Source organism: Dysgonomonas sp. UBA7710, assembly GCF_002482385.1.
GTDB lineage: Bacteria > Bacteroidota > Bacteroidia > Bacteroidales > Dysgonomonadaceae > Dysgonomonas.
The window spans coordinates 1-57,671 of the sequence record NZ_DLFW01000038.1; the positions used below are offsets into that span (position 1 = coordinate 1).

At 40.5% G+C, this 57,671-nt stretch carries 46 protein-coding genes (1 of these 46 running past the window's edge); 12 read left to right on the forward strand and 34 right to left on the reverse strand.

Going from position 1 to position 57,671, the window contains the following annotated elements:
• Positions 1–1,042 precede the first annotated feature (1,042 nt).
• The 7 genes from ettA to B3317_RS11570 form a co-directional block, all read right to left on the reverse strand.
• On the reverse strand, positions 1,043–2,731 hold the full coding sequence (gene ettA / locus B3317_RS11540) for an energy-dependent translational throttle protein EttA (protein WP_291111607.1): 1,689 nt from the start codon (positions 2,729–2,731) through the stop codon (positions 1,043–1,045).
• 34 nt (positions 2,732–2,765) lie between these two features.
• Positions 2,766–4,427: an AMP-binding protein gene (locus B3317_RS11545; RefSeq protein ID WP_291111609.1), complete on the reverse strand. Its 1,662-nt coding sequence runs from the start codon at positions 4,425–4,427 to the stop codon at positions 2,766–2,768.
• A 256-nt stretch (positions 4,428–4,683) separates the two neighbouring features.
• The gene (locus B3317_RS11550; protein WP_006799604.1) at positions 4,684–5,745 is read right to left on the reverse strand and encodes a bifunctional 3-deoxy-7-phosphoheptulonate synthase/chorismate mutase type II; all 1,062 of its coding nucleotides are present in this window, start codon (positions 5,743–5,745) and stop codon (positions 4,684–4,686) included.
• Positions 5,746–5,758: 13 nt separating this feature from the next.
• Positions 5,759–6,928, reverse strand: coding sequence for a pyridoxal phosphate-dependent aminotransferase (locus tag B3317_RS11555; RefSeq protein ID WP_291111613.1), 1,170 nt, complete (start codon positions 6,926–6,928; stop codon positions 5,759–5,761).
• Positions 6,929–6,991: 63 nt separating this feature from the next.
• Positions 6,992–7,834, reverse strand: a complete 843-nt coding sequence (locus B3317_RS11560) for a prephenate dehydratase (RefSeq protein ID WP_291111615.1) — start codon at positions 7,832–7,834, stop codon at positions 6,992–6,994.
• 272 nt (positions 7,835–8,106) lie between these two features.
• Positions 8,107–8,562 (reverse strand): cupin domain-containing protein, encoded by a 456-nt coding sequence (locus tag B3317_RS11565; protein ID WP_291111617.1) that lies wholly within the window; start codon positions 8,560–8,562, stop codon positions 8,107–8,109.
• Between the two features lie 28 nt (positions 8,563–8,590).
• Positions 8,591–9,340 (reverse strand): GH25 family lysozyme, encoded by a 750-nt coding sequence (locus B3317_RS11570; protein ID WP_291111619.1) that lies wholly within the window; start codon positions 9,338–9,340, stop codon positions 8,591–8,593.
• A gap of 115 nt (positions 9,341–9,455) precedes the next feature.
• Here B3317_RS11570 and B3317_RS11575 point away from each other — a divergent pair, with 115 nt between their 5' ends.
• Positions 9,456–9,851 (forward strand): CD225/dispanin family protein, encoded by a 396-nt coding sequence (locus B3317_RS11575; protein WP_291111621.1) that lies wholly within the window; start codon positions 9,456–9,458, stop codon positions 9,849–9,851.
• 65 nt (positions 9,852–9,916) lie between these two features.
• Positions 9,917–10,324, forward strand: a complete 408-nt coding sequence (locus B3317_RS11580) for a DUF2752 domain-containing protein (protein ID WP_291111623.1) — start codon at positions 9,917–9,919, stop codon at positions 10,322–10,324.
• Between the two features lie 26 nt (positions 10,325–10,350).
• Here the strand turns inward: B3317_RS11580 and B3317_RS11585 are convergent, their stop codons facing one another.
• From B3317_RS11585 to argR, 7 genes are all read right to left on the reverse strand, one after another.
• A complete protein-coding gene (locus tag B3317_RS11585) occupies positions 10,351–11,472 on the reverse strand; it encodes an aspartate aminotransferase family protein (RefSeq protein ID WP_291111625.1) in 1,122 nt (373 codons plus the stop codon).
• A gap of 7 nt (positions 11,473–11,479) precedes the next feature.
• A complete protein-coding gene (locus tag B3317_RS11590) occupies positions 11,480–12,826 on the reverse strand; it encodes a MutS-related protein (RefSeq protein ID WP_291111627.1) in 1,347 nt (448 codons plus the stop codon).
• Between the two features lie 37 nt (positions 12,827–12,863).
• Positions 12,864–13,202, reverse strand: a complete 339-nt coding sequence (locus B3317_RS11595) for a four helix bundle protein (protein WP_291111629.1) — start codon at positions 13,200–13,202, stop codon at positions 12,864–12,866.
• Positions 13,203–13,277: 75 nt separating this feature from the next.
• Entirely contained in the window at positions 13,278–14,246 is a 969-nt protein-coding gene (gene argC, locus B3317_RS11600) for an N-acetyl-gamma-glutamyl-phosphate reductase (protein ID WP_291111631.1), read from the reverse strand.
• Positions 14,247–14,725: 479 nt separating this feature from the next.
• Positions 14,726–15,931: an argininosuccinate synthase gene (locus B3317_RS11605; RefSeq protein WP_291111633.1), complete on the reverse strand. Its 1,206-nt coding sequence runs from the start codon at positions 15,929–15,931 to the stop codon at positions 14,726–14,728.
• Between the two features lie 10 nt (positions 15,932–15,941).
• On the reverse strand, positions 15,942–16,538 hold the full coding sequence (locus B3317_RS11610; RefSeq protein ID WP_291111772.1) for a GNAT family N-acetyltransferase: 597 nt from the start codon (positions 16,536–16,538) through the stop codon (positions 15,942–15,944).
• Between the two features lie 46 nt (positions 16,539–16,584).
• Entirely contained in the window at positions 16,585–17,079 is a 495-nt protein-coding gene (gene argR / locus B3317_RS11615; RefSeq protein WP_291111636.1) for an arginine repressor, read from the reverse strand.
• Positions 17,080–17,316: 237 nt separating this feature from the next.
• Between argR and B3317_RS11620 the strand changes: the two genes are divergently transcribed.
• Entirely contained in the window at positions 17,317–17,574 is a 258-nt protein-coding gene (locus B3317_RS11620) for a hypothetical protein (RefSeq protein WP_291111637.1), read from the forward strand.
• A gap of 12 nt (positions 17,575–17,586) precedes the next feature.
• Here the strand turns inward: B3317_RS11620 and B3317_RS11625 are convergent, their stop codons facing one another.
• The 5 genes from B3317_RS11625 to kdsA are packed head-to-tail and all read right to left on the reverse strand — an operon-like array spanning position 17,587 to position 20,600.
• On the reverse strand, positions 17,587–18,321 hold the full coding sequence (locus B3317_RS11625) for a biotin--[acetyl-CoA-carboxylase] ligase (RefSeq protein WP_291111638.1): 735 nt from the start codon (positions 18,319–18,321) through the stop codon (positions 17,587–17,589).
• Positions 18,322–18,337: 16 nt separating this feature from the next.
• Positions 18,338–18,709 carry an MmcQ/YjbR family DNA-binding protein gene (locus tag B3317_RS11630; RefSeq protein WP_291111639.1) on the reverse strand — a complete coding sequence of 124 codons (372 nt, stop codon included), beginning with the start codon at positions 18,707–18,709 and terminating at the stop codon, positions 18,338–18,340.
• A gap of 5 nt (positions 18,710–18,714) precedes the next feature.
• Positions 18,715–19,080 carry a YraN family protein gene (locus tag B3317_RS11635; RefSeq protein ID WP_291111641.1) on the reverse strand — a complete coding sequence of 122 codons (366 nt, stop codon included), beginning with the start codon at positions 19,078–19,080 and terminating at the stop codon, positions 18,715–18,717.
• Between the two features lie 9 nt (positions 19,081–19,089).
• Positions 19,090–19,803 (reverse strand): 2-phosphosulfolactate phosphatase, encoded by a 714-nt coding sequence (locus B3317_RS11640; RefSeq protein WP_291111643.1) that lies wholly within the window; start codon positions 19,801–19,803, stop codon positions 19,090–19,092.
• Positions 19,800–20,600, reverse strand: coding sequence for a 3-deoxy-8-phosphooctulonate synthase (kdsA, locus tag B3317_RS11645; RefSeq protein ID WP_291111645.1), 801 nt, complete (start codon positions 20,598–20,600; stop codon positions 19,800–19,802). The genes B3317_RS11640 and kdsA overlap by 4 nt, the downstream gene beginning before the upstream one ends.
• Positions 20,601–20,952: 352 nt before the next feature.
• Between kdsA and B3317_RS11650 the strand changes: the two genes are divergently transcribed.
• The 4 genes from B3317_RS11650 (at position 20,953) to B3317_RS11665 (ending at position 24,485) form a co-directional block, all read left to right on the forward strand.
• Entirely contained in the window at positions 20,953–21,462 is a 510-nt protein-coding gene (locus tag B3317_RS11650) for an ECF transporter S component (protein WP_291111647.1), read from the forward strand.
• Positions 21,463–21,550: 88 nt separating this feature from the next.
• Positions 21,551–21,949 carry a phosphoribosyltransferase gene (locus B3317_RS11655; RefSeq protein ID WP_291111649.1) on the forward strand — a complete coding sequence of 133 codons (399 nt, stop codon included), beginning with the start codon at positions 21,551–21,553 and terminating at the stop codon, positions 21,947–21,949.
• A 45-nt stretch (positions 21,950–21,994) separates the two neighbouring features.
• A complete protein-coding gene (locus B3317_RS11660; protein ID WP_291111651.1) occupies positions 21,995–22,933 on the forward strand; it encodes a DUF362 domain-containing protein in 939 nt (312 codons plus the stop codon).
• A gap of 16 nt (positions 22,934–22,949) precedes the next feature.
• Positions 22,950–24,485 carry a 4Fe-4S binding protein gene (locus B3317_RS11665; protein ID WP_291111653.1) on the forward strand — a complete coding sequence of 512 codons (1,536 nt, stop codon included), beginning with the start codon at positions 22,950–22,952 and terminating at the stop codon, positions 24,483–24,485.
• 91 nt (positions 24,486–24,576) lie between these two features.
• Here B3317_RS11665 and B3317_RS11670 read toward each other — a convergent pair whose 3' ends face one another.
• Positions 24,577–24,759 (reverse strand): hypothetical protein, encoded by a 183-nt coding sequence (locus B3317_RS11670; RefSeq protein ID WP_291111655.1) that lies wholly within the window; start codon positions 24,757–24,759, stop codon positions 24,577–24,579.
• 341 nt (positions 24,760–25,100) lie between these two features.
• Positions 25,101–26,159 (reverse strand): hypothetical protein, encoded by a 1,059-nt coding sequence (locus B3317_RS11675; RefSeq protein WP_291111657.1) that lies wholly within the window; start codon positions 26,157–26,159, stop codon positions 25,101–25,103.
• Positions 26,160–26,406: 247 nt separating this feature from the next.
• Between B3317_RS11675 and B3317_RS11680 the strand changes: the two genes are divergently transcribed.
• Together B3317_RS11680 and B3317_RS11685 are read left to right on the forward strand one after the other, a co-directional pair.
• Complete coding sequence (locus tag B3317_RS11680; RefSeq protein ID WP_291111659.1) at positions 26,407–27,738, forward strand: PhoH family protein; 1,332 nt, start codon at positions 26,407–26,409, stop codon at positions 27,736–27,738.
• 74 nt (positions 27,739–27,812) lie between these two features.
• Entirely contained in the window at positions 27,813–28,595 is a 783-nt protein-coding gene (locus tag B3317_RS11685) for a prephenate dehydrogenase/arogenate dehydrogenase family protein (RefSeq protein ID WP_291111661.1), read from the forward strand.
• Between the two features lie 36 nt (positions 28,596–28,631).
• Here B3317_RS11685 and B3317_RS11690 read toward each other — a convergent pair whose 3' ends face one another.
• Positions 28,632–29,960, reverse strand: coding sequence for a glycosyltransferase family 39 protein (locus tag B3317_RS11690; RefSeq protein ID WP_291111663.1), 1,329 nt, complete (start codon positions 29,958–29,960; stop codon positions 28,632–28,634).
• 259 nt (positions 29,961–30,219) lie between these two features.
• Between B3317_RS11690 and B3317_RS11695 the strand changes: the two genes are divergently transcribed.
• The 3 genes from B3317_RS11695 (at position 30,220) to B3317_RS11705 (ending at position 35,423) form a co-directional block, all read left to right on the forward strand.
• Positions 30,220–31,722 carry a helicase HerA-like domain-containing protein gene (locus B3317_RS11695; RefSeq protein WP_291111665.1) on the forward strand — a complete coding sequence of 501 codons (1,503 nt, stop codon included), beginning with the start codon at positions 30,220–30,222 and terminating at the stop codon, positions 31,720–31,722.
• Positions 31,723–31,732: 10 nt separating this feature from the next.
• Entirely contained in the window at positions 31,733–32,626 is an 894-nt protein-coding gene (locus B3317_RS11700; RefSeq protein ID WP_291111667.1) for a class I SAM-dependent methyltransferase, read from the forward strand.
• A gap of 124 nt (positions 32,627–32,750) precedes the next feature.
• Entirely contained in the window at positions 32,751–35,423 is a 2,673-nt protein-coding gene (locus tag B3317_RS11705) for an AsmA-like C-terminal region-containing protein (protein WP_291111669.1), read from the forward strand.
• 750 nt (positions 35,424–36,173) lie between these two features.
• On the opposite strand, the gene B3317_RS11710 is transcribed toward B3317_RS11705, so the two are convergent.
• The 12 genes from B3317_RS11710 to B3317_RS11765 form a co-directional block, all read right to left on the reverse strand.
• The gene (locus tag B3317_RS11710; protein ID WP_291111671.1) at positions 36,174–38,219 is read right to left on the reverse strand and encodes a M13 family metallopeptidase; all 2,046 of its coding nucleotides are present in this window, start codon (positions 38,217–38,219) and stop codon (positions 36,174–36,176) included.
• Between the two features lie 10 nt (positions 38,220–38,229).
• Positions 38,230–38,895: a GDSL-type esterase/lipase family protein gene (locus tag B3317_RS11715; RefSeq protein ID WP_291111673.1), complete on the reverse strand. Its 666-nt coding sequence runs from the start codon at positions 38,893–38,895 to the stop codon at positions 38,230–38,232.
• Positions 38,896–38,914: 19 nt separating this feature from the next.
• On the reverse strand, positions 38,915–40,861 hold the full coding sequence (locus B3317_RS11720) for an ABC-F family ATP-binding cassette domain-containing protein (protein ID WP_291111675.1): 1,947 nt from the start codon (positions 40,859–40,861) through the stop codon (positions 38,915–38,917).
• 677 nt (positions 40,862–41,538) lie between these two features.
• The gene (locus tag B3317_RS11725; protein ID WP_291111677.1) at positions 41,539–42,303 is read right to left on the reverse strand and encodes an alpha/beta hydrolase-fold protein; all 765 of its coding nucleotides are present in this window, start codon (positions 42,301–42,303) and stop codon (positions 41,539–41,541) included.
• A 34-nt stretch (positions 42,304–42,337) separates the two neighbouring features.
• Positions 42,338–44,098 (reverse strand): family 43 glycosylhydrolase, encoded by a 1,761-nt coding sequence (locus B3317_RS11730; RefSeq protein WP_291111679.1) that lies wholly within the window; start codon positions 44,096–44,098, stop codon positions 42,338–42,340.
• Between the two features lie 70 nt (positions 44,099–44,168).
• Positions 44,169–45,530 (reverse strand): glucoamylase family protein, encoded by a 1,362-nt coding sequence (locus B3317_RS11735; RefSeq protein WP_291111681.1) that lies wholly within the window; start codon positions 45,528–45,530, stop codon positions 44,169–44,171.
• 19 nt (positions 45,531–45,549) lie between these two features.
• Positions 45,550–47,847: a beta-glucosidase BglX gene (bglX, locus tag B3317_RS11740; protein ID WP_291111684.1), complete on the reverse strand. Its 2,298-nt coding sequence runs from the start codon at positions 47,845–47,847 to the stop codon at positions 45,550–45,552.
• A 46-nt stretch (positions 47,848–47,893) separates the two neighbouring features.
• Positions 47,894–49,543, reverse strand: coding sequence for a glucoamylase family protein (locus B3317_RS11745; RefSeq protein WP_291111686.1), 1,650 nt, complete (start codon positions 49,541–49,543; stop codon positions 47,894–47,896).
• Between the two features lie 77 nt (positions 49,544–49,620).
• The gene (locus B3317_RS11750) at positions 49,621–50,436 is read right to left on the reverse strand and encodes a LamG domain-containing protein (RefSeq protein WP_291111688.1); all 816 of its coding nucleotides are present in this window, start codon (positions 50,434–50,436) and stop codon (positions 49,621–49,623) included.
• Positions 50,437–50,448: 12 nt separating this feature from the next.
• Positions 50,449–51,987 (reverse strand): RagB/SusD family nutrient uptake outer membrane protein, encoded by a 1,539-nt coding sequence (locus B3317_RS11755; protein WP_291111690.1) that lies wholly within the window; start codon positions 51,985–51,987, stop codon positions 50,449–50,451.
• Positions 51,988–52,008: 21 nt separating this feature from the next.
• On the reverse strand, positions 52,009–55,116 hold the full coding sequence (locus tag B3317_RS11760) for a SusC/RagA family TonB-linked outer membrane protein (RefSeq protein WP_291111692.1): 3,108 nt from the start codon (positions 55,114–55,116) through the stop codon (positions 52,009–52,011).
• A 305-nt stretch (positions 55,117–55,421) separates the two neighbouring features.
• Positions 55,422–57,671, reverse strand: the 3' portion of a protein-coding gene (locus B3317_RS11765; RefSeq protein ID WP_291111694.1) for a helix-turn-helix and ligand-binding sensor domain-containing protein. Its footprint extends 576 nt past the window's final position; 2,250 of the gene's 2,826 nt are visible here — the last part of the coding sequence; the start codon falls outside the window, past its right edge — the gene reads right to left on this strand; the stop codon is at positions 55,422–55,424.

Consider the following 57,671-nt stretch of genomic DNA (forward strand, 5'->3'; position numbering starts at 1 on the left):
GTACAATGGCTGCGGCAAGCAATGGCAGCCCGCCTGTCAGCATAGAAAAAATTGCTGTTTTTCCCATTTGAAATAATCTCGTTGTTTTTTATTCATACTCGCATACTCAATCACTGATTGAATATAAAACATGACAAGAATACAGCTCAATTTTGTAGATTTTTTGAATTTCATGAAAATATAGAACTTTGAATTGCGGAAGCCGCTTTATTCTTATTTCCGCGATAACTTGTAAAACAAAGAAAGCCTGTCATAACGACAGACTTTCTCCAGATTAATTTAATTTTCTTACTATGACACGGTCAGACCCGGTTAAAGGGCTATTGACCGTCAGGATTAAACTTTACGGTTACAAATTTACCTGTCAATTTTGTAGAATTTTTGAAGATTTGCTATCTGGTTATTGAAATAACAAATAAATATGCCGGGAAAGAACGAAAAACATCAAATCCGGTTGACAGGCTGTTGTATTTTCATGGAATTTTTCATTTTTATGAATTAATTCAAAAAAACTTCTAAATTGCCACTTATACTTGTATTATATTTCATAATGCAACTTGTAGTTTTACGTTTGTGCTTTTCATGAAGCCGGTTTTTACAATACACATTTGTCTATTGTCTTTATATCTCGTGTTATTGTAATTTCCTTTAATAACTATAATAGCTTCATTTACAAATATGCCTGTCGGGATGACAGGCATATTTTATTCGAGGGTATGCCCTAAAATCATATTTTTATTTTTAAATTTTTCAATCTTCAAAAAATCTTTAAAATTGAGGTTTAACTTTGCTTGCATATTTAATATTGGTAAAGCAACCTAATCTAAGAATTAGGTTCATTTGAAAAGGCCTGTCGTGAGACAGGCTTTTCTTTATATTCTTCTTTTTTATACGGAAGAGTATATAATAAGAAGAAGAAGAAGAAAATGACTTTAACCGGATCGCTTCCGGATTAAAGTCATTTCTTAAAAATCTTTCAGTCCACACCTTAAAGATGCAGTAAGTTATGAATCCGGCAGCCTTTTAACCGACCACCCGGTAATTAATTAATCAATTTTCTGTAACGAATACGTTTTGGCTCCACATTACCCATACGTGCCTTCTTATTTTCTTCGTATTCGCTGTAGCTGCCTTCAAAGAAAAATACTTCCGAATTGCCTTCAAAAGCCAGAATATGCGTACAGATACGATCGAGGAACCAGCGGTCATGCGATATCACAACGGCGCAACCTGCAAAGTTTTCCAAGCCTTCTTCCAAAGCACGCAATGTATTTACGTCGATATCATTGGTAGGCTCATCAAGTAGCAATACATTGGCTTCCGACTTCAAAGTCAATGCCAGATGCAAACGGTTACGCTCCCCGCCGGAAAGTACACCCGTGAGCTTTTCCTGGTCTCCTCCCGAGAAATTAAAGCGGGACAAGTAAGCGCGGGCATTAATATCTTTTCCTCCTACGCGGACAAACTCACTTCCCCCCGAAATAACCTGATAGACAGTCTTATTAGGATCGATATCTGCATGCGATTGATCTACATAACCTATCTTTACAGTCTCTCCAACTTCAAATGTTCCTCTATCAGCTTTCTCCAACCCCTGAATCAAACGGAACAAGGTGGTTTTACCCGCTCCATTCGGCCCGATAATACCGACAATACCCGATGGCGGCAGCATAAATTCAAGATTATCGAACAAGAGCTTATCACCGAAAGCCTTGGTTACTCCATGTGCCTCTATTACCTTGTTACCGAGACGCGGGCCGTTAGGAATAAATATTTCCAGTTTTTCTTCCCGTTCTTTCTGGTCGGCATTCAGCATCTTCTCATAGTCATTCAAACGGGCTTTACCTTTTGCATGACGGGCTTTTGGAGCCATACGCACCCACTCCAATTCCCGTTCGAGGGTTTTGCGGCGCTTACTGGCCTGCTTCTCTTCCTGCTCCATACGCTTGGTCTTTTGCTCAAGCCATGATGTATAGTTTCCTTTCCATGGAATACCTTCCCCTCTGTCGAGTTCAAGAATCCATCCGGCAACATGGTCGAGGAAGTAGCGGTCGTGGGTGATACAGATTACTGTACCTTTATATTGTTGAAGATGTTGCTCCAACCAATCGATAGACTCCGCGTCCAAGTGGTTGGTAGGCTCATCGAGTAGCAATACATCCGGTTCCTGAAGCAACAGGCGGCAAAGTGCGACACGGCGTGCTTCCCCTCCCGAAAGGTTTGCGGTCAATTGGTCTTCGGGCGGACAACGGAGCGCATCCATCGCACGCTCGAGCTTATTGTCTATATTCCATGCGTCGCTTGCATCTATCTTATCCTGCAGTACTGCCTGACGGGCAAACAGAGCGTCCATTTTATCTGCATCCTCGTAATATTCAGGCAATCCGAATTTTTCATTAATGCCTTCATATTCTTTCAGCAAATCCATGATAGGCTGTACACCTTCCTGTACTATTTCCTTCACGGTCTTGGCAGGATCGAGCTTCGGGTCCTGTTCAAGATATCCTACCGAAAAGCCTTTGTCCGATACTATTTCACCCTGATATTCCTTATCTATTCCGGCTATAATCTTCAACAGCGTGGATTTACCCGAACCGTTGAGGCCGATGATGCCGATCTTGGCTCCATAAAAGAATGACAGGTAAATGTTCTTTAATACTTGTTTTTGTGGCGGGTATAATTTACCGACGCCCATCATTGAAAAAATAATCTTTTTATCGTCTACTGACATGAGTCTATATTAGTTATGAGTTATGAGTTATAAATTATAAGTTCTTTTGATATAAAAAGCGTTTAATACTTCTCTTCGGCGTCTTTTCAAATTCCTGATCCTGCAATCTGAAATTCACCACCTGACTGTATCCCGGCAGGCGTTTATTTATCGCTTTCAATTCAGCCACAAAAATAGCAGAATAATCCTCTTCTTTCACATCATGCGCCTTCAAATAATCTTTATCAGGATAAATAAGAGCGATCAGTTTACCATTTTCCTCGATTACAAGTGATTCGGCAATATAAGGTGAATTATTGAAATAGTCTTCAATTTCTTCCGGATAGATATTCTGTCCCGACCCACTGAGTATCATTGTCTTACTACGGCCTCGAATAAATAAGAACCCATCACGGTCCATCACGCCCAAATCCCCGGTACGCAACCATCCTGCACTATCCAGAACCTGGTTGGTCGCTTCTTCATTTTTGTAGTATCCCAACATTACATTTTGTCCCTTCACTATTATTTCTCCGGCTTCGGTTTCCATATTGGACGATTCTATGCGGACACTCATACGGTCGACAGGGCGGCCACACGAACCTTGCTTATATGTTTCCCAATATTCATAGGAAATAAGCGGGCCGCATTCGGTCATACCATAACCAACTGTGTAGGGGAACCTTATATCCGTGAGGAAAGCACCTACTTCTTTATTTAATGCAGCTCCTCCAATGACTACCTCAACCAGCTTATTGCCAAAGACAGGCACAAGCTTTTCCGCAATTTTCTTATACACTTTTTCCCTGAAGAAAGGAATTTTAATCAGCGTCTTGACCGGCTGCTTCTTCAACTGAGGAAAAACACGGCTCTGTATTATCTTTTCGATAATAAGCGGCACAGCCAGCACCAATGTTGGATTCACTTTAGAAAAAGCATCCAGAATTATTTGCGGTGATGGAACACGGGTCAGGTAATGTATATGACACCCCTTGGCTATAGAAAGCAATACCTCGAAGGCCAACCCGTACATATGCGCCATAGGCAACATACATACTATGCCGTCACCCGCTTTCACAAATTCGATACTATCTATTGCGAAACGGGTATTAGACCACAAGCTCCGGTATGGGATCATCACTCCCTTAGGATTGCTGGTAGTTCCTGACGTATAATTAAGTACTGCCAGTTCATCCGGAGACTCGTCATAAAAGATGACATCTTCCTGTGAGAATCCTTTCGGATATTTAACATTGAATGTCTGTTCCAAGTGAGAGCATGATTCCAAAAATTTAGCTGAACGCGATTTCTGCGCCGAAAAGTCATCTATCAGTAAAATAGCTTCCACAGACGGCATTTGTACAGGATCTACCTTGGACCATACATATTCATCCGCGAACAGGACTTTCGCTTCGGAATGATTTACAAGTGTATGTATATTCTCTCCGCTAAAATCATGCAGAATCGTAGTTATAACAGCACCATAAGTAAGCGAGCCGAAAAAGGCTACAGCCCAGTTAGCCGAATTCTTGCCACAGATAGCGATTTTATCTCCTTTCTGAACCTCAAGATCATCGAACAAGATATGTAATTGCGCTATTTTTTTTGCAAAATCCTTATATAGGTATGTTTCTCCGTTATAATCGGTCAATGCCGGACGTTCCCAGTTATTAACTATTCCCTCCCGGATGAGCGTCAAAAATTTATTATTTTCCATATAATCATTCTATAGGTGATAGATGCAAATGTAAACAAATTCTGAGATTTTATGCCATATAAACATTGCAAATATCATAATTGCAACCGTAATGCTAACAAGCATTATCTGAGGCAGGAACTTTGTTATAATTATTAATATATGGAAAACCTTCTATGACGAATTATATCAGATATCTGTTGCAATACACTATTAAGATATATAAATAAAGGGTGAATAAAACCCACCCTTTACTTAATAACTGATAAACAGATATTTATTTATTCAGAATATCTATTTGCTGTCTTACGGATTCTTCGTGAATCGCTTCCAGAACCACACGCATAAATTCCGGATTCATACCCATACCTTCTGCCTGGGAAATACGCTTGCTTAGTATTTCATCATAGCGGTCGGTCTGCACAATGGTCATGTTATGCTCTTTCTTGAATGTACCTATCTCGCAAGAAATACGCATACGTTTAGCCAGTAGTTCCAGCAACTGGTCGTCTATTTCGTCAATCTGCCTGCGCAATACAGACAAGTCTTCTGTCGACTGCTTACCATCACGGATAACCAAAACCGAAAGAATCTCTTTCAATCTCGATGGTGTCACTTGTTGCGAAGCATCGCTCCATGCATTATCAGGATCGCAATGTGTTTCAATAATCAGCCCTTCGAAATTCAGGTCCATGGCCTGTTGAGAAAGAGGCTGGATCAGATCGCGCTTACCTCCGATATGGCTTGGGTCACAAATGATAGGCAAATCAGGGTAACGACGTTTCAGTTCGATAGGGATATGCCATTGGGGAAGATTACGGTAAATCTTTTTATCATACGAACTGAATCCACGATGGATCGCACCCAGTTTAGTCAACCCTACATTGCTAAGGCGTTCGAGTGCTCCAATCCATAATTCCAAATCGGGATTTACCGGATTCTTTACCAGTACAGGAATATCCACGCCTTGCAAGGCTTCTGCAATCTCCTGCACGGCAAATGGATTAGCCGTAGTGCGGGCTCCTATCCAGAGCATATCAATACCGTACTTCAATGCTTCATATACATGCTTCTGTGTAGCAACTTCAGTTGAGACATACATCCCTGTTTCCTGCTTCACTTTTTTCAACCATGCAAGACCTTCACTGCCCACTCCTTCAAATCCTCCGGGTTTTGTCCGAGGTTTCCAGATGCCTGCACGCATAATTTTGATACCATCAGCTGCCAGTTGGCGGGCTGTATTTAATGTTTGTTCCTCCGTTTCGGCACTACACGGGCCCGCGATCACCAAAGGACGTTCCGGGTCAACTCCCGGCAGTAAGATTGATTCTAATTCCATTTTATCTGAGTTTTTATGATTGTAATTTCTTTATTCTTTCCAGTGCCTCTTTCAGCATATATTCATTGCAGCAAAGCGATATACGGATGTATCTTTCTCCTTTGCTCCCAAATATAAACCCGGGTGTAAGGAATACTCCGGCATCGTATAAAATTTTATCAGCCAGTTCCTCGCTGCTTTTATACTTCGCAGGTATTTTTCCCCAAAGAAACATACCCACCTGATTCTCATCATATGTGCAGTCCAGTTCGTCCATTATGGCAGCAGCATATTTACGGCGATTTGCATATAGTTCTATATTGTTTTTCCTATGCCATTCATCCGAATTATTCAATGCGGCAATAGTAGCCATTTGCATGGGTTTTAGAATACCGCTTTCGATGTTACTGAGCACTTTGAGTATCCACCCTATAAACTGAGGATTGGAAACAACCAGACCGATACGCCATCCGGGCATATTATGCGATTTACTCATTGAGTTTAATTCGATACAAATCTCTTTAGCACCTTCCACTTGCATGATACTAAGCGGGTTCTCGTTCAATATAAGGCTATACGGATTATCATGGGCTATGACAATACCATGCTCCCTGCCAAATACAACCAGCTTTTCGAACAGGCCTAACGAACCGTTCGCGCCTGTCGGCATATTCGGATAATTAACCCACATCAGCTTTACACCGGATAAATCCATTTTTTCCAATGCTTCAAAATCGGGCTGCCAGTTGTTATTTTCATCCAGATCGTATGTATGAATCTTCGCGCCTGCCATCTTACTTACAGATGTGTATGTAGGATAACCGGGATTTGGTACCAAGACCCCATCTCCGGGATTGAGAAACGCCAGAGAGATGTGAAGGATACCTTCTTTTGAACCAATTAACGGCTGTATCTCCTTTGCCGGATCGATCGTCACTCCATACCAACGTTTGTACCAGGCTGCAAAAGCATCACGCAACTGAGGGATACCCATATGCGGCTGATAGCCATGTGCGTCGCTCTTTACGGCAGACTCGCCCAGAGCTTCAATAGTCTCTTCTGACGGAGGCAGGTCGGGACTGCCAATGCCAAGGCTGATAACACTCTTCCCTGCGGCATTCATTTCCGCTACTTCTCTCAATTTGGTAGAGAAATAGTATTCCTGCACTGTATTCAGGCGGTCGGCGGGTATTATTTCTTTCATTTTTTAAGCTGATAGCCATTAGCTGATAGCTGATAGCCTGTTAAGTTTATAACTCATAATTATTTAAAGTTCGCTCTGACGGCCTTCCGGGTATTCACCCAGTGTTTTTAGTTCACTTATCAGGGGGCGGATAGCATCCAGCGATTGGTGATAACGCTCCAAATCCGAGAATTTGAGATCTACATAAAACTGATATTCCCACTCCCGCCCGACAATCGGCAAAGACTGTATCTTGGTGAGACTGATACCATAGAAAGAAAATACAGACAATACTTTCGAAAGGCTTCCTTCAGTATGCGGCAGGGTGAACACAATAGATGATTTGTTTATGACCTCGTTTAGCTGAATCTCATCCACAATCCATTTATTGCCAAAAATAAGAAAGCGAGTAAAATTGTGCTTATTCGTCTCAATTCCTCTCGCCAGTATATCCAGTCCATAAATTTCAGCTGCTCTCACGCTGCATATAGCAGCCGTAGCATGCAAACGCTTTTCGGCGACATCTTTCGCTGCCAGAGCTGTATCCTCATGTTCAATAATGCGTACCCCGGGTAATGTATCCAGAAAATTAGTACATTGCATCAGCGCGATAGGATGCGATTCCACTTCCTTTATATCATGGATGGTTTGTCCGGGAAGGGCTGCCAGACAATGAGATATACGTTGCTTAAACTCACCCGCAATAGGAAGCTTATTCTCTTTCAGTAATTCATAATTACCCAAAAGGCTCCCGGCAATGGTATTTTCTATAGCCATAATACCAATTGTATTCGGCTCTTTTTTGATGGTAGTAAAGATATCGCGAAATGTAATGCAGGGCACTATTTCGACCTCTTCTTCAAAGAAATTCTCAGCGGCAATGCCGTGATATGCTCCCAGTCCTCCTTGTATTGCAACTTTTCTCATTTGTTTAGTTATTGCCAAAAAAAAATCCCGTCATACTTGACAGGATTCTATATATCTGATTGTTTTATTTTATTTTCAATTTTCTCATACAAAATCCTGTTTCACCTTCTAAAAAAGTAAAAGTAAAAAAAGAAAAAGTATGTAGAAAAATTCTTCATTTCAATAACCTTGTTATGATTATGGATACAAAAGTAATACTTTTTTGAATAAAACAAACATTTTGTCTTTTTTATTTCAAAAATTTAAAAATAAGTAAATCCCCGTATCCTCCGTTATCTCCATTTAGGATCGTAAAGAACCCGCTCCCCATCAGCAGAACTATACTGATTCAGTGAATCTTCCCTTGACTGAATAACCATATAAATCATTGTTTCATCAGAAGAATTACGCAGGCATCTCTTTCCTGCCGGTGATATTCTCACCACACTGCCTTCCGTTATGGGAAAGCAATCCTCATCTACCTGAAAATCACCGGACCCTTTTAATATGATATAAGTCTCTTCATTTTGTTTATGGATATGAAAATAGGAAAGATCTGTTCTTGGGGGTAGCATCTGAAATGAGATTTCAGTACCTGTCGCACCTGTCGCTTCTTTCAGGAAAACCTTGCCTGTTATCTCCTGCCTATTCCTGGGATGAATAAGTGAATACTCATTCAAATTATCTAAACCGCCGATATTAATTGCCGTATAATTTTCATTTTCTGAGATTCGCTTAACTTCTTTCATATAGTTCAGTTCTTATTTTCAAAATAACTTATTCACTTACAACAGCTTTTCTATTTAAAAGTTTTTCAAATTCTTCACGGCTTCCATTGAAGGCATTCAGGTCGACCGGGGTATCTATGCCGTCTATCCGCCCCCGGTTCGAGAATTGCCAGAACAGCCAGTCACGGCCATCAGGTAAATTGGGTTTTGCGATAATATCACGTATCCAGATCGGATTATCCGGGAATTGGTGTTGCAGATAATTTTTATAGAATTCATTTGTAGTATAAATAATCACCTTGCGTTGATAATGGTCCTCTATAATCTCAAAGTAGTTGGCTATTTCAGCGATTAGATCCTCCTTCCGGTTTGCAGGACTACAATTGCCACCGTACTCCAGATCGACAATAGGTGGTAAATCTATACTATCACGAGGGACGTAGTGTATATAATTCCGGGCTTGCTCCTCTCCGTCTTTACAAAAAGTAAAGAAATGATAGGCTCCCGACAGTATCTTATTCTGACGGGCTTCGCGCCAGTTAAGTTGAAACATGGAATCTTTATGATTGCCTCCTTCTGTGGCTTTGATAAAGGCAAACTGAACCTTTTTCTTATCCAGCTTATCCCACTCTATCTCTTGCTGGTGATGTGAAACATCAATACCCTGTACCGGATAATCTTTAAAAGACGGATAATTCAAACGGATGTATCCATTCATAAAAGCCACGTATACTCCGGCACAGATAAAAACAATCATGGCCAATACAATAAGGGAATACAGTGTAACTTTTACTTTCATTGGTACTTATTTAAACCGGATAACGAAGTTATGATTAATTTTTCTTTTTGTATGTTATATTTTTATATATATTTGACCAGTATTAACAAACTTTTTTAATAATAATATCATAACCATGACAGAATTTAGCAACCAAGGTTATCAAGAACCTGCTCAAGAAGCTAACAGTTGGGAAAACCCGGCTAAACCACCAAGACCAAATAATAACTTGATTTTAGCTATCATCGCTACAGTTGTAAGTTTGATAACCTGCTGCGGATATGTCAGTTGTATCGGTTTTATCCTCGGTATTATTGCCATAGTATTCTCCACTCAGGTAGATTCCAAATATTTTGCCGGAGATTATGCCGGGGCAGAGAGCGCTGCCAAGAATGCTAAATTATTGTCATTAATAGCCATAGGTACAATTGTTCTGTCAATTGTCTGGATTATTGTTTCTATCATATTGGCAGGTGGTATTTCTGCTATCATGGAGCAATATCAGACTATGATGGATCAGTACGGAGCTTAATAGCTACTAAATTTAAATATTATAATACAGAAAGGTAATTTCAATGGAATTACCTTTCCTTTTTTATGAAGAAGTATATACTGCTTATATCAGCCATTTTATTCCCGATCGTTATTATAGTCGTTTATTATGCAATCTATAATATGGCGGGAGACAACGCGCCCTGTACATTCAAAGCGGCTACCGGATTAGAATGTCCCGGATGCGGCGGACAACGGGCTTTGCATTTCCTATTGCATGGAGATATATCAGAGGCTTTACGCTATAATATATTCTTTATCGTAGCGGGACCCTTTCTGGCTTACTTCTACTATCTGGCTGTAAGGGTTTATATACTCGGGCAGGAAAAGTATCTGAAAAGCTTTGTATTCAAACCCTGGTTCGGATATACACTTCTGATTACAGTTATCCTGTTTTTCATCCTGAGAAATATCCCTCTCTGGCCGTTTACCTATCTGGCTCCTCCCCCATAAAGAAGTGGCACCAGCCTTCACATATTTCAGAGCACTTTTTTAAACCTTTCGAGAAACTCTTTTGCCTGTTCTATTGTCAGGCAAAGCGGAGGCAGTAAACGAAATACGTGTGTACCTGTAGCTCCGGTAAAAACTTTTTCTTCAAATAAAAGCTTCGTCCGTTTTTCTTTTATAGGCTCGTCAAACTCCATACCTATCATAAGCCCGCGTCCGCGTACTTCTTTTATCTGAGGGAATTTTCTAAGTTCTTCCATCAGGAATTCGCCGACATTGTAAGCGTTTTCGATAAGCTTCTCATTCTTCATTATGTCAAGTACTGCGATAGCTGCCGCACAAGCCAGATGATTCCCCCCGAATGTGGTTCCCAATTGTCCGTATACAGCTTTAAACATCGGATTAATCAAAACTCCCGACATCGGGAAGCCGTTACCGATACCTTTAGCAACAGTTATCAGGTCGGCTTGTATTTCCGCATACTGATGGGCGAAAAATTTACCGCTGCGGCCATATCCGGATTGTATCTCATCCAGAATCAGGATAGTTCCTGTTTCGGTACAAACTTCGCGAAGTTCTTTCAGGAAATCATCGTATGGTATTTGGATGCCTGCAACGCCCTGAATACCTTCTATAATAACAGAGCAATATTCTTTTGTGGCCAACTCCTTCTTTACAAATTCAATATCATTAAAGGGAGCGAACACTACATTCTCCGACTGATTTACAGGCGCTGAATACGCAGGGATATCCGTTGTGGCAACAGTAACCGAAGTACGTCCGTGAAACGCTTTCTTAAACGAGAGTACTTTCATGCGTCCATTATGGAACGAAGCCAGTTTTATTGCATTCTCGTTTGCTTCCGCGCCTGAGTTTACAAGAAACAGAAAATAATCGGGATAACCGCATTGTTCCCCCATCTTTTGCGCCAGTTCCTGTTGCAGCTTATTTATTACAGAATTGGAATAGAACCCGAGTTTATTCAACTGCTCTGTAAGTTTGGCCACATAGTAAGGATGTGTATGCCCCACCGATATTACAGCATGGCCTCCGTAAAGGTCTAAGTATTCATTACCCTTATCGTCATACACATAACATCCTTTACCTTCCACGACATTGATGTCGAACAGCGGAAATACATCGAATAGTTTCATTGTTGATTTATATATTATTTATTTCTTTAATTGTTTCTATTAAGTTCTCTTTCCGGATAATGTACATTCCTAACCTGACCGGCGAAATTCCGTCTTTCAGCTTATATGTGTAGACAGGATGTCCGTCCTGTTCGAGAATCTCGAAATAAGAAAATTCTATATTCTTATTGGCTTCCAGCTCTTTGGTCACTTCTACAATATGGGAAGATATAACAAAGAACGAACTTTTCACCTCCGTAAATGCATTCACTACAGCCAATGTGCCGTCATAAGCATCTTTCACATTTGTACCCCTGAATAATTCATCGAAGATCACCAGCATATTCCGATGTGTTTTCAGCTGACGGGCAACATCCTTGATACGCATCACCTCTGCATAAAAATGGCTGTAACCGGAACTCAGGTTGTCGGAAATATTAATTGTAGTACACAATCCCGACAATATACTCAAAGTCATCCTCTTTGCAGGAACAGGGAATCCCACATGCGCCAGATATGCTGACAATCCCAGCGCTTTCAAGAAAGTGGATTTCCCCGCCATATTCGGCCCCGATATAAATAACAGGTTCGATGGCTTTTCAAAGCCCATATCATTTGGAATAGCCTCTTCTACAAAGGGATGGTATAAACCATCTATCTCCAGCCGGTTATTATCGGCCGGAAGCATTTCGGCATACGACAGTCCGTATTTATCAGCGGCTTTTGCAATGGATAGAAAAGCATCGTATTCGTATATAAGGTCAAGAAAGAAGAGAATATCTTTTTTGTGAGTATAGCGAAACATATAATCGAGCCGGGATGTCTCATAAGAAGGTATTTTCCGCCCCAATTTAATGATGCCGGCATAGTCGTCCGAAGAAAATATTTCCAAGACCTTTTCGTTATTCTTTTCCAGCAATTTCGGATAATTATTTTCCTTAAACTTATCTGCCAAAACATGGGAAAAAGCATATATTGTTTTCAACAGGTCGACAGTAGAGCCAACTCCTTTCTTTACCAAATAGTACTCGGTATTCGTACTTATCCTGTCCATTATCATCCTCTCCAGGGCTGTAAACCATGTAGGAATACGTGTCGGATAATCACCATGCCGGATATAATATTCTGTAAAATCAAGAGAATCTTTATCCACGCTCAGGCCTTCGGGCAAATATTTCTGAAAGAACGCGATTGTGTCTGTCCGTTCGGTTATCTTTTCCAGATCGGTCAGAGGATTGGACAAAAAATTATAGAGTATCCTCCTGCCACCATAACACTGAGTGTGATTAAACAGGCTGAATACAGACGTACCGTCTTTGACTGTGTCAAAGATTTCAAGGTCTTTCAGGGTTTGGGAGTCTACTTCAAATTTCATAATTGTAAGTATTAAGTTGTGAGTAATAAGTAATAAGTCAGGATACTACCGACTTCCTTACAGCACTGATAAAAGCTATAAACATGGCTTTCAATTCATTCATTTCACATTCCAACATCAAATAATCTTCATCTTTCAAATAATCCAACTCTTTTGCTAACAATATATAATAAATATTTTCATTCAATGAGCCTAAAGCTATATTTAAGAATTGGACAAAATCAGGTTTTGTGTTCCTTCCAGCACCTTCTGCAATATTTGCAGGAACAGAAATTATAGAACGTCTGAGTTGCGAAGTTAAACCATAAGTCTCTTCTTTTGGAAAAGAAAGCGATACTTTGTATATCATTAGAGTCAAAATATGAACCTTTTCCATATTTTAAGACTATGAAAATCTTGCATATTTTGTCCTTTCTTACTTTTTACTCATTACTCACAACTTAATACTTTTCTAAAAAGCCGAAGCTTTCATCTTCAACCCTTCTGTTTCGTCTAATCCGAATATCAGGTTCATATTATGTACTGCCTGTCCCGACGCACCTTTTACCAGATTATCTATGCAGGAAAGGATAAGCAGCTTATTCCCGTGCTTTTCCAAATGCAAGATACACTTATTTGTATTTACCACCTGCTTGAGATCTATATTTTTATTGGAGACAACGACAAAAGGACTTTCCTTGTAAAAATCCTGATATAATTTCGCGGCCTCTTCAATAGTTCCGTCAAATTTCAGATAAGTAGAAACAAATATACCTCTGGTGAAATTACCACGGACAGGTATAAAGTTAATATCTTCTGTAAAACCGGTCTGTAACTGAGTTAAGGACTGGCGTATCTCGGTCAGGTGCTGATGTTCGAAAGCCTTGTAAACAGAGATATTATTCTCCCGCCAACTGAAATGGGAGGTTGCCGACGGCTTTACTCCCGCCCCGGTGGAGCCTGTGATAGCATTCACATGGATTTCCGTATTCAGCAATCCGGCCTTCGCCAGTGGCAACAGGCCTAACTGTATGGCTGTGGCAAAACATCCGGGATTAGCGATATAAGATGATTTCCGTATCTCTTCTTTATTCAGTTCCGGTAAGCCGTAAATGAATTTATTTCCTTCGGCTTTGTGTCTGTAGTCGGTAGACAGGTCTATAATTTTCAGATGTCCGGGGATCTCATTCGTTTCCAGAAACTTCTTGGTATCACCGTGCGCCGTACAAAAGAATAAAACGTCTATTTTATCGTAAGGCAACTGGTCGGTAAAGTTCATATCCGTATCGCCTAACAATCCGCTATGTACATCCGTGAGTTTATTACCCGCGTTACTTGTACTGTTTACAAATACCAATTCCACCTGCGGATGATTGATTAATATCCTTATCAGTTCTCCGGCAGTGTAGCCGGCTCCCCCTATAATTCCTGCTTTTATCATAGTTCTATTTTTTATTTCAGAAGCTTTTTACAAATATTTTCATGGTTTTCCTTATAGGGCATACCCTCCTTACTTTTTCTTAAATAAACAATATTCTCTCGCAAAGGCGCAAAAGGTAACAAAAGTAACAGATATATCAGTAAACAGTTATCAGTAAACAACTGGTATCTCGTGTCTTGTCTACTCGTATCTCATATAACTTTCAACTTATTACTTAAAATTTACTACTTGTTAAAAGGTAACAAAGGTTACACTATTTACAGTGAACAGTTATCAGTCATCAATTAACAACTGGTAAAATATAAAAACTTTGCGCCTTTGCGTCTTTGCGTGAAACAAAATAAGACGCCAGCCAACTTGTAACTCGTAACTATTTCAAAAAGGTAACAAAAGTAACAGTATTTTCAATTTTAAATACTTGTTACCTTTGCTCTGTCCCATACGCTTATGGCCATTATATAGATAAACGAAAAATGTATTTACAACTCTTTCCCGTTCTTTTTCTGTACACTATGATATATCTTATTTGTCATAGCATAAATTTTTGTAAAGCCTTTCGCATCATCCGATGTCCATGCCTTATTCACTTCGCCGTACTCTCCGAAATCGGCTTTCATCAGGTCGAAATCACTTTCCACTCCAATCAGCACGTAATGATATGGCATAAGTTTAATACTTACACGCCCTGTTACATTTTGCTGCGAACTCGATAAGAAAGCCTCTATATCACGCATAACGGGTTCCAGATATTGTGCTTCATGAAGAAACATTCCGTACCAGTTACCTACCTGCTCTTTCCAATACTGTTGCCATTTGGTTAGTGTATGCTTTTCCAGCATTTTGTGCGCATTGATAATCACCAGTGGAGCCGCGGCTTCAAAGCCCACACGTCCCTTTATGCCGATAATAGTATCACCTATATGCATATCGCGCCCTATAGCATAAGCCGATGTAATCTCTTCTATTTTCTGGATAGCTTTTACCTTATCAGCATATTTTTCACCGTTTACGGCTGCTATTTCACCTTCTTCGAAATCAATCGTAAGAACTTCCTGTCCTTGTTTCTTCAATTGGGATGGATAGGCTTCTTCCGGTAAAGTCTGCTCTGACTTCAGCGTTTCCTTGCCACCTATGCTTGTGCCCCAAAGACCTTTATTAATGGAATATACCATTTTTGTAAAATCGGCTTCATACCCATGTTCTTTCAGATAATTGATTTCATATTCACGGGTAAGGATCATATCGCGGGTAGGTGTAATAATCTCAATGCCGGGAGCAAGCACATCAAATGTCAGGTCGAAGCGAACCTGATCGTTTCCTGCTCCTGTGCTACCATGAGCAACAGCGTCAGCACCTATTTCCTTTGCATAATTGATAATGGCTATGGCCTGGAATATACGTTCCGAGCTGACCGAAATCGGATATGTGCCATTACGCAATACATTTCCGAAAATCATATACTTGATGCTCTTTTCGTAATATTCCTGTGTTATGTCGAGGCTTACATGCTTTACAGCACCTAATTTATACGCTTTTTCCTCTATAACTTTCAGTTCTTCGGGGGTGAAACCTCCTGTGTTGGCTATGGCTGTATATACATCATATCCCATATCAGCGGACAGATATTTTGCACAAAACGATGTATCTAATCCTCCACTGAATGCTAAAACGACTTTCTTTTTCATATATGTTATGTTATTTCAATTGCTTTTTGAAGTCTTTTATTATCTCTTTTATCTCCTTCTTGTCTTTTTGCTTTTCGGGATCGAAGAGCATCGCAGTACAGATACAGTATTTCCTGTCGGTACGGGTAAGGATATCATAATTGACACACCCCTGACAACCACGCCAGAAAGACTCATCATCTGTCAGTTGTGCAAAAGTCACAGGCACATAGCCCAGTTCTGTATTTATTTTCATTACCGCAGCACCCGATGTCAGGCCAAATACCTTCGCTGTCGGAAACATAGCTCTAGCCAGAGAAAAAGCATGCTGTTTGATTTTTTTTGCCAGTCCGTGCTGTCTGAATTTTTCAACTACAATTAACCCGGAATTGGCAACAAACTGCTTATTTCCCCATGATTCTATATAGCAGAATCCGGCAAACTCCTCTCCCATCAAGGCAATAATAGCTTTGCCTTCTTTTATTTTAAGTTCCACATATTCCGGTGTACGTTTTGCAATTCCCGTGCCCCGCACCTTAGCCGCAGCCTCAATTGTATCCAATATCGTTTGTACGTATCCGATATGGCTTTCGTTGGCTATCTGTATAGTAAGTTGTTGTTGCTCCATTGGCTTTTCTACCACAAGTTCTTCTATGTTGTTCATTGTTGTCTTATCATTCAATATTCGGTATAAACTCAGAAAGTGAAGCTATTACCTCCTCCCTGCTTATATTCTCTCTCGGTATCAGAAGGATGGTATCATCACCGGCTACTGTACCTAATATATAACGTGTCGCCCTGCGGTCTATTTCTCCCGCTATAGCCATAGCATAACCCGGCCGGGTCTTTATCACTGCCAGTTGTCCCGAGAATTCGATATCAACAAATCCGAAAGAGGACAGCGGCATTTCCTCTTCCAGAGTGTGCATCGATTCGGAAAACTGATACACATAATTTCCTTTCGCTGTGGGCACTTTTACTATTTTCAATTCTTTTATATCACGGGATAAAGTAGCCTGCGTAAGTTCAAATCCTTTATCCATCAACAGTTTAAGAAGCATATCCTGACTATTTACATCATTCGTCTGCAATACTTCTCTTATTATTTTATGCCTGTATTTCTTCGTCATTTCGTATAAATATGCAAATAATAGCGCAAATTTACACATATTTATGCATATTCTGAAATATTTGATGTATAAAAAATATTATTATATAAATAACACACTGACAAAAAGTTAAACATTCCTTTTTTTAATTTATTTTTCTATATTTGTAGAATATAGGATGCGCCTCGGCATAGCTCAAAGTAAACTTTGGCTCTCTGCCCTCGGCTTTTTCTATTTGCGCATTCGCACTTCAAGACACATCATATCTGAGAATAAACCTATATATTTTGAATTTGAATGGATGAACCAGAGAAAAAGCAGCCGATAATATCTGTCTTGCGATCAGATGCTCCGGCAAAAAAAGCGACCAAAGTCACAATTGATGACTCTTTTGCACGCATTGTAGTATATGAAAAGGAGGATTTGACCAACGATGAGATTTTTCTTCTTCTGAATATCAGGAAATGTATAAAAATTGATATTGACAAACACTATGAGCGTACAAACGAGGGAGTTGAAACACATTCTTACACAATATACAACATCCTGATTTAAAGCAAGTCACATTCACAGAACATATCTCACTTCTTTAAACGCAAAGCGCCTCTCATTGCCGTTTTCCGTTTGCAAAACAAGCGTTCCATCGGAGGCTACATCCTTTATCCTGGCTATAAAATCATTTGTGTTGTCATTAAATAAATGATAACCTGTTTTTCTGAACAGAGAATCTCTATAATTCTCTGCAATAATCTGTATCTCTCCCCTCCTCAACTGCTCGTAATAAGAAAAAAGGAGTTCTCTGACTTCTTCAAGCATAATACTCTGCTCATAATATTCTCCTGTTATTTGCTTTAAAGAAACAGGATTAGGCAGACTGCTATCGAAACTTTCCTGATTAAGATTAATACCTATCCCGCAGACAGACTCTTTTATCTCATCCCCTTCTAAAGTATTCTCTATCAAAATTCCGCATACTTTCTTATCTTGCCAGTAGATATCATTAGGCCATTTTATTGTAATACCGTCAGTATATTTCCGGAGAAAATCTGCTATTGCTAACGATACCGTCTGCGAGATAACAAACTGCTCGTTCGCCTTCACTGTATCCGGATACAGGACGATACTGAATAATAAGTTTTTCCCTTTCTCCGATAGCCAGCCATTACCACGCTGACCTCTGCCTCCCGTCTGAAAATCCGTCGAAATAATGGTTCCTTCCTTTACTTTCTGTTTCAGCAACAGACTTTTCATATAATTGTTTGTAGAATCAATTTCGTCGGCAAGGTGGATAATCAGAGGCATGGCTATGTTCAATTATTTAGATATTAGACAAATTATTATATTCGGCTTGCTTTACTTTTGGCAATTTCTTTATCACCTCATCAACAGAATGTTGAATAAGTTCTTTTATCAATACATCAGATACATCACTCTCAATAACAATAGTATTCCAATATTTTTTATTCGAATGATAGCCCGGTCGGACGCCATTATAACACTCTCTCAGTTCAATAGCTTTCTCCGGATCACATTTCACATTCAGCCAGAATTCGCCGTCTCTTGATTCCAGACCCATATAAGCAAACATTTTGTCCATTACTTTATACACCAATGTATCATCTCCGAAAGGAAAGCTTTCGGTTGCTCCTTTTATAGATATACATGCCTCACGAACTTCTTCTATATTCATTTTCTTTAATTTACAGGTGCTAAGAATGCATCGTCTATATGTTCTATCTCAAACTTCTCTCCATTCCAGACTGCAGCAACCACATCAAAACGGGCAGGCAGATCTATATCATATTCCCGAAGGTAAAAATCGGCAGCTTCAACAATCCGTTTTATCTTTCCCTTCGATACTGCTTCCTCCGGGTTTCCCCATTGGCTTGAGCTACGGGTCTTTACTTCTACAAAAACAATATATTCCTCATTCCGGGCAATTATATCTATTTCATATTTTTCATATAGCCAGTTGCGCTCCAATATTTCATAATTCCTCTGCCTGAGATAATGCTCCGCTGCATCCTCACCCTTTTTCCCCAGATCGTTATGCTCGGCCATAAGGCAAAATCAGCCGATTGTTATTTTCTTGGTTTCTTTACTGTAAACAGGAACCAAATTCACGGTATCCTCTGTTAAACAGTATTCTACCGAATCTTGCAGATTATGGGCTTCCAACCGCTTAATATGCTCTGTACGGTCAATATAACTGCGAACATCCGGCAATGCCTCTTTCCACATTGACAAAGCTACCTGTGTTGCATCCGAGGCGGGAGCATACCCTCTGTCTATCAGTTTCCGGGCGAGGGCACCACCAAAAAGGGAATCCTCAATATTAAAACGGTTATTCCATCCGGCACAAAGCACTATTACATCCTTTTGTTTATCTACACAGAAGTCAGCTAAAGCACTAATATTGGAAAAAGCACCAACAGTGAGTATATCCGAATCTTTCGCCACATCGATAGCCTGCGTTCCGTTTGTGGTAGTAAATACAACATCCTTACCACTCACTTTGCCGGCTGTATAATCGAATGGGGAATTGCCAAAATCTGCAAAATCGCAACGCTTCACATTACGCTCTGCCCCGACAAGATATCCCTTTTCCTTATAGTCCTGCGCCTCTTCAATCGAAGCAACAGATATAATAGACCTCGCTCCGTTCTTCAAGGCAGCGCACATCGTAGTAGTTGCCCTGAAAATATCTACCACAACTGTAATATGGTTATTATCACTAACATAATAAGGATAAAGAGCCGGAGAAAAACACACTTCTACTTTCATTCTTTCAATGCTGCTTTAATCCGGGTGAGTTTTATCAATAGACCTTCCAACTGGTCGAGTGGCAACATATTTGCGCCATCCGATAAGGCTTTCGCCGGATCGAAATGCGTTTCTATGAACAATCCGTCAACACCTGTCGCGATACCAGCTTTACACATTGTTTCTATCAACTGTGGCTGTCCGCCTGTTACCCCCGAAGCCTGATTGGGCTTTTGCAGGCTGTGGGTAGCATCCAGAACTACAAGAAAACCAAATTCTTTCATTTCGGGTATCCCGCGAAAATCAACGACTAGGTCAGAGTATCCGAAAGACGTCCCTCTGTCTGTGATAATCACGTTATTATTTCCCGAATCCACAACTTTTTGTGCGGCAAATTTCATCCCACCCGGAGCAAGAAACTGACCTTTTTTGATATTCACTATTTTCCCGGTCTTAGCTGCAGCAATAAGCAGGTCGGTCTGGCGGCAGAGAAATGCAGGTATTTGTAATACATCCACATATTCGGCAGCCATCGCAGCTTCATGCGTCTCATGAATATCCGTAACTGTAGGCACACCAAAAGTTTCGTTCACCTTACGCAATATTTTCAAAGCCTTTTCGTCACCGATACCCGTAAAAGAATCGACCCGAGAGCGATTTGCTTTTTTATACGACCCCTTGAAAACATAAGGTATATCAAGTTTTGATGTAATTCCTATTATTTTTTCGGCAATGCGTAATGCCATTTCTTCCCCCTCAATAACACAAGGTCCCGCAAGCAGGAAGAAATTATCATTTTTCAGATTTGTAATATTCATTTTATTCGTTTGATTAGAATGTATTAAAAACTTTATCAAAGGTACAAATATTATCTCTTATGATAAAACGCCCGGCCCTCTATCATTATTACTATAACCCATAGAACGGATGAATCTTAATGAAACTAAAAAAACATACCTTTTCTTGCTCATAACAAGAATATTGACTAAAATTGCATCTGTTAATATATCATGTGCAACACTATTGAAGAGACCGGTATTAACAGATTAGATCTTTTTCCACTAAAAACAACTATTCATTCCAAACAAAACAGCAACTAGAAAAGGAAGGTAGATTCTCTGCCCATACGAAATAAAAACATAAAACACTGATTTAATTCGTTTTGAAATTATGGAAACAACAGCTAAACTTTATTCTCTCAACTACAAAGAGGCTAAAACATATATGTTTGCCCTTTTGTTTATTGCCGGCAACATAGCACTTCCTCAACTTTGCCATCTGATACCCGGAGGAGGGCTTACATGGCTACCCATCTATTTCTTCACACTGATTGCCGCTTATAAATACGGCTTCCGCGTAGGGTTGCTGACAGCCATACTATCTCCTTTAGCCAACAATATCTTATTTGGTATGCCTCCGGCAGATGTATTGCCTATAATCCTTATCAAATCATCTTTATTAGCCGGTGCAGCAGCTTATGCCGCCCACCGTTTCGAAAAAGTGTCTCTTCTTGCATTAGTTGGTGTGGTACTGGCTTATCAGATCATAGGAATACCTGTAGAATGGGCTATAGTTAAAGATTTCTTTGTAGCCGTTCAGGACTTCCGCATTGGTATACCGGGTATGCTAATCCAGATATTCGGAGGCTTTGCTGTATTAAAGGCTATTGCTAAACTCTAAAAAATAATTTCAAGATTTCAAAATATGTTTATTCTCAATATAACTATATCTTAATCTTGAAACCTGAAATCTTGAAATCATAATTATCATGTATGATAAAACATTCGAAGAGGTATTGGAGCGATTCCGCGCAGTATCTTTTTCCGAACAGTTCGATATGATTGTAGCCATCGCCAACGGAGGTATAATTCCTGCGGCGATTCTAAATCAGCGTTTAGGCATTGAAATACAACTTTTAAAAATCAATCTGAGAGACAGTAACCAGAGGCCAATTTACGACAGCCCACAGCTAATGGCTCCCATCGATTTTGAATTTAAAGGCAAAACGATTCTGCTTGTAGAAGACAGAGTTAAGACAGGGGCATCTCTTACGAAAGCCTGTGAATTGCTGAAAGGCGCTAATCTTATAAAAACGTTTGCAGTGAATGGAAAAGCAGATTACAGTCTCTACGATGAAGCCTGCTTTAAATTTCCATGGTTATTTTAATAAGGGTAAAAGGTAAAATAAATAAAGAAAAAAAAACAGTTGGTTATGGATAGACGCAATTTTCTAAGGGCGATCGCACTTACAGGAGCCGCAGCTACAATTAAGGCAAGCGGCAACATAGATATACTATCAGAAAAATTCATTAGTTCCGAATCTGCAGCCGCAGTAGATATGGTTGCGGTCATGGGCGGTGAACCCGAAATTATGTTCAGGCGTGCCATGACTGAGATGGGCGGCATGAGCAAATTCATAAAAAAAGGGTGGAAAGTAGTAGTTAAACCGAATATCGGATGGGATAAGACTCCTGAACAATCGGGCAATACCAACCCGAAGCTGGTAACTGAAGTTATCCGCCAATGCTTATCTGCCGGGGCTAAAGAAGTTGTCGTATTCGACCATACCTGCGACGACTGGATCAAATGCTATAAAAACAGTGGAATTGAAGCCGCAGCTAAAGCCGCAGGAGCAAAAGTAGTGCCTGCACACGAAGAATCATATTACCGTGAAGTTGCTCTACCATTGGGAAAGAAACTGAAAAGTGCAAAGATACACGAAGCCATTATCAATTGCGACGCATGGATAAACCTTCCTGTACTGAAACATCACGGAGGCGCCAACCTGACAATTTCCATGAAAAACTATATGGGCATCGTCTGGGACAGGCGTATTTTCCACAGCACTGATTTGCAGCAGTGTATAGCCGATGTATGTACATATTCGAAGAAACCGGTTCTTAATATTGTAGACGCGTACAGGATAGTAAAAACAAACGGCCCGCAAGGACGTTCGACTGCCGATGTGGCGAATCCGAAAGGACTCTTTATTTCTCAGGATATAGTGGCAGTGGATACAGCAGCGGCCAAGTTCTTCAATCAGGTGCGGACAATGCCTCTCGACCATGTAGGCCATATAGCGGGAGGACAATCCCATAAGCTAGGCACAATGGACATAGATAAACTGAACATCAAGAGGATAAAAATATAATTTACAAAGATCAACTATGCTAAAAAAACTGCGGGTGGGTGTATCTATTATTTTATTCACCCTGATAACGTTCTATTTCCTTGATTTTGCAGCCCTGATGTCAGACCGGTTTCATGCACTGGCACACATACAGTTTATTCCGGCAATACTGGGAAGTAGCTTTATTATATTGACTGTACTTATTATATTGACTATATTATTCGGACGCGTATATTGTTCATCCATTTGCCCTATGGGTATCTATCAGGATATCGTGGCATGGCTATCGAAGAAAACAGCCAAAAAGAAAAAAAGATATAAGTATAGTAAGGCCAAGAATATACTCAGATGGTCGGTAATAGTAGTCATACTGATAGCATTCTTTGCGGGATATCCTGTCCTGTTAGGCTTGGTAGACCCTTACAGTGCCTACGGACGTATCATCAGTAATGTCTTCAGACCGGTTTACATGACCGGAAATAATGTTCTGGAATCTATTTTCACCAGTTTCGGAAATTATACATTCTATAAAATGGAAGTAGTGATACTCAGTATGTTTTCTTTTATCATTGCTATCATTACATTTCTTGGCATAGGCTTCTTTGCGTGGAAATACGGACGTACATTTTGCAACACAATATGCCCAGTGGGAACTGTGCTGGGCTTCATCAGCAAGTTTTCGATATTTAAAGTACGGATAGACGACAGCCTGTGTAACAGCTGCGGTTCGTGTGCTATGAAATGTAAGGCTTCGTGCATCGACAGCAAGAATCATACAGTAGACCATAGTCGCTGTGTAGATTGTTTCAATTGCCTCGACAGTTGTTCCCGTAATGCTCTGAAGTACACGCCTTACATAAAGAGAGCAACAGATACTAAGATCGGAAAAACAGCCGATTCAGGGAAAAGGCAGTTTCTGGCTACAGCGATAACAACAGCTGTATCTGTACCTGCAGTACTGGCGCAAGAGAAAATAGTGGAGATCATTACAGATGGCAGAGTCCCTACACGGCAGAATCCTATATGCCCACCGGGAGCAAAAAGTGCCGAACACCTGCTACATCATTGCACTTCATGCCACCTTTGTATAAGTCGCTGCCCGTCAAGGGTTATAAAACCTGCATTTATGGAATACGGTATCGGAGGCATTATGCAACCTGTGATGACATACGAAAAGGGATTCTGCAACTACAACTGCACAGTATGTGCCGACGTGTGCCCCAACCGGGCATTACTGCCTCTGACGATGAAAGAAAAGCATATGACACAAATAGGGCGTGTACATTTTGTCGAAGATATTTGTGTGGTGCATGTAGAGGAAACCAATTGCGGGGCTTGTGCCGAGCATTGTCCGACACAGGCTGTAACAATGGTTCCCTACGAAGGCCATGAAGGACTTACCATACCGCACATCACGCCGGACATCTGTGTAGGATGTGGCGGTTGTGAATTTATCTGCCCCGTACGGCCTAATCGAGCAATTTTTGTAGAAGGTAATGCAGTTCATCAGACCCGGAAAGCATTCGAGGTTGAAGAAAAAAAGGAAGTTAAGGTTGATGATTTCGGATTCTGATTTTATCATTCATCGTTATTCCCAGAGATTCATAACGCTTGCAAAAACCGGCCTGATTGGTCGGTTTTATTTTTAAACGGTATCTCTAAAGTTAATAGCAACCGTGAAGTTCATAAGAATCCATTTCCAACTTTTCTTTGGATTGTCCGTGACCTATATAAGATTTGTAAGCAGTAGAGTTCAGAGTCCACTCCAAATCGAATTCTTCTAATAAACGAACTATCATATAAATAAGAAAGTCCTTTATGTGCTTAATGCTTTTATTGAGATTCATTCTAATAATGTTTATATGGTTCAACTATAAGGATAATACAACCCTACTACCATTTTTAGACGAATAACTCAGTTATATATTTTAAGAAGAAGCATTTTTTTTGAAAAAGATCAGATCAGGCCGGAAATATAAAAATACCATAATAACGGAAAAAAAGGGTGTGTCAAAAGTATTTTTTACTTTCTTCTTGTCATGTTGAACGAAGTGAAACATCTCGTTTCTCAGGGTCGAGATCCTTCGTTACACTCAGAAACAACGTTCGGCAGAGCGAAGCGGAGCCAATGACAAAGAGGGTAACACATTGATAGTGCTGTTTCCCTTTTGACACACCCCTTTTTCCGTTATTTGTTTCTTCTATACACCACTCTGCATTCTATCCGCCACTGTTGAGGAAACAGATTATCGCGCATATATCTATACGGATTCCCTTGTGCCAACTGCATAAGTTTCAGTTCACGGCCGGTAAAAATACCTGTATTGTTTATGATATTCAGAACTTCTTGTTGATAAGGCATATTTGACTGTTTAACAAGCTCCGTCAATCCCGGCCAGTCCTCTCCTTTAAATTCCGTAAAAAACAATGGTTCCGGATAGTTATTTCCGGCTTGCAAGACTCTCTTGAATGCCAAAGATTGTTCCTTAGTAAGTTCATCATTATCCATATAAATCCCGTCCACAGATGTATAAGAAGTAATATAGACACCTGTAAGCGAAACATTTTCATTGGTCATTACCCAATCGATCAATGCCTTTATCTTATCTACTTCCTCCTGATTGGCTACAACAAATGATTTTTTACCCGCAAGACGCAAATCGAAAGTAGCACTTACCTGGGAAGGATCTGCCCGATTGGAAAAGATATTCTCGGTTGGCGACGGTGTACTGGTGAATTCCTGTCTTGCTGTAGGCAATGGCATCTGCACCTTAGGTACCTTTGCATTAATACCATTTTTCAACGCTTCTGCATAACTGTATAATGGGAATCCTCCAATCTGGTTCAGATCAATCTTCATGTCCAATCTCGAACTATTCATCCACGGTTCATAAGGGACTTTAGTCCGATATAATTCATTCTTTTGGCCGGAAGCCTGAGGAAGCCTGTATGATCTCGCGTCTATCAGACTTCTGTTAAACAAATAAAAACCTTGCAGTCCTTGTCCTATCAGGACTACATTCGGGAGTTCCAGAGCATTTGAATTTGCCCTTATCAGAGGTGTCAACGTCAGGGAATCACCTAATTCAACATAATAGTCTTGCAAATTAAGATAAATACTTACATATACATTTTCCTTGTCATATTCAAATTCAATGTTTTTGTATTTATTACTTTGTTGTGCATTGGCTTCCTGGTGATAACAAATGAATGTCACCATCAGAAAAACTATAAAAATCTTCTTCATATTTATATAATAGTGTTATAGGTATTTTTGTCTACACCCTCTCTAAAGTCCCCACCCATAAAATCGGGTAATATAAAAACAGAATATACAAAAGATATTCTTTATGCATGCTAATATTCAGTTGCCTTGTATTCCGAACTAGTTTTATGTCCGAAAGGTAATAAAAATATTTCAAAAATTTACTTTGTATAAATCAAATCAGCTATATTTATTGTTATATATCACAGATAAAGTAATTGTAAAGAATATGACAAGAAAGAAAAAAAAGAACTTTGTATTAGATACAAACGTAATACTACATGATTTCAGATGTTTAGACAATTTTGAAGAAAACGATATATATCTTCCTATCGTAGTTCTGGAAGAATTAGACAAATTCAAAAAAGGAAATGACCAGATAAATTACAACGCCCGCGAATTTCTCCGCCAGTTGGACGCTATCACTGATGACAATTTGTTCACAAAAGGAACTCCCTTAGGTAGCGGCATGGGAAATCTGTTTATAGAAACAGGGATTAAAGCTCAAAATAAAGTATATGAAATATTTCCTGAACGAATTCCCGATCATCGTATTTTGTCTGCCGTAGTAGAAATAACAGAACGCGACCCGAAAACAAAGACAATATTGGTTACCAAGGATATCAATCTGCGGATGAAAGCACGCGCCATCGGTCTGTTGGCTGAAGATTATATCAACGACAAGGTCGTGGATGTATTTATGTTTGAGAAACAGCACAAAACTTTCAAAGACATGGATTCTTCCGTCATAGATAATCTGTATGCCAATCCGGATGGTATCGACCTTGACGAATTCGATCTGGAGAACCCTGTTATCGCAAATGAGTGTTTTGTGATGAAAAACGGGAAAAAGAGTGTTTTAGCCCGCTACAATCCGTTTACCAATAAGATAAGGAAAATTGAAAAACAAATGGCTTACGGCATACAGCCACGCAACGCGGAACAAACATTTGCACTGGAAGTATTAACGGATCAGGATATAAAACTGGTAGCTCTGACAGGGAAAGCGGGTACAGGGAAAACCTTACTGGCTTTGGCTTCGGCTTTGAAACAAAGTGAAAATTTCGACCAGATATTACTTGCCCGTCCTATTGTAGCCCTTGGTAATAAAGAATTGGGATTCCTGCCCGGCGATGAAAAGCAAAAGATCGCACCATACATGCAGCCCCTGTTCGACAACCTTTCCGTAATAAAAAATCACATCCCATACGGTGGTGCAGAATACCGCAACATTGAAGAGATGCAGAAGAATAAAAAGCTGGAGATAGAAGCCCTTGCTTATATCCGCGGACGAAGCCTGTCGGAAATGATATGCATCATAGATGAAGCGCAAAACCTGACCCCTCACGAGATAAAAACAATTATCACCCGTGCCGGAGAAGGTACTAAAATGATATTTGCAGGAGATTTGCAGCAGATAGATTCCCCATACCTCGATGCCCAGTCGAACGGGCTTGCCTATATGATAGACAAGATGAACGGACAGGATCTGTTTGCTCATGTGAATCTGGTGAAGGGCGAAAGGAGCAAACTCTCGGAAGTGGCAAGCACATTATTATAATTAAAAAGCAGCGATTTGATACAGATTGTACTGAATCTTGTATCTTTGCACCAATTTTAATAATAATACAGAAAATGAGAATTTTGATACTTGGAGCCGGAAAGATGGGTTCTTTCTTCGGCGATGTGCTTAGCTTCGACCACGAGCTTGCTGTATTTGACATTGATCCGCAAAAACTGAGATTTATATACAATACAGTAAGGATGAGTGATCCGAAAGAAATTGCGGATTTCAATCCAGAACTTGTTATCAATGCAGCCACAGTTAAATATACGATAGATGCATTCAAGACGGTATTACCGTATATCAGCAAAAATTGTATCATATCCGACATAGCATCTGTAAAAACCGGATTGAAAGAATTTTATGCAACTGTGGAGCAACCTTTTGCCTCATCCCATCCTATGTTCGGCCCTACATTTGCCGATCTGCGCAACCTGAGTACGCAAAGTGCGATTGTAATCTCGGAATCGAGTCAGGTGGGAAAGAAATTTTTTCTTGACCTATATAAAAGCCTGAATTTAAGGGTATTCGAATATACATTTGAAGAACATGACGAAACAATAGCCTACTCTCTGTCTATACCTTTTGCATCTACCCTTGTTTTCACATCGGTAATGAAACATCAGGAAGCACCGGGAACGACATTCAAACGACATATGGATATTGCTAAAGGTTTGCTCTCGGAAGACGACTATTTACTCACCGAAATCCTATTCAACCCATATACTCCTGCACAGGTCGAAGGTATCCGCAAAGAGTTGAAAAACCTTCTGGAAATAATAGAAAAGAAGGATAGTGCGGCGATGCTCGACTTCCTGACCAAAGCAAGAAAGAATATAGCTGAAAAGGAATAATTAATGAGAAAATAATATCGGCTGCATCTTGAGAAATCAGGATGCAGTTTTTTGTTTTATCCGATACCGGTAATATTGCAATCCATTAAGCAATACCGATGTAACCATCAATATTTCGAATGGATAGCTGAACCGTGAATTTGTTCCGTATGTGGCAAAAGCCTGAAGAAGAGAAGCAAATAGTATAATTAAGGATATAATCACTTCGGGCGTTAGTCTCCTTCTACGGATAGCAACTATAATATTGTAAGGGATAAGTAGCACAAAAAGTATTTTCACCAGTTGCAGGATAATACGTCCCGCATAGCATACATACATGATTACGACATGCGATTCGGGTACAGAAAAATTATAAACCTCCCAATATAGTGAGGTTTTCCAAAAATCTCGCCATGAGATAAATACCTGTTCAAGATAAGGCCCCGGATTCTTCTTAATAGTAGCAATGCTGTAATCGTACATTTTCTTTGATAAATCGGGAAATGATAAGCCTGTGCGGGCTTTCAGTTCGGGATAAGCCTCCCAGATAGTCATAGCAATTTCTTTATCTTTGGGGCTTTCGTATCTGTATCTCACATACACATCTCCGATTTCCTTATATTCTTCGGTCGTATTATCTGCAAACCAGACACAATTCTGCGCAATATTGAAGCCATAGAAAGTGGAAGATACAAAAAGACCGGTATTCAGTTTATTTACATAAGACCATCCTAAAAATACCAATAGAGGTATAAGCAATATCAATGCATATTTACGAGTTATAATCTTTAGAGACCTATAATTATCCAGTAACATCATGATAAACAATATGATAGCCAGATAAATATAAAACATCTTTATCAGCACAAGGTAGCCACAGAGTAAGGACAGCCACAGATAACTTTTCGAACTACTATCTTTATCTCCGACAATGCCAAAGAAAACATAAAATATAAGTGTGATAACCAGCAATGTAAATGATTCTGTCAGTATGGCGAACTCAAAGAAAACCGAAGGTAAATAAACCGCTCCGAAAAGAGTCACTACTAATGCTATCCGTTTCTCCACATTTAGTAATAATAAGGTTTTATAAGCAACAACAAGTGTACATACACCCATTATCAATTGAAGTATAACCGTAATCGAACCGGACAGGCCGGAAAGACAAAGCAACAACGGATAGCCCGGAGGCCTCTCCCCCTCGTATCCTGCGAGATTAAAACTTAGAATACGTTCTGCTAACGCCCGATAATCTTCACTATCAGGATATAATGTAATATGCCCGTAAAGGATAGCTATCAATAAACGGACGGATACCGCGATGATAACAATCACTTTTACAGGGTTATTAATACACCACTGCCATATTTTAGTTGTTTGTTCCAAATTATCCGGCTTTATGATTATAACTTACAGCGCTTGATTATGTTCGCCAAGATATAATATTTCCCGAAAACATTCTCAATAAAACTATAATACTTTATATCTTTGCAGACACAATTTTTATAAACATGGCAATAACACTTCATTGAGATATTATTTATTGTATTTATCTATGGGTTAGCCTAAATAAATAATTATTTTTATCCTTAACTTTAAGAACTTTTTACACTTTGAGTTTTTATGAATTTAAATCAATAATCCGATGTTTGACAACGAAAAAAGGGCTTTTATCGCCATATCACAAGATGCAGAGGTTTGTCTGGTTCCTAAGATGGCAAACCGTCACGGGCTTATTACCGGAGCCACCGGAACAGGGAAAACCGTTACCCTTCAAACATTGGCGGAAACATTCAGCAAAATGGGTGTACCTGTTTTTGCCGCCGATGTAAAAGGTGACCTGTCGGGCGTAGCTGCCATTGGAGGGAACAAGGATAGCGTAGTGCAACGCGTAGAGTCATATCATCTGGCTGACAAAGGATTCAAATTTCAGGCATTTCCAGTACAGTTCTGGGATGTATTCGGCGAACAGGGAACTCCTATCAGAGCTACAGTGGCCGATATGGGCCCGTTACTGCTTAGCCGGCTCCTTTCCCTGAACGATACCCAATCTGCCGTATTAACGATTATATTTAAGATTGCAAAAGATGAATCATTGGAGATAATAGACCTTAAAGATTTGCAAAAGTTACTCGAATATGTAGGGAACAACTCCAATAAATATACAACTGCATACGGAAATATATCGACAGCCAGTATCGGAGCCATACAGCGTGGGTTAATCACACTCGAACATGACGGAGCCGACCAGTTTTTCGGAGAGCCTAACCTAAATATCGACGACCTGATACAAACTGAGGGGGAAAAAGGAGTAATCAGTATTCTTGCGTCGGACAAGCTGATGAATTCACCGAAGGTGTACACAACCTTCCTGATGTGGCTGATGACAAAGCTGTTTGAAGTAATGCCCGAAGTAGGAGACCCGGATAAACCAAAAATGGTTTTCTTCTTCGATGAAGCCCATTTACTATTTACAGATGCGCCAAAAGCACTGTTGGAAAAGATAGAGCAGGTGGTACGGCTTATCCGCTCGAAAGGAATAGGTATATATTTCATATCCCAAACGCCTGCCGATATACCCGATTCTGTATTAGGACAATTAGGCAACCGCGTACAGCATGCACTCAGGGCATATACGCCGAAGGATCAGAAAGCTGTAAAGGTAGCAGCACAAACATTTCGTGCCAATCCGAAATTCGATACGGAAACCGCTATCTCCGAACTGGGAACGGGTGAAGCATTAGTCTCTTTCCTTGATGAAAAGGGACGGCCGAATCAGGTGGAAAGATCCTATATATTGCCCCCCGAAGGACAGATAGGGCCGCTCGATACTGATGTCAGAAAGAAGATGATAGCCGGTTCATTACTATACAGGCATTATGCACAGGTACAGGACAGGCAATCGGCCTACGAAATCCTTACCGAACGCCTGCAAGGCACATTGAGCGAAAAAGAACAGGCTGCTCAGGCCAAAGCGGATGCCAAAACTCAAAAAGAACAGGAAAAAATACAGAAAGAACAAGCAAAAATAGAACGCCAGGAAGCTGCACAAAAAAAGAAATTCTGGGGAGCAATAGCAACTACGGTGGTAGTTCCTCTGGCAAAGCAGGTTATTAGTGCTTTCTTCAAAGGTTCAAAGAAAAGATAAAAACAAATTGATGCAACTATTACAACCTCAGCACTGGATCGAGTACGAACTGATCGATTCGGGAGAATATGAAAAGTTAGAGCGATTCGGCAAATACATTATACGCCGCCCCGAACCGCAAGCCGTATGGCGCAAGTCATTACCGGAAAAAGAATGGGAGGATATGCCGGATGCCATCTTCAGGAGGGAAAAAGGAAAGGCTTCCCAGGATGGTAACGACAAGGGTGTATGGACTCAAAAGAAAGGAATGCCTGACCAGTGGTTCATCAATTATAAGTATAAGGAAATGAACCTTAAATTCCGTTTGGGACTGACCTCATTCAAGCACGTCGGCATATTTCCCGAACAGGCCGAAAACTGGAATTTCATCTACGATACAATCAAAGAAATAAAAATAGAGGAACCTAAAGTACTCAATCTCTTTGCATACACGGGTGGAGCCTCTATCGCCGCTAAGAGTGCCGGAGCAGATGTAACACATGTGGATTCGGTACGGCAGGTGATTACATGGTCGCGTGAGAATATGGAAGCTTCGGGACTGGATAATATCCGCTGGATAGTCGAAGATGCCCTTAAATTTTGCCGCAGGGAGGTAAAGCGCGAAAAAAAATACAACGGCATAATACTCGACCCCCCTGCTTATGGACGGGGACCTGACGGTGAGAAATGGATACTGGAAGAAAATATCGCTGAACTGATGGAGCTATGCCATGAACTATTGTCCGAAAAAGATTCTTTCCTTATTCTCAATCTTTATTCCATGGGATTCTCGGCCGTCATCGCTGAAAATCTGATAAAAGATTACTTCCCTGATGTGAAAAATTACCAGTTCGGGGAGCTGATTGTTCTGGAAAAATCGGGTAAGAATCTTCCGTTAAGCGTATATGCCCGATTTAAAAAGTAAGATCTTGTTTAATCCCGTCAAGAAATTTTGTTGTGAAACTTAAACCGGCTCTAAAACAAACACACAAACTTTCCGTTATATTATAAATATACAAACAGAACAAATTACGAAAAATCAATAAATTATGAAGAAAGTATTAACCATTATTGGCGTAGTGTTGATAGTCATTATAATAGCAATGATATCGATACCTTTTTTGTTTAAGGACAAAATTAAAACCGCGGTACTCAACGTTGCCAACGAACAACTGAATGCCAAAGTAGATATTAAGGACTTCGGACTCAATTTATTTTCCAATTTCCCCAATGCCACATTATCTCTCGAAGATGCAAGTATTACAGGTATCGGTGATTTCGAAAAGGACACATTGGTACAGGCTAAATCAGGTAGCGTGACTATCGATCTGATGAGCCTCTTCGGAAGTAACTACAATATTTCAAGAATTAATCTGGACAGGGCTTCCGTATATGCAAAAGTGCTGGCCGACGGCCGTACCAATTATGATATAATGAAAACGGATTCTACTGCGACTGACACCGAAACTGAAAACAGTACTCCGTTTAACCTGAATCTGAAAAAAATTACAGTGAATGACTGCAACATCGTTTATCAGAACGATTCCACAAAAATGAAACTCGTGCTCAATAAATGGAGCGGTGAAATATCCGGTGATTTTTCTGCCAGCGAAACAACGATAAAAACCACCTCCGAAATCAGTGAGATTTCCTTCTATATGGATGGTATCCCTTATCTGAACAAAGTAAAAGGAAATGCGGATGCTACCATTAACGCGAATTTCGATAATATGAAGTTCACATTCGACAAAAGCGAAATCAGGATAAATGAGTTGAAAGCCTCTATCGACGGATGGTTTACAATGCAGGGCAAAAACTATGAGGATATGGACTTCGACCTGAAACTGAATGCTCCCGACACACAATTCAAAGATATACTTTCCCTTGTTCCGGCCATGTACACAGCCGACTTCAAAGATGTGAAAACATCGGGGACAGCAACTCTCGACGCCTATATCAAAGGGCTTTGGCAAGGAGAAAATTACCCTGCTTTTAATGTAAAGGTAGGTGTAAATAATGCCATGTTCCAATATCCGTTATTGCCAAAATCGGTGAACGACATCAATCTAGCAGTGGATATAAACAGTAAAGGCGGTTCGCTCGATAATATGATTATCGACATCAGCAAATTCAGCTTCAACCTGGGAGGAAATCCATTCAGCGGAAACCTCAACATTACCACCCCGATGAGCGACCCTAACCTGAAAGCGCATGCCAATGGTACAATCAATCTGGGGATGATAAAGGAAGTATATCCTCTGGAAAAAGGTACGGAACTGAATGGTATAATCACAGCCAACATCAATCTGGCCACAAGAATGTCTGCTATAGAAAAAGAACAATATGAAAATGTATCGGCGACCGGTAAACTGGAACTAAATAATATGGCATACAAAGCTACCGATATGCCGGAAGTATTAATCAACAATGCATCCCTCGAATTTACCCCGCGTTATGTAAATCTACCTTCGCTGGAAGTAAAAATCGGCAAGAACGACATCTCGGCAAACGGCCGTCTGGAAAACTTTATCGCTTATGCGCTGAAAGACCAGACACTGAAAGGCCAGTTGAATATAAAGTCTAATTATCTGAACGCAAACGACTTCATTAGCAGCGAAACATCCGGAACAGCCGCAACTGATACCACATCGGCAACTTCAGAAGACATCATTATCCCTAAGAATATAGATTTCACACTAAGTGCTGTCCTTAACCAGATCGTATATGGCAAAATGAACATTACAAATATGGTAGGCAACATGACTGTAAGGAATGGCATACTGACACTGAATAATGTCAGTGCCAACGCATTGGGCGGTTCCGCTAAGGTCAACGGGTCGTATAACACGTCCGATCCTAAAACACCAAAGGTAGATTTTGACATCGCATTGTCGAAGGTATCATTTGCTGAAACATTCAAATCGGTGGAATCAATCCAGAAATTCGCCCCTATCTTCGAAAGCCTGGTAGGTACATATTCCATGAATCTGAAATTTAATACATCACTGGGACAATCCATCATGCAAACCCTTGCAAGTCTTACCGGTAGCGGCGCATTACAAACAAGCGACGTAAAGGTGGAGAATGTAGCCGCACTTACAGCCCTTTCATCCGCTTTGAAAACCGACGCGCTGAAATCTATATCTCCGAAAGATTTGAATCTGCCGTTCAATATCGATAACGGGCAGATTATTACCAAGCCATTCAATATCAATATCGGTAACGGAGGCATGATGAAACTGGAAGGTTCTACCGGACTCGACCAGAGTATCAATTACAAAGGAACCGTAACCCTGCCTAAATCATTGGCAAATAATTATATCAACAATGTGCCTATCACCATCGGCGGTACTTTCTCCAGTCCTAAAATCGGAGTGGACACCAAAGCTTTGGTAACCGATGCCGCATCATCTATTGTCAGCGGCCTGCTGGGAGGAAAAAGTGACGGCACAGGAACTTCCCTGTCGGAAGAAAAAGCCAAGCAAATAGAGAAAATCAGGACTGAAGCAGACAATTCCGCTAAAAAGCTCGTTGAAGAAGCACAAAAGCAATCTGACAATCTGGTAGCTAAAGCGGGCAGTAACGCTCTTGCAAAAGCTGCAGCAAAAGGCGCAGGAAAGAAACTGGTGGATGAGGCCGAAAAACAGGGGCAAAATCTGAGGAACAAGGCCGAAGAGCAAATCAAGAAAATTGAAGGGGAAACGGCTGCGACCACAGAATAAAGACAGAATATATATCTTGCTCAGAGAGGTGCTTTAGTTGTTGCTAAAGCACCTCTTTTTTGTAATGGGATTCCCAAATATTTATCTATATATTGGAGAAGTTACGAGTAGATGAGATACGGGTTATTTGCAGTTAACTGTAAAAGCTGTTACCTATGTTACTTTTTAACTATATATTGTAAATATAGGTTAACACAAAGCGGTCTTTGAAATGATTATTGTTAATGAAGAGTGGAAAAGGTTACAATTGAAGAGACAGAAAGAGTGTTACCTTTTAGTAAGTAATAAATAGTGAGTAAATAGATACGAGTAAACAAGATACCAGATACGAGTTGATGACTGCTAACTGTTGACTGTTGACTGATACATGTGTTACTTTTGTTACCTTTTAACAAGTAGTAAGTATAAAGGTGTTCCAATTGTTAACTGCTTACTGTTGACTGTTGACTGAAAAGGTTGTTACCTTTTAGCAAGTTTAAGTCATGATTGCAAATCAGGTTATATTATCCTTTACATAGATATTGAATTGCCGCTAACAGACAGCAATACAATTTGCAAAGCTACAGGAGGGAGTTTATACTGTTGACGAAAACAGCGAAAGGCTTAACAAAGAATTAGAAGCAATATGCCAATTGTCAAATATGCCGATATGCCAATGAATACAAGTTCCGGTATTAGGCAATTTGCTAATTTCCGGATTTACTCATTGGCATATCGGCACATTATTTCATCAGTACATTAAAAAATCAGTTACCAGATATCTGCTCGTTTATCCTTAGGAATGAACAAGGAATCTTTCTCTGTAATACCGAATGCATCATACCATGCATTGATATGAGGAAGAGTCCCATTTACACGCCATTTTCCCAATGAGTGAGGGTCCATCTTGGTACGACGGAGAATTTCCTCGTCACGGATATTACCAGCCCACACACTTGAATAGGAAAGGAAGAAACGCTGGGCCGGAGTAAAGCCGTCAATCTTATTACCAGTCTTAGCTTCATCTGTCTTTTCGAATGCATTATAGGATATTTGCAAGCCTCCGAAGTCACCGATATTTTCGCCCAGCGTAAATTCTCCGTTGGCAAATACCCCCGGTAGAACTTCGATCTTGTTGAAATGTTGAACAAGCACTTGCGCTCTTTCAGTAAACTTCTTGGAATCATCTGCTGTCCACCAGTTTGCAAGATTCCCTACTTTATCGTACTGGCTGCCCTGATCGTCGAAACCATGAGACATTTCGTGACCGATAACAACACCGATTGCCCCATAGTTTACAGCATCATCAGCATCCAGATAGAAGAACGGTGGTTGCAGGATACCCGCAGGGAAACATATTTCGTTAGTGGTAGGATTATAATATGCATTCACCATTTGCGGAGGCATATGCCATTCTTCCTTATCTACAGGCTTCTTGATCTTCTTAATCATCTCGTTATAAGAAAATTGTTCAGCCCTGACCATATTGGCCCAATAGCTTTCGTCTTTCCTGATTTCGAGTGTGGTATAGTCTTTCCATTTGTCCGGATAGCCGATTTTCACATTGAAAGCATTCAGTTTTTCCTGAGCTTTCTCCTTTGTTTCAGGACTCATCCATGTGAGGTTGTTGATACGCTCACCCAAAGTCACTTGCAGGTTTTTCACCAGTTTCATCATTCTTTCTTTGGCTTCGGCAGGGAAATACTTAGCAACATACATTTGTCCTACAGCTTCGCTCAATGCGCCGTCGACAGTGCTTACCGTACGCTTCCAACGGGGTTGTAATGCCTTACGGCCGCTCAGTTGTTTGCCATAAAAGTCAAAATTGGCATTTACGAAATTATCGCTCAGATACGAAGCCGCAGCATCGATCACACACCACGAAAGATATGCTTTCGATTCTTCAAGAGGTAGTGTCTGGATAAGTTTTACGGCTGTAGCAACCGGTTTTACCTGAGCCACATTGATTTCAGTAAAGTCTTTCGCGTCGGCAGCATCGAAGAATGCTTTCCAGTCGAAGTTGGCTACGGATTTGTTCAGGTCCTCAACTTTCATCTTATGATAGTTCAACTCCGGCTTTCTGGTATCCTCTTTCTTGAAGTGGTCCTGAGCCAAAGCTGTTTCTATTTTAAGAACTGCATCGGCAGCTTTTACCGCATCAGCTTCTGCATACCCTGCATTTACAAACTGTGTCTCGATCAGATCGGTATATCCTTTGCGGATAGCAACAGAAGTGGAATCGGTAGCAACATAATATTCACGTTCGCCAAGTCCCAGTCCACCCTGATATAGCTGAATGATATTCATCGCACTGTTCTTATCGTCAGCACCCACATAAAGAGCGAGGAAAGGAGAACTTGCATATTTCCTCAATTCGCCGGATAATTTAATGATATCTGCTGTATTAGCCGCTTTTTTAATCGCGTCAAGCTGCTGTTGAATAGGTTTTGCCCCATCGGCATTGAGCTTTGTGCTATCCATACCGATAGCAAATAAGTCTCCGATCTTTTGCTCTACAGAACCTTGTTTATGCTCTGTCTTTCCCAGGTCTTCAATAAGACCTTTCACTTGTTTCTGATTATTTTCTGCCAGCTGGTCGAAAGAGCCGTAACGGGCATATTCATCCTTTATCGGATTGGCTTTTGCCCATCCGCCTGTAGCATACTGATAAAAATCGTTGCCGGGGATAGCTGTAGTATCCAGATTGGCAATGTCAAAGCTTTTCACTTCCACGTTCGTCTGAGTATTTGTCTTGTCTTTGCAACTGACGGAAGCAAAGGCGAGAACAGCAATTGGTAAATAATAAATTGTTCTCATCTGATATAAATTAATAAATATATGATTGTAATTGTTCTTTCCAAACGGCATAGCCCGCATCATTCAGATGAAGCCCGTCACCCGTATATCCGGCATTCAGCAAACGTTTCTTTGCTAGGAAAAACGGGTACAGATCTATAAATGTAATGGATTCCTCTTTGCAGAACCTGCGTATCTCTTTATTCAGGTCTTCGATCTGCTTTTCCTTTCCCTTCATCCGTTCATATATGCAGACATCCCTGTTCATAGGTAGCAGACTCTGTACAAATATCTGTGTATCGGGACTTCCGCTTTTTACCTGATAAATAAGGGATTTGATGCCGACCATTATCTTTTCATTTGGACGGCCCAACGAAATATCATTGATACCTGCCATTACAAAGAGTTTCATCGGTCTGGCGTCGATTATCTCGCGCAGGCGCCCCAGCATACCGAACACATTATCGCCGGCAATGCCACGGTTTGCAACATTCATTCCGGGAAAATATTCCTCCCATTTTCCCGCTTGGGTAAGGCTGTTACCAAGAAAAACAATCTGCCCTTCTTTCAGAGGATTCGCCTTGAATACAGCCATCCGGTCTATATAAATCTGATTATCCAAAATATTCTCTTTAATTTCCTGCCCCATCACGCAGGCCGATAGTGATAACAATAATATTAGCAAATTGGTTCTCATAGTAAATCTTATTATCAGGTTAAGTATTATTCTTCATATTCTCCAGTTCCACCGTCAACTCCTCCCACCGGCTCATATCCTTCTCCAGTTCCTTTGCCAATTGTCCGTGTTTCTCGAAGAGGGAAGTATCAGCCGCACCTTCGGGTGTAGCCAGTTTCATTTCAATATCTGCTACCTCGCTTTCTTTGTTCTCAATTGTTTGTTCAATATCTGAGATTTGCTTTTCAATTCTCTTTATCTGGCGGCTCAACTCTTTACGTTCCTCATAAGAAAGCTTATTTACAGGGTCTTCCGCTATTTTTTCCGGCTCCTCATTTTTAGAAGGGACATTTGCCGGCACTTCCAGTTCTTTAAGGCTATCCATCTTTTTGCGTTGCAGGAATTCATAGATTCCGCCCAGATGCTCTTTCACCTGCTGATTGCCAAATTCATATACCTTATCCACCAAGCCATTCAGGAAATCGCGGTCGTGCGATACAACAATCACAGTGCCCTCAAATTCCCTCAATGCATCTTTCAGGACATCTTTCGATTTCATATCGAGATGATTGGTCGGCTCATCCAGGATTAGCAGGTTTACAGGTTCGAGCAATAAGCGGATCATCGCCAGACGGCTGCGTTCTCCTCCCGAAAGTACCTTCACCTTCTTATCAGAGGCCTCGCCACCAAACATAAATGCACCGAGTATATCCCGTATTTTAGTACGAATATCACCAACAGCAACATAGTCTATTGTTTCAAATACAGTCTTCTCCTCATCCAGCAACTGTGCCTGATTCTGAGCAAAGTACCCAATCTTTACATTATGCCCCAACTCTAATTTTCCTTTAAAGTCGGTTTCACCCATGATACACTTTACCAGTGTCGATTTACCTTCCCCGTTCTTACCCACAAAAGCGACTTTATCCCCTCTGTTGATAGTGAAGGTCACATCCTTGAATATAAGATGATCGCCATAACTTTTCTCTACATTTTCAGTTATAACAGGATACGAACCGGAACGGGGAGCCGGAGGAAATTTCAGATTCAGCATGGCATTATCTTCATCATCCACCTCGAGCCGCTCTATTTTATCGAGCTGCTTGATTCGCGATTGTACCTGTACAGCTTTTGTTGCCTTATAACGGAAACGTTCGATAAATTCTTCGGTCTTCTGTATCTGTTTCTGCTGATTTTCGAAAGCACGCATCTGATGTTCCCGATGCTCTTTGCGCAGTTCCACATATTTAGAATACGGGACTTTATAATCATAAATACGCCCGAGGGATATTTCCACTGTGCGTTGTGTAACCGCATCCAGAAAAGCCCTGTCGTGCGAAACAAGAATCACTGCATTAGCACGGGTAGCCAGAAAATTTTCGAGCCATTGAATGGATTCTATATCCAGATGGTTGGTCGGCTCATCGAGGAGTAAAACTTCCGGTCGTTGAAGCAACAACTTAGCCAGTTCTATACGCATACGCCATCCTCCGCTGAATTCGCTGGTGGGGCGGGTAAAATCCGTACGGTTAAAACCTAAGCCGGTCAGAGTTTTCTCTATTTCAGCCTGAAAGTTATTTCCGCCCGACATCAGAAACTGTTCATTCAGATGGGCTGATTTCTCTATCAGGTTGTGGTATACTTCCGATTCGTAATCCGTTCTTTCGGCTAGTTGTCGGTTAACATACTCCAACTCGGCTTCCATCTTCTGAATATGTTCGAAAGCCAGAGATGCTTCTTCAAAAACCGTATTCCCTTCTTTAAGGGTCATATGTTGTGGCAAATAGCCGATTGTTATATCTTTAGGATATGAGATATTGCCCCGTGTAGGTGGTTGCAATCCTGCAAATATTTTGAGCATGGTAGATTTACCCGCTCCGTTTTTCCCTACAAGGGCAATCCTGTCTTTTTTATTCACTACGAACGATATATCATCAAAAAGGGTAAATCCTCCGAATTCTACCGTAAGTCCTTCTACTGAAATCACAATTAATATATTTTAAATCTATGCAAAAGTAGGGAATTTTGTTGATAGCTAAATAGAAACAAGACTAAATAAGCTACTTGGAAAAATAAAATTATATTGATCGTCAATATACCAAACAACGTTTGCCGAAGCAGCAAGACTACCGTTATTTGTTAAAAGGTAACAGATATATCAGTTAACAGTTAACAGTTAACAGTTAGCAGTTAACAACTTGTATCTCGTAACTCGTCTACTCGTATCTCATATAACTTTCAACTTAGTACTTATTACTTAAAACTCATTACTTGTTAAAAGGTAACACTCTTTCTGTCTCTTCAATTGTAACCTTTTCCACTCTTCATTAACAATAATCATTTCAAAGACCGCTTTGTGTTAACCTATATTTACAATATATAGTTAAAAAGTAACATAGGTAACAGTTTTTACAGTTAGCTGTATAATCCGTATCTTGTTTACCCGTAACGTATCACTGTTTACTATATAGATAAAGTATTTTCTAAAATCAACTATCATTTGTATGGTAATCTTAGCCCTTGATTTGCAGAATAAAGGAAAGGCCGCATAATGATACAATCACTATACAGCCTCTCTAACCACTTACATACAGAACTGAATATTATTTAATAGACAGCCCAACCTAAAACAACCTTACCTTAAAATATAACCAAACCAATCTTTTATTTTTTATGCTTAAACAGCCAGGGAACCAACTCCTTTTCATCGAAAGCATTCACCCAACTGCCATGATTCACTCCTTTATATTCAGTATATTCGACATCACATCCCAATGTTTTCAGCCGCGCATAAATATCTCTGGAATTATCTACCGGAACCACCGAATCGTCATCCCCGTGGAAAAGCCATACTGCTGTATGCTTCGCATATAACGGAAGCTTGCTTAAATCAGTACCTCCACATATAGGGAATGCAGCAGCAAAAGTTTGAGGCATACGCCACAACATTTCCAGCGTACCCATACCTCCCATAGAAAGACCTCCTATATATACTCTGCTCACGTCCACCTTACCGGACGACAACCAATCCTGAATTAACCACATAGCTGTCTTCATCGATTGTGTAGGTTCGTCGGACAACCCGAAAGTCAGGGTCATCTTATCTTCGATCTGATGTCTCACTACATTAGACCAGTAATTACTTGCAGGACATTGTGGTACAATAACGATAGCCGGATAGGCAGACTGAAAGTGTTCTGACAAAAACTGCTTGCCATGAGTCAGCTGCTTTTGGTTATCGTCGCCGCGTTCTCCTGCACCGTGCAACATTACTACCAATGGATATTGTTTAGTAGCGTCATAGTTTTCCGGAAACATTACCAGATAAGGCAAGGTATATCCGTTTACCATATACGAGGCATTTTTGAACTGGGCAAATCCATACACAGCACATACAAACAAGATAAAAACGAAGATACTTCTTTTCATAATTATATATTTAATATTAGACTGCCAAAGATAACTATAAAGCTTCTGCATTTACCCATTCCGAAGTCCCGTTCTCATTAATGGCTTCTATCGCAAAATAATAAGGTTTTGTTTTATCCATTCCTGAATAATAGTATTCGTTCGCATTATGTACCATGACACAATTATATAATTTACCGGGTTCCAAACCTATATAAATATTATAAGCATAGGCATTATCGACAGGCTGCCACTTGAACCAGACATTCCGTCTGTCCGTATCATTCCCGCGAAGAGCAATAAATTGCTTTACCGCCACAGGCTTTTGCCCCGAACCGAAACCGAAAGCACGAAAACCCGATATGGCAAATTTACCTGTAGGAATATGGATATTCTCCATTTTCAGGTAACGTGCTTTAACCGGTTTTTCCAGTTCGATATAGTCGTGCGGAACATCTTTTGTATTCTTACTCTTATCTATCAATATTTGCCATTTCTTACCATCGGTGGAATGGTAAACGATATACTGATGATAAATACCCTGCTGCTTTCCCATAAACTCAGCATCCTGATCGGCATAGTTTATCTGTAATGCATGTACAGTGGAGACCTCACCTAAATCCGATATCAGCCATTCACCTTTATCGGCAGTTTGGGCACTCCAATATGTCTTTATATTCTCATCGGCAATATTATTTGCATAGAAAGTGCCCAGAGTAGAAGATACCTGCACCGGTTTATTATAATTCAAAAGCATCCAGCCGGTAAAACGGCTCTGCAAATGGTCCGTTTTCCCATCGGGTATATAATGCGGGTAATCGCCGAATGCAGTGTTGCAATACATCACATCATCTTTATCGAATCCGGCAGGCCAGATACCGATACGGCGTTCGAAATTATTCTTCACATTGATAACCATGGTAGAGGTATGCCAATAATTGCCCCAGTTGTCCTCAAAAGTGGCTCCATGTCCGGCACCCCGTATGAATCCTCCGGCTTTCATACTCAAAGGCAAAGATACATGTTCGAAATGTCCGAGGGGACTATCCCCTACCGCAACTCCATCACCATAGTGACTGAATTCCGTACCGGGACCACCCCATTGCAAATAATATTTCCCGTTGTGCTTTGTCATCCATGCACCTTCCATAAATGGTTTCAGAAAGGTATTATCCATATGTTCGCCAAAACGGTGCCAGCCTATTTTTTCATAATCGAGCAAAAGCAATTCCTTACGGGTACCTATCGGCTGGAAAGTCTTCCTGTCCAGTTCTACTCCATATAACGGATAAACATTGCTACTGCCGTTGTACATATACAATTTATTATCATCATCGACAAAGAATGCAGGGTCCCAGCCTCCGATATCGAAATGTTCTACGGCTTTGCTCCATTCATTCCCTTTAGGATTGGTACTTACCCAAATAGGAAAAAGCCGGGAATAAGTTGAACCGAACACGCACAATGAGTCACCCTGTACCCATGCAGCCGGAGCGCACAGGTCGTCCCATTTGTTCGGTATCTGCTCCTTTACATCTTCAGGAAGAAACTGTCGCGAAACAAAGTTCCAGTTAAGCATGTCGCTACTCCACCAATACCCTGTCTGGTTCGTTGAAAAAAGATAATAATCTCCTTTAAAGTTCACGATTACCGGATCAGCGGATGTACGGTGTTTTCCCCATGTAACAAAATTGGGTATAGGCCCGTATCCGTAATCAATATTTACCGGATTACAATACGTCTTCTGCTGCGCAGATAATTGTACCGAGATTATTAATAATAAAAAAAATATAATACCGGGTCTGTTTACATTCATGTTTTTTCTGTTTAAAGGAAAGACTAAAAGGCCGTACCGAGATACAGCCCCTTTAGCTAAGATAGAGTATTTATTTTAATGCAGATGATTCAAAACCTAATTTTTTCAGTCCCCTTTGCACATCAGGATGGCTCATAAAAAGATTCCACAACAGTTGCGAACGGTAGTTCTCGATCATAACTGCGATAGGCCCCTGATCAATGGCCAGATAACGTTGCGGATACCAGTTATCAGTTTCACTGTATGCATCATAAAATCCGTATTCTCCCCATACTTTATCACCCATATTATACAGATTCCTCATTACTTTCATTGATTCTTCCGGTGTGTAAACAATAGAAGATAATGCCGCAGTAGGAGATATTACCCCATGGTCGCCGGCTTCATCCGGTTCGTGGGCGGCATATCCTTTTACGGAATAACTGGCTGTCAATCCCCAGGCATCCTCGCCGTATCCCTTATATCCTTTCGGATTGCGGATGCAATAAGCCCGGTTGATCTGTGTATAATTCTTCATTTCCTGAAAATAATCGGCATACTTATCTTTCAGTCCTGTAGGATTAAGACCAAGGAAAGAATAATGCGCCCAAAACAAAGGGCCCACCCCGCTATTACTTTGATAACGCATATTTAAAGTATAGCCTTCCAGTTCGTGCGGCCCGATAATTTTACCACCTTCTGCCCAGCCTTCATGATATACTTCGGCAGGTACCCCATGTGTAGGAGAACAAGCTGCCAGTACATATGTAATCAGACATTCGTTATATCCACGTATAGGAAAGTTCATTTCCCACGAGTGATTGGGACTCCAGTGCCAGTATAATACATTTTTGCTGTTGCGATGCCAGTTCCAGTCTACATTCTTCCATATTTTATCAATCCGTGCAGCTAATGCCCTTTCGGCATCAGAACCGTCAACATAGTATTGATGCAAGGCCAGTAGCCCTTGTAACAGGAAAGAAGTCTCTACTAAATCTCCGCCATTGTCCTTATCACTAAATCCCTGAACTTTTCCAGTCTTGCCATTCCACCAATGAGGATAAACACCGTGAAAAGAATCGGCTTTTTCAAGAAAGTTTACAATCCGGGTCATTCGCTCCAGACCTTGTTCACGAGTAACATACCCCCTGTCAATGCCGGCAATTATAGCCATTATGCCAAAGCCGCTACCACCGGATGTTACCACATCCTTATCGTGCCTTCCATAATCTCCATCTACATGGAAACGCTCGCGCGCCATCCCACTGTTCGGTTCGGCTCCATCCCAGAAATACAGGAATGTCCTGCGCTGAACACTATCCAGCAAAGCCTCATCTGATATCTCTGTCGAGTCGCTATTATTTCCCGTCTGATTAGCAGAGGGCTTTTGCTTACAACTAACGATAACCGACAGCAAAGCAAGCAGGATAAAAGAAAGATGTATCTTTTTCATATTTTCCCTGTTTAATGACTTAATTCAATGTGAATCGCGCCGATTTAACATCATGACTGTTTCCTCCGATCATTACATCAAAATCCCCGGGTTCGAACACATAATCAAGGTTGTAATTATAGAACTTCAATAATTCGGGAGTGATCCTGAAACTTACCGTTTTAGACTCACCGGCCTTGATAAATACTTTTTCGAATCCTTTTAGTTCTTTCACGGGACGGGTTACACTGCCTACGAGGTCACGGATATACAACTGTACAACTTCCGCTCCATCAGCTTTTCCTTTATTGGTTACTGTTACACTGGCTGTCAGTTCCCCTTTGGCATCAATAGATGCAGAACTCAATTTCACATCGCTATATTCGAACGTTGTATAACTAAGGCCATATCCGAACGGATAAAGCGGATCATTGTCTACATCCAGATAGTTACTACGGAATTTTTCAAACCATTTCCCTTCCTGAAGCGGACGGCCTGTATTCTTATGATTATAGAATAATGGTATTTGTCCTACATTCTTAGGGAAAGTAGCTACCAGTTTACCGCTTGGATTCACATCCCCGAATAATACATCGCCGATGGCTTCCGCAGCTTCCGTCCCACCAAACCAAACATTCAGGATAGCAGGTACATTTTCATTTTCCCAAGTCAGGGTTAAAGGACGGCCTGTGAATAATACCAATACGACAGGTTTTCCTGTTTTTAATAATTCCTTTAAAAGAGTCTTTTGTACATCCGGAATATCCAGATTGGTACGGCTGCTTGATTCGCCGCTCATCTCGGACGATTCGCCGAGAGCAGCCACAATTACATCCGCATTCTTCGCTACATCCAATGCCTCTTTCAGCATTTCTTCATCCGAACGTGTTTCTTTATCTCTGTGAAGAGTACGGCCAAACATAGTGGCACGTTCTTCATAAACAGGATCACTTATCAGATGGCTACCTTTCGCATATACTACTTTTACATTCGCGCCGGCAACAGCCTGTACTCCCTCCACAACTGTCTTGGCAGTATCGAGATTCACTGCCACGCTCCATGTACCCGGCATATTTGAACGGGTATTAGCCAATGGACCTACGACGGCAATAGTACCTTGTTTTTTCAATGGCAGCGTATTATTGGCGTTTTTAAGCAGTACAAAGCTTTCCGATGCTATTTTTCGTGCTACGGCACGGTGTTCCGGTGTATATACCTCTGTTTTAGCACGATTCACATCACAATATTTATAAGGATCGGCAAATAAGCCCAGTTTATACTTGGCTTCCAATACACGGCGGCATGCCTGATCTATTTCAGCCTGAGTAACTTTTCCTTCTCTGAGCGATTTACCTACGGTAGCCAGTCCTTCACTGACCATATCCATATCAATACCAGCCTTTAAAGCACGGGCCGAAACGGTTTGCAAATCTCCTATACCATGGTCTATCATTTCGCTGATACCCGTATAGTCGGTTACGACAAATCCTTTGAATCCCCATTTGTCGCGCAGGACATCTGTCATCAGCCATTTGTTTGCGGTAGCAGGGACTCCGTCTACTTCGTTAAATGAAGCCATCACACTACCCACACCTGCATCTACAGCTGCCTGATAAGGGTAAAGATATTCATTGAACATACGAATACGGCTCATATCCACGGTATTATAATCCCGGCCGGCTTCACCCGCACCATATAATGCATAGTGCTTCACACAAGCCATAATATTGGAATTAAGTGCATAAGCCTTATCTCCTGTTCCCTGATAACCATGAATCATCGCTTTTGCTATCTGTCCTCCGAGGTAAGGATCTTCACCACTTCCTTCCGAGAAACGTCCCCAACGAGGATCGCGGGAAATATCCACCATAGGGCTGAAAGTCCAGCTGATACCATCTGCACTGGCTTCAATCGCCGCAATACGTGCCGATTGCTCTATCGCTGCCATATTCCATGTAGCAGCGAGGCCTAGCGGTATAGGGAAGACTGTCTCGTATCCGTGAATAACATCCATCCCAAATATCAAAGGGATTTTGAGACGGCTTTCTTCTACGGCAATACGTTGTACATCCCTGATTTTTTCAACACCTTTTATATTAAACAACCCCCCGACTTCTCCTTTCTTGATCTTCTCGGCAATATTGCTGCTTTTTGCCTGTCCGGTAGTAATATCTCCGGAGCTTGGCAGATTGAGCTGTCCGATCTTTTCTTCCAGCGTCATTTTGCCCATCAAGTCATTTATAAACTTATCCATCTTAGGATCCTTAGTCTGTGCCTGTATGCAACCCACAACAGCCATACACGCCAGAAACACCTTTAATAGTTGTTTCGTCTTCATTTTCCTTAATATATTAATTATAACCTAAACCTTTACCTAAAAACTCTTATATATCAGGGCTTTGAAAACCCAGTTTGTTCAATCCGGCCTTTACTTCCGGGTCTGTCATAAACAGCGACCATAATAAGCCCGTCCTATAATTTTCGATCATCACAACAATCGGCCCCTGATCTATTGCTATATTCTGATTATCGTACCACTGTTCCGAGAGATTAAATGCATCCACAAATCCATAATCGGACCACAATTTATCCCCTAGCTTGTAGTAGAAAAAGTGTAAAGCCTTCATTGATTCCTCAGGTGTATACGGCATAGATGAAAGTGCGGCAGTAGGCGCAATTACCCCTTTATCATTCGTTGGGGAATGTGCACTATATCCATTATTCCCGTCACTGGCTGTAAGTCCCCAGCAATCTGCGCTATATCCGGCATATCCTTTCGGATTGGTAATACAATAAGTGTAATTTATCAGTGTATGATTCCTGTTCTGTGTCCAGTAATCCGTATATTGGTCTTTCAAGTTCTTAGGGTTAATACCTAAGAATGAATAATGACTGAAAAATAACGGCCCCCCATATTCAGTGCCTAAAGGCAGAAGATAACCGTAATACGATTTTCCTTCAGCAAAAGCACCGTTTCTGGTCCACCCCTGTTTATACACTTCTGCTGAGATAGGATGAGTAGGTGAAGAAGCAGCCAGAGCATATACTATCAGCGCCTCGTTCCAGCCTGTTATTTTCATATTCATCTGCCATCCATAATCAGGGCTCCAATGCCAGTAGAGGACATTCTCTCCCCCTTTTTGAAACCACGTCCATTCTATAGCTTCCCAAAGGCGGGTTATATCAGCCCTCAGCAATGTTTCCCCGGCATCATTCGACTTAAAATATTGTCTGGCGGTAAGTAATCCCTGAAACAAGAGGGCGGTTTCCACCAAATCGGCTCCATTATCATATTGGCTAAAAGGATATGTAGCACCTGTAGCACCATTGACCCAGTGTGCAAATGCCCCATGGTAACTTGTACATTGAGTATCTAAGAATGTTACAATCTTCTGAATACGGGATAATGCATCATTTTTAGATATGAATCCTCTTTCTGCCGCCGCTATCATAGCCATTATGCCAAATCCGGTTCCACCCGTGGTTACAACATCTCCGGATGTTGTCCTTTCTCTGGCCATGCCCGACACGGGATGTCCGAAGTCCCAGAAATACCTGAATGTCTGACTTTGTACTTTGTCTAACAGTTCTTCATCCGGTATACGCGGGAATTTATCTGCCATATCAATCGTTGTAGATATGGAATATGTTTTTCCTGTAAATAAGTCCGTTCCATCTATTGATTTCAGCCCGGGCCAAATAATCAAACTATATTTGGAATAGGCTTGTAAAGCATCGACCGGTTTCAGTTCAATATTTTTAAGACCATCATATACATATGAAAGTTTGATATCTTTTCCACCCTTATCTCTTAGCTTAATATTAGCCTCTATAGTCTTTTGATCTATCACCGCCGAAAAAGACAAGGTTACAGATAGATTTTGAGGATCAATATCGGCATAACTATCCTGATTCTTCAAGCCGTTAATTGTGATTTCGTTCAATCTAAAATCGACAAGACCTGAGTCTTTGTCATCGCCGCCACATGCCTGAAGAAATAAGCTAAAGATAAGTACATATATATATTTGGACATAAGTATATATTTTATTTAAAAGAAAGATAAAATTCTCTGCCTGATTCAAAATATCAGGCAGAGAATTTATTTACAAATTATTCAGCGCTGCTGGCGTTTATTATATCTATAATTTCAGTTGCTGTTAAAGCTCTATTATAGATGCGTAATTCATCTATCAAACTGTTATCGGAAAGATGTCCCCACTCTGTAAACCGGGGTGCACCGGACCCTATAGATAAAATATCACAACCGGCCCAACTTATTTCGGTCAGAGCATTCGTAGCCACCAGTTCACCGTCGATATAGAAATTGGCTGCCCCTTGAGCCAGGGTCAACGTAATATATTTCCATCCTGCCGTTGCCGGATCAAGATCGGCTTTGGTGCCTCCATCGAGCCATCCGTCGGCAGTTCCATTACCGACATTTGCTTTGATGCGCTGCATGGTGCCGGCACTCTCACGGAAGATCCTGAATCCGGATGTCCTGTTATTCTGGGCACCAGCGGCTGCACCTTCCGTTGCAGGACCTATTACAACAATACCTCCACGATCAGGCACTCCGTTTACTTTATACCAGAATCCAACCGAAAGGTTTGAGCCTAAAGTTGATACTAAATCGGACAATCGGAATGTCAAATAGCTATCTGTAGCTCCTGCATATGCTTTACCGAGCTTGCCTTCTGTAAATGTAGGATTCCCTACTTTTGTTGCAATAGCATCGCTTTGAGCGTCTACATAATTATCTTCAAATGCCATATAAAATATTTGTCCGTCTTCACTGACCGGCGGTTTAGGCGGCTCCTCAGGATAATTAAATGCAGGGTCTTGTTCCAAATCCTGAAAACAGGACTGAGCAGTAAACAATATTAATGTAACCGCCAATATTGCATATATATATTTTCTCATTTTCATAGTCGTCAATTATTAATAATTTGGATTCTGGATTAAAACCCCGTTAGATTTATCTATCTCAGCCTGAGGTAATGGAAATAATGCATGTCTCTCCTGATAACCAGTCTTACCTGCGGCATGCAATACTTGTGCTGCAACACCCCAACGTACCAAGTCATAGAAACGGTCCCATTCCACTGCAAGTTCTACTCGTCTTTCGTGACGGATGGCATTTCTCAACAGATTTTGATCGGTAGTGGTCACTTTAGGAAGAACAGAAGTATTGCCTCCTCTGGCGCGGTTTCTAACTGCTTCCAGATAGTCCTGAGCTTCGGTTGTTTGTCCCAACTCATTTGCAGCTTCGGCAGCGATAAGATACATCTCCGATAAACGAATGATGCGTATGTTCATCCAAAATCCGTGTTTGCTGAACTCTCTTCGTTTAGCCGGATCTGTGTACACTTTCTTATTGTAATACCTGTTCATTACTTCCTGAGCAACCGGTTTTTCACCATATGGCTGATTAGCCGGAATAGACGCAGGATCTTCTCCCGGTTTCAAAAAATACAACAATGTTTCATCTTTTCGAGGATCACCGGCTTCGAATGCATTTGCCAATATCGTTGTAGGGCAATTCCAACCCCAACCTAAATCCCAGTCTCCGGCTCCTCTTACTCCCTGAACTTCGGCATACTGACTACCGATATCTGTACTTGCGGGCAAAGCTGCCGTGGAAGTACACTGCAATTCGAAGATAGATTCACTACTGTTTTCTCCACTTTCCCTGAATATCTGGTTAAATGGCGTATTCAGATTATATAGGCCTGAATTAATTACATCCGTAGATGCAGTCAGCATATTTGCCCAATCATTACGCATCATGTACGTCTTTGCATGCAAGGCCCTTGCTGCACCCCATGTTACACGGCCAAGATATTTACTTTCCCATTGTGGAGGCAATAAACTTTCGGCAGTGGTAAGATCTGCATCGATCAATTTATATATATCAGCTGCGCTTGATTTCGGAACATTCGTTTCAGCCGCGTCATTAATTTTGAAATCAATAAGAGGAACTTCTCCAAAAGCCCTTACTAAATTGAAGTACAAAAATGCACGGAAAAAATGAGCTTCGCCTTTACACAACAAATCAGATTCTGTCAAAACCGTTCCGGCAGCTTCCGCATCTTTCATGTCAGACAAAATAGTATTAGCTGTATGAATCAGAGCATAATTATTTGTATAATAACTAGCCAAATTCCCATCCGAAGCATTATAATTAAAATTATCATACATAGAAAGTACATCCGACCCATCAGACAGGGTACTACCCTTTTCTACATCTTCGCTCCTTATGCTATGCACCGCTAATGCAGGAATACCACCTGTTATACCCCAGCCCTTGACCCGGGCATATAATGAAAAGACATCAGTTTGGTAGGATCCACCCGGGTTATCCCCATCAACCCATTGGCCCTGAGGCTTCTGATCTAAAAGATCACTACAACCAGTTTGTGTCACAGCCAATAAACAGATGGCACAAACACTTATTAGCTTAATTATATTTTTTTTCATAATAGTCTGTTTGTTCGATGATTAAAATGTTATATTTACTCCGAATGTATAAACAGCCGGCATAGGATATGTTCCTGTATCAATACCTGATTTGACAGCAGAACCTCCAATTTCCGGAGTATATCCGCTATTTTTACTCCATGTCTTCAGATTCTCAACATTACCATATATGCGCAATGATTTCATATAGATTTTCTTCAACAACGACGGACTAAATGTATAGCCTAACTGAATATTTCTGATACGGAAGAAACTGGCATCTTCTATAAAATAGCTGGAGTAAGCCCTGTTTACCGCCCTACTAGGATCGAGGATAGGCTCCCAGTTAGATGTTCCTTCTCCATTCCAACGCCCCATACGGGATGTAAGATAGTTGAACTGGGCAAATGAGGAAGCATCCCAATCACGGTATATCTCATTCCCATAAACACCCATCATGTCTATTCCCATATCGAAGCCTTTATAACTCAAATTAAGATTAAATCCATATGTAAAATCAGGGGTTGGTTTACCTATTTTTGTCCTGTCATCCTGATCTATTTTCCCATCACCGTTTACATCTTTAAATTTCAGGTCTCCTGGCTTAACAGTATATACTGTATTAGGTACAGACTGTTTAATATCTTCATTATTCTGGTAAACACCCTCTACCTTATATCCGTAAAAATAGCCGACAGGCTGGCCTGCAACAGTCCTTGCCACTCCTTCATAAATAGCATCTCCTTCATCGCGTCCCAATTTTATTACTTTATTGTTAACTGTCGTTAAATTTGCTCCAATTGAATAACTAAAGTCCGAATTACCTATTTTATCATTCCATGAAGCAGACAACTCTACTCCTTTATTCTCTATATCTCCTAAATTTTCCAAAGAGTTGAAAGCACCGCCACGAGAATCGAGCATTACAATAATATCTTTTGTCTTTTTGCTATAATATACAGGCTCAATCCTCAGTCTCTGATTCAACATATTCATCTCAAAGCCTGCTTCCCATGCATATGTTTTCTCCCATTTCAGATTCCCTGTATAATATATCTTGGCATAACCGGGTATAATCTCTTCATTTGGTCCGAATACTGCACTACCAGTAGGTGTTAATCCCGGATAAGAAGGATAATAGTTATTTACATTAACACCTGTGTTTTCAGTACCCAAGACTCCCCAGGAACCTTTAAGTTTAAGATAATCAATTACATTCTGATCTGCCATAAATGCCTCCTCAGATAATACCCAACCGGCACCGAAAGAAAAGAAGTTATCCCAAGTGTTACCCACTCCTCTGAATACTGATGAACCATCGCGACGGTAAGATGCATTAAATAAGTAGCGGTTATCATAGTTGTATAATCCCCTTAACAGGTAGGACATTGTAAACCTCCTCCACTGTTTGATGTCATCTCCGGTCTGATTTCTCGCACCATCTACACCTAATGAAGTCAGCCACCATTTATCGTGATCATTATTAGGTACAGAAAAGTATATTTTATCTATGAGTTCACTTCTTTCACCATTCAGTAAAGAGAATTCACGGTAATTGGTGGTCAGACCAGCCATAGCCGTAAGCGAATGTTTCTCGTTGAAAGTATTCTGGTAAGTCAATATATGGTCTGCCTGAGCTGTATATTCAGTCGATTTCAGCTGTGTGATTATTTGTCTGTTCTGTACGTTTTCTTTCCCTGGAATCTCTGGATTGTACTGGTACACTACCGGAGAAAACGATCTGGCTTCATTCACCGAATAGTCCAGGGAGAGAGTTGTCTTAAATGTGAAGTTCTTCAGGAAATTCACTTCTCCATAAATATTTCCGGCAACCCTGTGGTTGACTCCCAAATTATGATTGCCACGAATATCTGTTTCAACTAATGGATTCCAAAGCTGTGCCCTTTGAAAATCAGGCATCGTGTGCAATAAAGTCTCACTTTTTCCTGTAACCGGATCTGTATATTCCGCATACATAGGAGCAATCGGAGCTGCTCTTACGATAGAAGCAACCTGTTTGGCATCAGGAGTTTTATTTTTAGCACCATTAACCTGAAACCCAAATTTCAAAAAGTCTGTAACCTTGTAATCACTACTAAGATTAATTGTAATTTTTGAGAATTTTTCAGTTTTTATAGATCCTTCTTCGGATGTATATCCAAGGCCTAAATAGAACTTGCTCTTTTCACTTGAACCGGTAATACTTACATTATTATTCGTAATAAATCCTGTCTGGAACATTTCGTCCTGCCAGTTTGTATCTGCACCCCAATTCGTATAATCATACGGAGTTGCCCCTTGATTTACACGTTGTTCATTGTATAATTCTTTGAACTGAGCGGCATTCGTTATATCTACCCTGTCGTAAATATGCTTTAATCCAAAAGAAGAGTTTATATTTACTATGGTTTGTCCCTCTTTTGCCCGCTTAGTTGTAATGATAATAACACCATTGGCCCCGCGAACACCAAAAATAGCAAGAGAGGACGGGTCTTTTAATATTTCCATAGATTCTATATCCGCCGGATTTATATAATTGATGTTATCGGAGAATAATCCGTCAACAATATAGAGAGGCTTGTATCCATTGATAGAGTTCGTACCACGGATACGAATCTCCGGATCTTGTCCGGCACGTCCTGTATTCACTACCTGGACACCGGCCACTTTACCTTGCAAACTAGCCAATGGATTGGCAGACGGCCTGTTTGCGATTTCATCAGCCTTGATACTTACAATAGAACCTGTCAGATCTCGTTTTTTAGCTGTGCCGTAACCAATTACTACAGTTTCAGCGAGTAATTGGGCATCATCTTCCAGCGTTATATTTATCGTAGACTGAGAACTTACTGTAACCAATTGCGTTTTCATCCCCACATAAGAGAATTCCAAGACATCGCCTGATTTGGCAGCCAGGGAATATGTACCATCAATATCTGTAACAGTACCAGTGGAGGTTCCCTGTATCTTAATGCTCACGCCAATCAGAGGCTCACCCGAGGCATCTGCCACCTTACCGGTAATAGTCTTTGTCTGAGCATAAATACTTACAGTACTCACCAGTAAAAGGCAAGCAAGGAACATAAAACCCCTCATAAAGAAAGAGTCCGTTCCTAATGTAATAAATGTTCTTTTAGGTTTACTTTTCATAGTTTTACTTTTTATTTAAACACACATTATCAAACAAAAATCTACTATGAACGACTAAAAAAGAAATGGTAATTATTCTTAGGATATTTTTAAGGCATTATTTCCAGTTGCGAATGAGATACTAGATTACCATATCGTATCTGGGTCGTGATATTAGATTTTATGCCAAATGTAGATAATCTGACAAAAGTGTTTCGAAAAGTTAATACATCGTAATTACATACTTCGACTTTTTAACAGTACCACGACCTCATTATTACCTCTCAAAATAAAATAAAACATTGATTAAAAAATGATTACAATAGTCAATCTATCTCAAGAAAAAATTCATTTAAGTTCTGCGAAGGCTGAATATTTAACTTTTTCCGTAGTCTGTAGCGGCTGTTTTCTACGGCTCTTATCGAAAGATTCATCAACGAAGCTATTTCTTTTGTCTCCAAATTTAGCTTGAGACAGGCGCAAAGCCGGAGGTCATTGTTCGTCAATTGAGGATATAAGGTCTTCATTTTTTTAAAGAATCCGGTATGTTTCTCTTCAAATTTGATAAGGAACATTTTCCAGTCATCTTCAGAGTTCATGTTATTATTGAGGAGAGAATTTATTTTGTGATATAAAGGCAATAAAGCATTCATCTTATTCTTCGAGTAGAAATCGTCTACAATATCCTTAATTCTCAGAATCAGTTCATTCTTCTGTATAATAAATGAGGTCTGTGTTAGTAACTCCGCACTTTTTTGTTCCACTTCCTGTTGAAGTTCCCCTGCCAATATCCTTAAACGTCTTGTTTCACGATGTCTGATTTTCTGTAAGTGGAGATTTCGATACCGGCGAAGGATGAGTAACCATGTAATATATAATATTCCCACTATCATTAATACATAAAACATATAAGCCCAGATAGTCTGATACCAGGGCGACAGGATTTCGAATTCGTATGATACCGGTTCAGAATAATTTCCTAAGTTATCTATTGTGCGTATCATAAACTTATATTTTCCCTGGGGAAGCCGGGCGTAAGAAACGCTATTTACTTTTTGGGGTAAAGACCAGTCTTTATCCACATTTTCCAACATATACTGAAACGATAGATTGGAAGCGAATGCATTATTGGATGAAAAACCAATTGTGACTGTATTAAAGGTATAAGAAACTTCTGCACTTTCTGTTAAATCCTTATATTCTGTACGACCGTCCATATTTACAGTCCGCATAAATTCAATATATGGAGCTAATAATTCTTTATAAAGATTTCCTTTTGCCTCTTTCGTCTTATTGTATAATAAAAAACCATTATCCAGACATATGAGGCTAGTAGTTTCATTTAGTATGGAAACATTTTCATATGCATTGACCAGAGACAAGTTCATCCCTAAATTATAATTCTCCGTTATAGCTATATCATAGCCATCATAGAAAAATTTATATATAGCAGCCTCTGTCAATGCCCAGAACTGATTTTCTCTTATCGGAATTACCTGCCTTATATTATGTACGGTACTGAAACATTCATTCAGCAAAGAACTTGACACAATCTTGTTTTCAATATCGTCATATGTATAAAATTGATTGTTCCCTAATAAGACAATACGTCCCCCGACTTTAAATATTTTCAGTTTATAAGGAAGGCCATCTTTATTATTACCTCCATAGTATGAAAAAGACCTGAAACCCGAAAAATCATCTTCCAGTTTACAACGATACACTCCCCTATTGAAATGTTCGAGCCATATATTCCCTAAATGATCAAACTCCGCATTTATGATTGGTTCGGATATCTGGCCGGGAGTGTAAACCCGGCCTGTCTTCTTATCTACTATCCTTATGGAACTATATGTAGAGAGTATCAACAGATCGTGGTCTCTTATTTTAGCTTCGGACAAGTTATATATACCTGTACCTATAGCAAATGCATCGGTAACCGATAGGTTTTTATGAATTTCCTTCAAACCTTTGTTATGGCAACAATATAGAACACCATCAACAACTTTGAGGGCCCATACCTGTCCCTGTGTTCCATCTATCAGTTTCATATCGGAGAGAGCATTCGGTTTATTCAGCCCCTCTTTCGTAATGTAAAATACACCCTGATTGGTTCCAATGAATAGCTTATTGTCCCAAAGGACGCCACAATATACAGCTCCGGTATTTCCACCCGGATCGGTATAACAGCTCATATTTTCAATGTATTGAATATATGCTATTCCACGATCCAGTGCAGCCCAGATATTACCCAGATTATCTTCATACAAAGAAAGCACCGTATTATTCTGGAGTGTACTTTCAGAAGATATATGGTCTATAATCCGGCCATTATTATCAACTTCGTAGATTCCATCCAAAATAGTACCCAGATAGTATGACCCTTTCGAAGACAATACACCACAGCTGAGCTCCTTCAGGTTCATTATACCCGAAAGTACAGGGCTCCACTCCTTAAAAGTCTTTCCATCATAAATATAAATACCTTTAGATGTGGTACCTATCAAATATTGATCTTCTTTATAAGGAAGAATTACCCGGACATCCGTACCCTGAAAGACCTCACTTCCTTCTAT

Bases quoted from the DNA above. Each gene is read 5' to 3' on its own strand.
- ettA (WP_291111607.1), bottom strand. From the start codon at position 2,731: ATGTCAGTAGACGATAAAAAGATTATTTTTTCAATGATGGGCGTCGGT.
- B3317_RS11545 (WP_291111609.1), bottom strand. From the start codon at position 4,427: ATGGAAAATAATAAATTTTTGACGCTCATCCGGGAGGGAATAGTTAAT.
- B3317_RS11550 (WP_006799604.1), bottom strand. From the start codon at position 5,745: ATGGAATTAGAATCAATCTTACTGCCGGGAGTTGACCCGGAACGTCCT.
- B3317_RS11555 (WP_291111613.1), bottom strand. From the start codon at position 6,928: ATGAAAGAAATAATACCCGCCGACCGCCTGAATACAGTGCAGGAATAC.
- B3317_RS11560 (WP_291111615.1), bottom strand. From the start codon at position 7,834: ATGAGAAAAGTTGCAATACAAGGAGGACTGGGAGCATATCACGGCATT.
- B3317_RS11565 (WP_291111617.1), bottom strand. From the start codon at position 8,562: ATGAAAGAAGTTAAGCGAATCTCAGAAAATGAAAATTATACGGCAATT.
- B3317_RS11570 (WP_291111619.1), bottom strand. From the start codon at position 9,340: ATGAAAGTAAAAGTTACACTGTATTCCCTTATTGTATTGGCCATGATT.
- B3317_RS11575 (WP_291111621.1), top strand. From the start codon at position 9,456: ATGACAGAATTTAGCAACCAAGGTTATCAAGAACCTGCTCAAGAAGCT.
- B3317_RS11580 (WP_291111623.1), top strand. From the start codon at position 9,917: ATGAAGAAGTATATACTGCTTATATCAGCCATTTTATTCCCGATCGTT.
- B3317_RS11585 (WP_291111625.1), bottom strand. From the start codon at position 11,472: ATGAAACTATTCGATGTATTTCCGCTGTTCGACATCAATGTCGTGGAA.
- B3317_RS11590 (WP_291111627.1), bottom strand. From the start codon at position 12,826: ATGAAATTTGAAGTAGACTCCCAAACCCTGAAAGACCTTGAAATCTTT.
- B3317_RS11595 (WP_291111629.1), bottom strand. From the start codon at position 13,202: ATGGAAAAGGTTCATATTTTGACTCTAATGATATACAAAGTATCGCTT.
- argC (WP_291111631.1), bottom strand. From the start codon at position 14,246: ATGATAAAAGCAGGAATTATAGGGGGAGCCGGCTACACTGCCGGAGAA.
- B3317_RS11605 (WP_291111633.1), bottom strand. From the start codon at position 15,931: ATGAAAAAGAAAGTCGTTTTAGCATTCAGTGGAGGATTAGATACATCG.
- B3317_RS11610 (WP_291111772.1), bottom strand. From the start codon at position 16,538: ATGGAGCAACAACAACTTACTATACAGATAGCCAACGAAAGCCATATC.
- argR (WP_291111636.1), bottom strand. From the start codon at position 17,079: ATGTGTAAATTTGCGCTATTATTTGCATATTTATACGAAATGACGAAG.
- B3317_RS11620 (WP_291111637.1), top strand. From the start codon at position 17,317: ATGGATGAACCAGAGAAAAAGCAGCCGATAATATCTGTCTTGCGATCA.
- B3317_RS11625 (WP_291111638.1), bottom strand. From the start codon at position 18,321: ATGCCTCTGATTATCCACCTTGCCGACGAAATTGATTCTACAAACAAT.
- B3317_RS11630 (WP_291111639.1), bottom strand. From the start codon at position 18,709: ATGAATATAGAAGAAGTTCGTGAGGCATGTATATCTATAAAAGGAGCA.
- B3317_RS11635 (WP_291111641.1), bottom strand. From the start codon at position 19,080: ATGGCCGAGCATAACGATCTGGGGAAAAAGGGTGAGGATGCAGCGGAG.
- B3317_RS11640 (WP_291111643.1), bottom strand. From the start codon at position 19,803: ATGAAAGTAGAAGTGTGTTTTTCTCCGGCTCTTTATCCTTATTATGTT.
- kdsA (WP_291111645.1), bottom strand. From the start codon at position 20,600: ATGAATATTACAAATCTGAAAAATGATAATTTCTTCCTGCTTGCGGGA.
- B3317_RS11650 (WP_291111647.1), top strand. From the start codon at position 20,953: ATGGAAACAACAGCTAAACTTTATTCTCTCAACTACAAAGAGGCTAAA.
- B3317_RS11655 (WP_291111649.1), top strand. From the start codon at position 21,551: ATGTATGATAAAACATTCGAAGAGGTATTGGAGCGATTCCGCGCAGTA.
- B3317_RS11660 (WP_291111651.1), top strand. From the start codon at position 21,995: ATGGATAGACGCAATTTTCTAAGGGCGATCGCACTTACAGGAGCCGCA.
- B3317_RS11665 (WP_291111653.1), top strand. From the start codon at position 22,950: ATGCTAAAAAAACTGCGGGTGGGTGTATCTATTATTTTATTCACCCTG.
- B3317_RS11670 (WP_291111655.1), bottom strand. From the start codon at position 24,759: ATGAATCTCAATAAAAGCATTAAGCACATAAAGGACTTTCTTATTTAT.
- B3317_RS11675 (WP_291111657.1), bottom strand. From the start codon at position 26,159: ATGAAGAAGATTTTTATAGTTTTTCTGATGGTGACATTCATTTGTTAT.
- B3317_RS11680 (WP_291111659.1), top strand. From the start codon at position 26,407: ATGACAAGAAAGAAAAAAAAGAACTTTGTATTAGATACAAACGTAATA.
- B3317_RS11685 (WP_291111661.1), top strand. From the start codon at position 27,813: ATGAGAATTTTGATACTTGGAGCCGGAAAGATGGGTTCTTTCTTCGGC.
- B3317_RS11695 (WP_291111665.1), top strand. From the start codon at position 30,220: ATGTTTGACAACGAAAAAAGGGCTTTTATCGCCATATCACAAGATGCA.
- B3317_RS11700 (WP_291111667.1), top strand. From the start codon at position 31,733: ATGCAACTATTACAACCTCAGCACTGGATCGAGTACGAACTGATCGAT.
- B3317_RS11705 (WP_291111669.1), top strand. From the start codon at position 32,751: ATGAAGAAAGTATTAACCATTATTGGCGTAGTGTTGATAGTCATTATA.
- B3317_RS11710 (WP_291111671.1), bottom strand. From the start codon at position 38,219: ATGAGAACAATTTATTATTTACCAATTGCTGTTCTCGCCTTTGCTTCC.
- B3317_RS11715 (WP_291111673.1), bottom strand. From the start codon at position 38,895: ATGAGAACCAATTTGCTAATATTATTGTTATCACTATCGGCCTGCGTG.
- B3317_RS11725 (WP_291111677.1), bottom strand. From the start codon at position 42,303: ATGAAAAGAAGTATCTTCGTTTTTATCTTGTTTGTATGTGCTGTGTAT.
- B3317_RS11730 (WP_291111679.1), bottom strand. From the start codon at position 44,098: ATGAATGTAAACAGACCCGGTATTATATTTTTTTTATTATTAATAATC.
- B3317_RS11735 (WP_291111681.1), bottom strand. From the start codon at position 45,530: ATGAAAAAGATACATCTTTCTTTTATCCTGCTTGCTTTGCTGTCGGTT.
- bglX (WP_291111684.1), bottom strand. From the start codon at position 47,847: ATGAAGACGAAACAACTATTAAAGGTGTTTCTGGCGTGTATGGCTGTT.
- B3317_RS11745 (WP_291111686.1), bottom strand. From the start codon at position 49,543: ATGTCCAAATATATATATGTACTTATCTTTAGCTTATTTCTTCAGGCA.
- B3317_RS11750 (WP_291111688.1), bottom strand. From the start codon at position 50,436: ATGAAAATGAGAAAATATATATATGCAATATTGGCGGTTACATTAATA.
- B3317_RS11755 (WP_291111690.1), bottom strand. From the start codon at position 51,987: ATGAAAAAAAATATAATTAAGCTAATAAGTGTTTGTGCCATCTGTTTA.
- B3317_RS11760 (WP_291111692.1), bottom strand. From the start codon at position 55,116: ATGAAAAGTAAACCTAAAAGAACATTTATTACATTAGGAACGGACTCT.